Annotated in this window: 51 protein-coding genes (2 of these 51 only partly in view); 15 read left to right on the forward strand and 36 right to left on the reverse strand. The window is 75.9% G+C overall.

Translation table 11 applies throughout. The features are described from left to right. Positions 1-766: the 5' portion of an ATP-dependent helicase gene (locus MF406_RS13360; protein ID WP_242894632.1), read on the reverse strand. The gene continues 1,262 nt to the left of window position 1, outside the view; the window shows 766 of its 2,028 coding nt (coding positions 1-766); its start codon is at positions 764-766; its stop codon lies beyond the left edge, outside the window. A 260-nt stretch (positions 767-1,026) separates the two neighbouring features. On the opposite strand from MF406_RS13360, the gene MF406_RS13365 reads away from it, so the two are divergent. After that, positions 1,027-1,299, forward strand: a complete 273-nt coding sequence (locus MF406_RS13365) for a mycoredoxin (protein WP_242894633.1) — start codon at positions 1,027-1,029, stop codon at positions 1,297-1,299. Positions 1,300-1,337: 38 nt separating this feature from the next. Here the strand turns inward: MF406_RS13365 and nudC are convergent, their stop codons facing one another. Continuing rightward, a complete protein-coding gene (nudC, locus tag MF406_RS13370; protein ID WP_242894635.1) occupies positions 1,338-2,288 on the reverse strand; it encodes an NAD(+) diphosphatase in 951 nt (316 codons plus the stop codon). Positions 2,289-2,387: 99 nt separating this feature from the next. Here nudC and MF406_RS18900 point away from each other — a divergent pair, with 99 nt between their 5' ends. Further along, positions 2,388-3,512 (forward strand): hypothetical protein, encoded by a 1,125-nt coding sequence (locus MF406_RS18900; protein ID WP_305852956.1) that lies wholly within the window; start codon positions 2,388-2,390, stop codon positions 3,510-3,512. Between the two features lie 127 nt (positions 3,513-3,639). Further along, complete coding sequence (locus tag MF406_RS13385; RefSeq protein ID WP_242894647.1) at positions 3,640-5,031, forward strand: D-arabinono-1,4-lactone oxidase; 1,392 nt, start codon at positions 3,640-3,642, stop codon at positions 5,029-5,031. 133 nt (positions 5,032-5,164) lie between these two features. Here MF406_RS13385 and mnmA read toward each other — a convergent pair whose 3' ends face one another. The 3 genes from mnmA to MF406_RS13400 all read right to left on the reverse strand — a co-directional run bounded on the left by mnmA (position 5,165) and on the right by MF406_RS13400 (position 8,218). Beyond that, positions 5,165-6,334, reverse strand: coding sequence for a tRNA 2-thiouridine(34) synthase MnmA (gene mnmA / locus MF406_RS13390; protein WP_242894655.1), 1,170 nt, complete (start codon positions 6,332-6,334; stop codon positions 5,165-5,167). A gap of 67 nt (positions 6,335-6,401) precedes the next feature. Then, positions 6,402-7,655: a cysteine desulfurase family protein gene (locus MF406_RS13395; protein ID WP_242894657.1), complete on the reverse strand. Its 1,254-nt coding sequence runs from the start codon at positions 7,653-7,655 to the stop codon at positions 6,402-6,404. A 125-nt stretch (positions 7,656-7,780) separates the two neighbouring features. Next, positions 7,781-8,218 carry a VOC family protein gene (locus MF406_RS13400; RefSeq protein WP_242894659.1) on the reverse strand — a complete coding sequence of 146 codons (438 nt, stop codon included), beginning with the start codon at positions 8,216-8,218 and terminating at the stop codon, positions 7,781-7,783. 148 nt (positions 8,219-8,366) lie between these two features. On the opposite strand from MF406_RS13400, the gene MF406_RS13405 reads away from it, so the two are divergent. Beyond that, complete coding sequence (locus MF406_RS13405; RefSeq protein WP_242894661.1) at positions 8,367-9,077, forward strand: DinB family protein; 711 nt, start codon at positions 8,367-8,369, stop codon at positions 9,075-9,077. Between the two features lie 157 nt (positions 9,078-9,234). Here the strand turns inward: MF406_RS13405 and MF406_RS13410 are convergent, their stop codons facing one another. Continuing rightward, the gene (locus tag MF406_RS13410; protein WP_242894663.1) at positions 9,235-10,212 is read right to left on the reverse strand and encodes an electron transfer flavoprotein subunit alpha/FixB family protein; all 978 of its coding nucleotides are present in this window, start codon (positions 10,210-10,212) and stop codon (positions 9,235-9,237) included. Positions 10,213-10,225: 13 nt separating this feature from the next. Further along, a complete protein-coding gene (locus MF406_RS13415) occupies positions 10,226-11,035 on the reverse strand; it encodes an electron transfer flavoprotein subunit beta/FixA family protein (RefSeq protein ID WP_242894665.1) in 810 nt (269 codons plus the stop codon). A 181-nt stretch (positions 11,036-11,216) separates the two neighbouring features. Between MF406_RS13415 and glgX the strand changes: the two genes are divergently transcribed. From glgX to MF406_RS13440, 5 genes are all read left to right on the forward strand, one after another. Then, complete coding sequence (gene glgX / locus MF406_RS13420) at positions 11,217-13,535, forward strand: glycogen debranching protein GlgX (protein WP_242894667.1); 2,319 nt, start codon at positions 11,217-11,219, stop codon at positions 13,533-13,535. A 340-nt stretch (positions 13,536-13,875) separates the two neighbouring features. Then, positions 13,876-15,057, forward strand: a complete 1,182-nt coding sequence (trpS, locus tag MF406_RS13425) for a tryptophan--tRNA ligase (protein ID WP_242894669.1) — start codon at positions 13,876-13,878, stop codon at positions 15,055-15,057. Between the two features lie 353 nt (positions 15,058-15,410). After that, positions 15,411-15,875, forward strand: coding sequence for a hypothetical protein (locus MF406_RS13430; RefSeq protein ID WP_242894671.1), 465 nt, complete (start codon positions 15,411-15,413; stop codon positions 15,873-15,875). Between the two features lie 5 nt (positions 15,876-15,880). Continuing rightward, positions 15,881-16,186 (forward strand): transcriptional regulator, encoded by a 306-nt coding sequence (locus MF406_RS13435; RefSeq protein WP_242894673.1) that lies wholly within the window; start codon positions 15,881-15,883, stop codon positions 16,184-16,186. A 264-nt stretch (positions 16,187-16,450) separates the two neighbouring features. Next, positions 16,451-17,005: an AAA family ATPase gene (locus MF406_RS13440; RefSeq protein ID WP_242894681.1), complete on the forward strand. Its 555-nt coding sequence runs from the start codon at positions 16,451-16,453 to the stop codon at positions 17,003-17,005. Positions 17,006-17,009: 4 nt separating this feature from the next. Here the strand turns inward: MF406_RS13440 and glgP are convergent, their stop codons facing one another. After that, positions 17,010-19,601 (reverse strand): alpha-glucan family phosphorylase, encoded by a 2,592-nt coding sequence (gene glgP / locus MF406_RS13445; RefSeq protein WP_242894683.1) that lies wholly within the window; start codon positions 19,599-19,601, stop codon positions 17,010-17,012. Between the two features lie 305 nt (positions 19,602-19,906). On the opposite strand from glgP, the gene MF406_RS13450 reads away from it, so the two are divergent. The 3 genes from MF406_RS13450 to glgB are packed head-to-tail and all read left to right on the forward strand — an operon-like array spanning position 19,907 to position 27,989. Next, positions 19,907-21,976, forward strand: coding sequence for an alpha-1,4-glucan--maltose-1-phosphate maltosyltransferase (locus tag MF406_RS13450; protein WP_305852957.1), 2,070 nt, complete (start codon positions 19,907-19,909; stop codon positions 21,974-21,976). After that, positions 21,973-24,135, forward strand: coding sequence for a maltose alpha-D-glucosyltransferase (gene treS / locus MF406_RS13455; RefSeq protein WP_371744500.1), 2,163 nt, complete (start codon positions 21,973-21,975; stop codon positions 24,133-24,135). The genes MF406_RS13450 and treS overlap by 4 nt, the downstream gene beginning before the upstream one ends. After that, on the forward strand, positions 24,132-27,989 hold the full coding sequence (gene glgB, locus MF406_RS13460) for a 1,4-alpha-glucan branching protein GlgB (RefSeq protein ID WP_242894685.1): 3,858 nt from the start codon (positions 24,132-24,134) through the stop codon (positions 27,987-27,989). The genes treS and glgB overlap by 4 nt, the downstream gene beginning before the upstream one ends. A 192-nt stretch (positions 27,990-28,181) precedes the next feature. On the opposite strand, the gene MF406_RS13465 is transcribed toward glgB, so the two are convergent. From MF406_RS13465 to MF406_RS13475, 3 genes are all read right to left on the reverse strand, one after another. After that, the gene (locus tag MF406_RS13465; protein ID WP_242894687.1) at positions 28,182-29,132 is read right to left on the reverse strand and encodes a tetratricopeptide repeat protein; all 951 of its coding nucleotides are present in this window, start codon (positions 29,130-29,132) and stop codon (positions 28,182-28,184) included. Between the two features lie 67 nt (positions 29,133-29,199). Then, the gene (locus MF406_RS13470) at positions 29,200-30,222 is read right to left on the reverse strand and encodes a hypothetical protein (protein WP_242894689.1); all 1,023 of its coding nucleotides are present in this window, start codon (positions 30,220-30,222) and stop codon (positions 29,200-29,202) included. Continuing rightward, complete coding sequence (locus MF406_RS13475; RefSeq protein WP_242894697.1) at positions 30,219-31,643, reverse strand: hypothetical protein; 1,425 nt, start codon at positions 31,641-31,643, stop codon at positions 30,219-30,221. The genes MF406_RS13470 and MF406_RS13475 overlap by 4 nt, the downstream gene beginning before the upstream one ends. A 536-nt stretch (positions 31,644-32,179) precedes the next feature. On the opposite strand from MF406_RS13475, the gene MF406_RS13480 reads away from it, so the two are divergent. Continuing rightward, a complete protein-coding gene (locus MF406_RS13480; protein ID WP_242894699.1) occupies positions 32,180-33,463 on the forward strand; it encodes a DivIVA domain-containing protein in 1,284 nt (427 codons plus the stop codon). A 131-nt stretch (positions 33,464-33,594) separates the two neighbouring features. Here the strand turns inward: MF406_RS13480 and MF406_RS13485 are convergent, their stop codons facing one another. After that, positions 33,595-34,101, reverse strand: a complete 507-nt coding sequence (locus MF406_RS13485; protein WP_242897794.1) for a GNAT family N-acetyltransferase — start codon at positions 34,099-34,101, stop codon at positions 33,595-33,597. 114 nt (positions 34,102-34,215) lie between these two features. Here MF406_RS13485 and MF406_RS13490 point away from each other — a divergent pair, with 114 nt between their 5' ends. Beyond that, a complete protein-coding gene (locus MF406_RS13490; RefSeq protein ID WP_242897795.1) occupies positions 34,216-34,662 on the forward strand; it encodes a hypothetical protein in 447 nt (148 codons plus the stop codon). A 122-nt stretch (positions 34,663-34,784) separates the two neighbouring features. On the opposite strand, the gene MF406_RS13500 is transcribed toward MF406_RS13490, so the two are convergent. The 17 genes from MF406_RS13500 to MF406_RS13580 form a co-directional block, all read right to left on the reverse strand. After that, positions 34,785-35,591, reverse strand: a complete 807-nt coding sequence (locus MF406_RS13500) for an alpha/beta fold hydrolase (protein ID WP_305852958.1) — start codon at positions 35,589-35,591, stop codon at positions 34,785-34,787. A gap of 119 nt (positions 35,592-35,710) precedes the next feature. After that, complete coding sequence (locus MF406_RS13505) at positions 35,711-36,022, reverse strand: hypothetical protein (protein ID WP_242894701.1); 312 nt, start codon at positions 36,020-36,022, stop codon at positions 35,711-35,713. A gap of 124 nt (positions 36,023-36,146) precedes the next feature. Beyond that, entirely contained in the window at positions 36,147-37,604 is a 1,458-nt protein-coding gene (locus MF406_RS13510; RefSeq protein WP_242894703.1) for a glycoside hydrolase family 1 protein, read from the reverse strand. Next, entirely contained in the window at positions 37,601-38,980 is a 1,380-nt protein-coding gene (locus tag MF406_RS13515) for an N-acetylglucosamine-6-phosphate deacetylase (RefSeq protein WP_242894705.1), read from the reverse strand. The genes MF406_RS13510 and MF406_RS13515 overlap by 4 nt, the downstream gene beginning before the upstream one ends. A 94-nt stretch (positions 38,981-39,074) precedes the next feature. Next, positions 39,075-39,770, reverse strand: coding sequence for an endonuclease NucS (gene nucS / locus MF406_RS13520; protein WP_242894707.1), 696 nt, complete (start codon positions 39,768-39,770; stop codon positions 39,075-39,077). A 340-nt stretch (positions 39,771-40,110) separates the two neighbouring features. Continuing rightward, positions 40,111-40,527: a DUF2550 family protein gene (locus MF406_RS13525; protein ID WP_242894709.1), complete on the reverse strand. Its 417-nt coding sequence runs from the start codon at positions 40,525-40,527 to the stop codon at positions 40,111-40,113. A 2-nt stretch (positions 40,528-40,529) separates the two neighbouring features. Then, on the reverse strand, positions 40,530-40,793 hold the full coding sequence (locus MF406_RS13530) for a F0F1 ATP synthase subunit epsilon (RefSeq protein WP_256463960.1): 264 nt from the start codon (positions 40,791-40,793) through the stop codon (positions 40,530-40,532). 16 nt (positions 40,794-40,809) lie between these two features. Next, on the reverse strand, positions 40,810-42,288 hold the full coding sequence (gene atpD, locus MF406_RS13535; protein WP_242894712.1) for a F0F1 ATP synthase subunit beta: 1,479 nt from the start codon (positions 42,286-42,288) through the stop codon (positions 40,810-40,812). Positions 42,289-42,308: 20 nt separating this feature from the next. After that, positions 42,309-43,205 (reverse strand): F0F1 ATP synthase subunit gamma, encoded by an 897-nt coding sequence (locus tag MF406_RS13540; RefSeq protein WP_242894714.1) that lies wholly within the window; start codon positions 43,203-43,205, stop codon positions 42,309-42,311. Positions 43,206-43,208: 3 nt separating this feature from the next. Continuing rightward, positions 43,209-44,849, reverse strand: a complete 1,641-nt coding sequence (gene atpA, locus MF406_RS13545) for a F0F1 ATP synthase subunit alpha (RefSeq protein WP_242894716.1) — start codon at positions 44,847-44,849, stop codon at positions 43,209-43,211. A gap of 66 nt (positions 44,850-44,915) precedes the next feature. Then, positions 44,916-45,728: a F0F1 ATP synthase subunit delta gene (locus MF406_RS13550; protein WP_242894717.1), complete on the reverse strand. Its 813-nt coding sequence runs from the start codon at positions 45,726-45,728 to the stop codon at positions 44,916-44,918. After that, the gene (locus MF406_RS13555) at positions 45,728-46,303 is read right to left on the reverse strand and encodes a F0F1 ATP synthase subunit B (RefSeq protein ID WP_242894719.1); all 576 of its coding nucleotides are present in this window, start codon (positions 46,301-46,303) and stop codon (positions 45,728-45,730) included. The genes MF406_RS13550 and MF406_RS13555 overlap by 1 nt, the downstream gene beginning before the upstream one ends. Position 46,304: 1 nt before the next feature. After that, positions 46,305-46,520, reverse strand: a complete 216-nt coding sequence (gene atpE / locus MF406_RS13560; protein ID WP_242894721.1) for an ATP synthase F0 subunit C — start codon at positions 46,518-46,520, stop codon at positions 46,305-46,307. An 82-nt stretch (positions 46,521-46,602) separates the two neighbouring features. Beyond that, on the reverse strand, positions 46,603-47,406 hold the full coding sequence (atpB, locus tag MF406_RS13565) for a F0F1 ATP synthase subunit A (RefSeq protein WP_371744665.1): 804 nt from the start codon (positions 47,404-47,406) through the stop codon (positions 46,603-46,605). A gap of 163 nt (positions 47,407-47,569) precedes the next feature. Beyond that, the gene (locus tag MF406_RS13570) at positions 47,570-48,010 is read right to left on the reverse strand and encodes a hypothetical protein (RefSeq protein ID WP_242894725.1); all 441 of its coding nucleotides are present in this window, start codon (positions 48,008-48,010) and stop codon (positions 47,570-47,572) included. Continuing rightward, on the reverse strand, positions 48,007-49,113 hold the full coding sequence (locus tag MF406_RS13575; protein WP_242894727.1) for a glycosyltransferase family 4 protein: 1,107 nt from the start codon (positions 49,111-49,113) through the stop codon (positions 48,007-48,009). The genes MF406_RS13570 and MF406_RS13575 overlap by 4 nt, the downstream gene beginning before the upstream one ends. Continuing rightward, positions 49,110-49,808, reverse strand: a complete 699-nt coding sequence (locus MF406_RS13580) for an L-threonylcarbamoyladenylate synthase (protein WP_371744666.1) — start codon at positions 49,806-49,808, stop codon at positions 49,110-49,112. The genes MF406_RS13575 and MF406_RS13580 overlap by 4 nt, the downstream gene beginning before the upstream one ends. Positions 49,809-49,862: 54 nt before the next feature. Here MF406_RS13580 and MF406_RS13585 point away from each other — a divergent pair, with 54 nt between their 5' ends. Continuing rightward, the gene (locus MF406_RS13585; RefSeq protein WP_242894731.1) at positions 49,863-50,321 is read left to right on the forward strand and encodes a VanZ family protein; all 459 of its coding nucleotides are present in this window, start codon (positions 49,863-49,865) and stop codon (positions 50,319-50,321) included. 68 nt (positions 50,322-50,389) lie between these two features. Here the strand turns inward: MF406_RS13585 and prmC are convergent, their stop codons facing one another. The 7 genes from prmC to MF406_RS13620 all read right to left on the reverse strand — a co-directional run. Further along, positions 50,390-51,358, reverse strand: a complete 969-nt coding sequence (prmC, locus tag MF406_RS13590) for a peptide chain release factor N(5)-glutamine methyltransferase (RefSeq protein WP_371744668.1) — start codon at positions 51,356-51,358, stop codon at positions 50,390-50,392. A 61-nt stretch (positions 51,359-51,419) separates the two neighbouring features. Beyond that, the gene (gene prfA, locus MF406_RS13595) at positions 51,420-52,514 is read right to left on the reverse strand and encodes a peptide chain release factor 1 (protein ID WP_242894732.1); all 1,095 of its coding nucleotides are present in this window, start codon (positions 52,512-52,514) and stop codon (positions 51,420-51,422) included. A 219-nt stretch (positions 52,515-52,733) separates the two neighbouring features. Then, positions 52,734-52,943, reverse strand: coding sequence for a 50S ribosomal protein L31 (gene rpmE, locus MF406_RS13600; protein WP_242894734.1), 210 nt, complete (start codon positions 52,941-52,943; stop codon positions 52,734-52,736). 208 nt (positions 52,944-53,151) lie between these two features. Continuing rightward, entirely contained in the window at positions 53,152-55,260 is a 2,109-nt protein-coding gene (gene rho, locus MF406_RS13605) for a transcription termination factor Rho (RefSeq protein ID WP_256463895.1), read from the reverse strand. A 392-nt stretch (positions 55,261-55,652) separates the two neighbouring features. Next, a complete protein-coding gene (gene thrB, locus MF406_RS13610; protein ID WP_242894742.1) occupies positions 55,653-56,558 on the reverse strand; it encodes a homoserine kinase in 906 nt (301 codons plus the stop codon). 8 nt (positions 56,559-56,566) lie between these two features. Then, on the reverse strand, positions 56,567-57,667 hold the full coding sequence (gene thrC / locus MF406_RS13615) for a threonine synthase (RefSeq protein WP_242894744.1): 1,101 nt from the start codon (positions 57,665-57,667) through the stop codon (positions 56,567-56,569). Further along, positions 57,667-57,671, reverse strand: the 3' portion of a protein-coding gene (locus MF406_RS13620; RefSeq protein ID WP_242897798.1) for a homoserine dehydrogenase. 1,276 nt of this gene lie beyond the right edge of the window; only the last 5 of its 1,281 coding nucleotides appear in the window; the start codon falls outside the window, past its right edge; the stop codon is at positions 57,667-57,669. Before MF406_RS13620 ends, thrC begins: the two co-directional genes overlap by 1 nt.

A 57,671-nucleotide genomic window follows, 5' to 3' on the forward strand; every position in this document is an offset into this window, starting at 1 on the left:
TCTGCGAGACGTCCCCGACGACGCAGATCTCCTTGCGGCCGCCCAGCCACAGGTCGAGCAGGCGCTGCTGCAGGGGGGATACGTCCTGGTACTCGTCCACCACGAAGTGCCGGTACTGCGCGCGGACCTGCGCCGCGACCTCCTCCCGCTCCAGGAGGATCCCGACGAGGAGGAGCAGGACGTCCTCGAAGTCGATCACGCCCCGCTCGTTTTTGACGTCCTCGTAGACCGACAGCAGCCGGGCCACGGTGGCGTGGTCGTGCCCGGCGACGGCGTCCCGGCCGGTGCCGGCGGCGCGGGCGGGATAGTCCTCGGCCGTGACCAGGGAGACCTTGGCCCACTCCACCTCGCCGGCGAGGTCACGGACCGCGACGCGGTCGGCGCCCAGGCCCAGCCGGCTGGCGGCCTCGGCGACGAGGGACGCCTTGTGCTCGGCGATCCGGGGCAGCGAGCCGCCGACGGCGCCGGGCCAGAAGTAGGAGAGCTGGCGCAGCGCCGCGGCGTGGAAGGTGCGGGCCTGCACCCCGCCGACGCCAAGGTCCCGGAGCCGGGAGCGCATCTCCCCGGCGGCGCGGGCGGTGAAGGTGACGGCGAGCACGGTCTGGGGGTTGTACACCCCGGCGCGCACGCCGTGGGCGATGCGGTAGGTGATCGCCCGGGTCTTGCCGGTGCCGGCCCCGGCCAGCACGCACAGCGGGCCGGTGAGGCGCTCGGCCACGGCGCGCTGGTCCTCGTCCAGCGCGGCAAGGAGCTCGTCGGTACTCATCGCTCCCAGTCTCGCAGTCGTCGCCGACATGGACGGAACGTCGTCGGTGGGGTTGCTGGCGCCGACGGCTGCCGGTGGGCGAGGCCGGGGTGGGCGGCGCCGTCGGGAAAGGCGGGCGGCGCCGTCGGCACAGGTGCGCGGCGCCGTCGGCAATGGTGACGGCCACCACCGGGAAGTTCCGGACGTGCCCTGGCGTTTGACCGGGCGACCATCGATCTCTGTCCGGCGCGCCTTGGCGGCCGACGAGGAGGGAGCAGGACATGACGACGCAGGTACCCGAGGCCGGCACCATCACGATGTACTCGACGACGTGGTGCGGCTACTGCCGCCGGCTGAAGACCCAGCTGGACCAGCGGGGCATCCCCTACCACGAGGTCAACATCGAGGAGCACCCGGACGCCGCGGCCTACGTGGAGTCGGTGAACGGGGGCAACCAGACGGTCCCGACGGTCGTCTTCCCGGACGGTTCCGCCGCGACCAACCCCTCGCTGGCCGAGGTCGTCGAGCGCCTGGGCGTGGCGCAGCAGGCCTGAGCGGCCCGGCCCTGGGCGTGGCGCGGCAGGCCTGAGGGTCAGCGCAGCGACCCGCCGAACCAGTCCTCGATGAGGGCGAGGGCGATGGAGGAGCGCGTCGGCAGCAGCACCTCGCGCTCCTGCACCGCCTCGCCGAGCGCGGCGCGGGTGAAGAACCGCGCCGCGCTGATCTCCACCCCGTCCACCCGCACCTCGGCGGCGGCGCCGTCGGCCACCCGGGCGCGGAAGCCGAGCATCAGGGAGGCGGGGAAGGGCCAGGGCTGGGACGCCACGAACTCCACCTGGCCGACGGCGATGCCGACCTCCTCGGCGACCTCCCGGCGCACTGCCGTCTCCACCGACTCCCCCGGCTCGACGTAGCCGGCGAGGGTGGAGAACCGGCGGTCGGGCCAGTGCGCGGCGTGCCCGAGCAGGATCCGGTCCTCCGCGTCGGTCACCGCCATGATCACCGCGGGGTCGGTGCGCGGGTAGTGCAGGGAGCGGTCGGCGGTGCAGCGGCGCACCCAGCCGGCGTCGATGACCTCGGTGACCTCCCCGCAGCGCGGGCAGCGCGGGTGGCGCGCGTGCCAGGCGGCGAGGGAGACCGCGGTGGTGGCCAGCCCGGCGTCGCGGTCGGGCAGCACGTCGCCGACGTCGCGCAGGTGGGAAAATTCCAGGCCCTCCACCAGGCTCACCAGCGCGGCGTCCTCCTGCACCGGGACGCCGTCGAGGTCCCGCTCCTCGCCGAGCGTCTCCGGCAGGGTCAGGGCGAGGTAGCGCCCCGACTCGTCCCGCCCGAGGTAGGCCAGCCGCTCCGGGTCCCAGGTCGCCCCGGTGACGTCCGCCGGCGCCCGCAGGTCCAGCGCGCCGTCCTTGGTCGCGACCCGGCCCTGGCGCACGAGCACGACGCGGGTGCCGGGGTCCGCCGCGAGATCGGTGACCAGGCCCGGCCGGGTGCGGGCGACGGCGTCCGGGTCGACCGTGGCGCGGGCGAGCGGGAGGTTCTCCACCCGGTCACGGTAGGCCGGCGCGGCGGTGTGAGCAGCCCGACGCCGACCCGCGGGTCCGGGCCGGGGACGCGCGGGCGAGCGTCAGTAGACTGGGACCACGTGAGCGGCGAGAGTCAGGACCGGGGCACCGGCGGGCAGGGGCGGCCGGGCAGCACGTCCGCGACGGGCGGCGCTCCCCCGCCGGAACGCCCCTCGGCGGTCCAGGTGGCGGCGAGCGCGCTGGCGGCGGTGAGCGCGACGGCGCTGCTCTCCACCCTCGGCGTGGCGGGGACCATCATCGGCGCGGCGCTGTCGAGCGTCATCACCGTCCTCGCGAACTACCTCTACACCGCCTCCATCCGCCGGACCGCCAACCGGGTGGCCGCGGCCGTCCCGGTCCAGCGGGCGCGCGCCCGGACCGGCACGACGACGGCCGTCCCGACCGGCACGACGACGACCGTCCGGACCGGTGCCACCCCGGCCGGCCAGGACGAGGCCGACCAGCGCGGCACCGAGACCCACCGCGCCCCGGGCGCCACCGCGGAGGAGGCCGCCACCGGCACCACCGCCGCTGCGGGTGACCGCGGCGCGGGCGTCGGCCGGTGGCGCGCGGCCTGGCGCGCCGTCGTGGACCGGTACGGCTACCGCAAGATCGCCACCGTCGTCGTCGCCGTCTTCGTCGCGATGCTGGCCGCGATCACGGTTGTGGAGCTGACGGCCGGCAAGCCGCTCACCGACGTCGTCCGCAACCAGGACGGGTCCGGCACCTCGCTCTTCGGCAACAGCTCCAGCACCAGCCCCGGCGACACCGAGACCGACCCCGGCACCGAGGAGCCCACCCCCGGCCCGGGCACGACCGGTCCGACGCCCACCGGCCCGAGCACCGAGCCCACCGCCCCGTCGGACGAGGACCAGACGCCCACGCCGACGCCCACCCCCACGGACGGCGACGGCGGCGCCACGCCGGAGCCCGACGAGCCGGCCACCGAGGAGCCCGGCCGGGCGCCCACCCCGGCCCCGACGCCGGCGCCGGCGCCAACCCAGCCGCCGGCCACCGAGCAGCCGCCCGCGGCGCGCGACGGTAGCGCCTCCGCCCCGCAGGGACGGGACGCCGCGGCGGCGGGGCAGGTGTCGCCAGCCGGGCAAGCGGCGCAGGCTGGGCCGGCGAGCTCTGCGGGTGCGCCGGGTTCGCCGGGCTCAACGGGTTCGCCCGGCTCGGCGGGTTCGGCCGGCTCGGCGGGCTGACCCCGCACGCCGCGGCCGGCGGTGGCCCGTCAGGCTCGCCACCGGCGGACCGGGCCGGCGACCGGCCAGGCGGTATGTGCGGCGCGTCGGTCGTTGCCAGCCCCGGCCGGTCTTGAGAACATCCGGCGTGAGCACGACGACGATGGCTCTGAACTGGGCGGGCAACCACGCCTACCCCGGCACGCTGGTCCGGCCGACCACCCTGGCTGAGGCGGCCGACGTCGTCGCCCGCTCCCCCCGGGTCCGGGCGATCGGCTCGCGGCACAGCTTCAACGACCTCGTCGACTCGGCGACGCTCGTGAGCCTCGACGCCCTCGCCTACCGCCACCCGGGGATGCACCGGTCGGACGCACCCGGGGCGCTGGGCGACGGCACCGGCACCGCGGACAGCACCGGCAGCACCAGCACTCCGGGCGACGTCAGCACCGATGGCACCCCCACCACCGAGACCACCGAGCCGGAGCTGGATCCGGCGACGGGCCGCGTCCGGGTCCCCGCGGCGACCCGGTACGCCGACCTCGTGCGGTTCCTCGAGGACCGGGGGCGGACGCTGCCGAACCTCGCCTCCCTGCCGCACATCGGGCTCGCCGGCACCCTGGCGACCGCGACCCACGGCTCCGGCATCCGCAACCCCGTCCTCGGCGCCGCGGCCACCCGCCTGGAGCTCATCGCCGGGGACGGCTCGCCGCACGCCATCGACCGGGAGGCCGACCCGGAAGTCTTCGACGGCGCCGTGGTGTCCCTCGGCGCGCTCGGCGTCGTCACCGCGGTCACGCTCCAGAGCGTCCCGGCGTTCGACGTCGCCCAGACGGCGTACGGGCCCGTGCCCTTCGACGACGTCGTGGACGGGTTCGCGGAGGTGAGCGCGCTCGCGTACTCGGTCAGCTGTTTCACCACGTTCCGCACCCGCGACTTCACCGTCTGGCTCAAGCAGGCGGCCGACCGTGGCGTACCGGTCAGCGCGCCGGAGCGGGTGCTCGGCGCGCCGGCCCTCGAGACGAAGGTGCACCCGCTCCCCGGGGTCGACCCGGAGAACTGCACCGACCAGCTGGGGCTCCCCGGACCGGCCGGCGACCGTCTCCCGCACTTCCGGGCGGACCACCTGCCCAGCGCCGGCGCGGAGATCCAGAGCGAGTACCTCATCCCGCGCGCGAACGCCCGGGCCGCGCTGCGGGCGCTCGACCGGCTCGCCCCCGCCCTCGTCGACGTCGTCCAGGTCTGCGAGGTCCGCACCGTCGCGGCGGACCGGTTCTGGCTGAGCCCCATGTTCGCGCGGGACTGCCTCGGCATCCACTTCACCTTCGTCCGTGACGCCGCGGCCGTGGACGCGGTCCTGCCGCTGCTCGAGGACGCCTTCGGGCCGCTCGACGGCGTCCCGCACTGGGGCAAGGTGTTCCGCGCCGACCCGGTTCGGCTCCGTGCCCGCTACCCGCGCCGGGCGGACTTCGTCGACCTCGCCCGCAGCTACGACCCCGACGGGAAGTTCACCAACGACTTCCTGCGCCGCTGGGTGCTCTAACGGAGGCGCCGGCCGCGGCATACGGACGCCGCCGGTGGCGCCCCGGATGCCATCGTCGCGGCTCAGGCGGACGCGGTGGTCACCGCCAAACGGACGCCGTAACGCCGGCTCAAGCGGGCGCCGTCGCGGTGACTCAGGCAGACGCCGTCGCCGTCGGCTCCGCGGACGCCGTCGCCGTCGCCGGCGCCCCCGCGGCGAGCCACCCCCGGCCGGCGCGCTCGATCGTGGCCTGGCCGAGCACCCGCGTCCCGGCGTAGACGACGACGGACTGCCCCGGCGCCAGCCCGCGGAGCGGCTGGTCGAGGAGCACCTCCAGCCCGTCCGCGCCGCTGCGCCGCACCCGGGCGGGCGCGGGGTCGCCGTGCGCACGGACCTGCACGAGCGCCGTCGTCCAGTCCGTTGCCGAGACGTCCGCGGCGAGCCAGACGGTCTGCCGCCCGCGCAGCTCGGTGACCGAGAGCAGCTCGCCGGGCCCGACGACGACCGTGTTCGTGGCGGGGCGGACCTCCAGGACGTAGCGCGGCTTGCCGTCGGCGGCGGGCCGGTCCAGGCCCAGGCCCTTGCGCTGGCCGACGGTGTAGGCGTAGGCCCCGTCGTGCTCGCCGAGCACCCGACCGTCGGCGTCGACGACCTCCCCCGGCCGCTCCCCCAGCCGGGCGCGCAGGAAGCCGCGGGTGTCGCCGTCGGCGACGAAGCAGATGTCGTAGGAGTCCGGCTTGGCGGACACGGCCAGCCCGCGGGCCGCCGCCTCCGCCCGAACCGCGTCCTTGCTCGGCGCGTCGCCGAGCGGGAAGAGCGCGCGGGCGAGGCGGTCGGGGCCCATGACGGCCAGCACGTAGGACTGGTCCTTGGCCGCGTCCGCGGCGCGGTGGAGCTCGCGGCGCACCCGGCCGGCCGGCCCGGGCGCGTCCACCACGCGGGCGTAGTGGCCGGTGGCGACGGCGTCGAAGCCGAGCGCGGTGGCGCGGTCGAGGAGGGCGGCGAACTTGATGTGCTCGTTGCAGCGCACGCAGGGGTTGGGGGTGCGGCCGGCGGCGTACTCGGCGAGGAAGTCGGCCACCACCGTCTCCTCGAACTCCTCGGACAGGTCCCACACGTAGTACGGGATGCCCAGCACGTCGGCGGCGCGGCGGGCGTCGGAGGCGTCCTCGATCGAGCAGCACCCGCGCGACCCGGTGCGGTGCTGGGCGCGGGAGCGGGACAGGGCCATGTGCACCCCGACGACGTCGTGCCCGGCGTCGACGGCGCGGGCGGCGGCGACGGCGGAGTCCACCCCGCCGGACAGGGCGGCCAGGACGCGCATCAGCGCACCCCCGGGGCGGCGGCGACGGCGGAGTCCACCCCGCCGGACAGGGCGGCCAGGACGCGCATCAGCGCACCCCCGGGGCGGCGGCGGTCGTGCCGACCGGCACGTGTCCCGCGGCCGGCACGGGCACCCGGCGGCGGACCGTCGCGTGGGCCCGCCGGGCGTTCTCGACGACGGCGGGCAGGGCCGCGACGGCGGCGTCGACGTCGGCGGCCGTCGTCGTCCGGCCGAGGGAGAACCGGAGCGCGGAGCGCGCCTGCTCCTCGTCGCGGCCCATGGCGAGCAGGACGTGCGAGGGCTCGTGCACGCCGGCCCGGCACGCCGACCCGGAGGACGCGGCGACGCCGGCCATGTCCAGGCCGAAGAGCAGCGCGTCGGCGTCGGCGCCGTCCACGCCCAGGTGCACCGTCCCGGGCAGCCGGGCGGCGCCGTCGGCCGGCCCGGTCAGGTGCACGCCCGGCACCGCCAGCGCCCCGGCGACCAGCCGGTCCCGCAGGCGAGCCAGCCGGGCGGCCTCGGCCTCCTGCTCGGCGACGGCGGCCGTGACGGCGGCCGCGAGCGCTCGGGCGCCGGCCACGCCCACGGTCCCCGAGCGGACCCCGCGCTCCTGGCCGCCGCCGTGCTCCACCGGGGCGAGGGCGAGGTCGCGGCGGGCGAGCAGCGCGCCAGTGCCGACCGGGGCGCCGACCTTGTGCCCGGACAGGGTGAGCGCTGCCAGCCCGGACCGGGCGAAGTGCACGGGCACCCGGCCGAGCGCCTGGACCGCGTCGGAGTGCACCGGGACCCCGGCGGCCCGGGCCGCCGCCACCACATCGGCGAGCGGCTGCACGACGCCGGTCTCGTTGTTGGCCCACATGACCGAGACCAGAGCCAGGCGGGGGCCGTGGGTCTCCAGGACGGTGCGCAGCGTGACGAGGTCGAGCCGGCCGTCCGGGCCGACGGGCAGCAGGTCCAGCCCGGCGCCGTCGTGCGCGGCGAGCCAGCGGGCCGGCTCGAGCACCGCGGGGTGCTCGACGGCGGAGACGGCCAGCCGGTCCCGGGCCGGCTCGGCGGCCCGCCGGCCCCAGAAGGCGCCCTTGACGGCGAGGTTGTCGGCCTCGGTGCCACCGGCGGTGAAGAGGACCTCGGCGGGCTCGGCGCCGACGGCGGCGGCCAGCGCCTCCCGCGCCTCCTCCAGGCGGCGCCGGGCGTCCCGGCCCGCGGCGTGGGTCGAGGAGGGGTTGCCCAGGTGGGTGAGCTCCTCGGCGTAGACCGCGGCGGCCTCGGGACGCACGGTCGTCGTCGCCGCGTGGTCGAGGTAGTGCCGGGTACCGCTCACGGTGGTCCAGTGTAGGGACCGCCCCGGTGGCCGAGCCCTGGCAGGCGGCGGCCGGCGGGAGCGTGGCCGCCGGACCCGGGCGCGCGCCGCTGGGCCGCGCGGAGGGCGCCTCGCCGACCCGGCGGTCAGTCCCTGTTCAGCTCCTCGGCGAGCATCACGATGATGCCGCTGGGGCCGCGGACGTAGGCGAGCTTGTAGACGTCCCGGTAGGTCGCCACGCCGCGCAGCGGGTGGCAGCCGTGCCTGGCGGCGATCTCGAGGGCCTCGTCGATGTCGTCGACCGAGAAGGCGACGCGGTGCATGCCGATCTCGTTGGGCCGGGTGGGCTCCGTCTCGATCGCGTCGGGGTGGATGTACTCGAAGAGCTCGAGGCGACCGTTGCCGTCGGGCGTCTGGAGCATGGCGATGTTGGCGTGGTTGCCGTCGAGGCCGACGGCGGTCTCGGTCCACTCTCCACTGACGGTGTCCCGGCCGACGACGGTCAGCCCGAGGTCGGTGAAGAAGGCGATCGTCGCGTCGAGGTCGCGGACGGCGATGCCGACGTTCTCGAACTTGATGGCCATGCGCTGGACGTTAACGAGCCGCGACGATCCGCGCAGGGAATTTTTCGTACCCCCGGCTCGTGATCCACTTCCGTGGAAGTGGATCACGAGCCAGCCGCATCGTGCAGTCGTGGAGGGCCGTGGCGGTACACCGGCGGACACTCCCGGCATGGCGACGTTCGAGAACCAGGACCTGACAGGTGCGGAGTTCCGGGAGTGCGATCTGACCCGGGTCCGCATGATCGGGGTCGTGATGCAGGACGCCGTGATCGACGGGTTGGTCAGCAACCTGGTGGTCAACGGTGTCGAGGTGATGTCGTACGTCGAGTCCGAGCTGGACCGGCGGCATCCCGTGCGTCTCCTGATGAGGTCGGCCGACCCGATCGACCTGGGTGAGGCCCATCGGCAGCTGCGGGCCAGCTGGGCGGCGAAGGTCGAGCGGCTTCGCGGGATGCCCCCGGGCTCGGAGCACCAGCGTGGCGGCGGCGAGTGGTCCGCGGTGGAGACCCTTCGCCATCTGGTGTTCGTGCACGACTCGTGGTTCCGTCGCTGCTGCCTGGGATCGACTCGACCGTTCACCGCGATCGGGCTGGCGCCCGACTTCGTGCCTGACCAGGAGGAGCAGGGACTCGATCGGGCAGCGGTCCCGGGCCTGGACGAGGTGCTTGCCGTGCGCGAGGAGCAGGGCGCCGAGCTGGAACGTTGGCTGGCGACCGTCAGTGCCGAGGAGCTGTCGGCAGCCGCGCCGGTGCCCGCGGGACCGGGCTGGCCGCCGTACGCCCAGGGCAGCTCGGTGCTCGAGTGCCTGCGCGTGGTGCTGAACGAGGAGTGGGCGCACCACGGGTTCTGCGTGCGCGCCCTCGACCTGCTTGCGGGGTGACCGGTGACGTGCGTCGAGGGTGACGAGATGTCCCGCGCACCGCCGAGCAGGGCCCCGCGCCGGGAGGAACGACGGCAGGCTTGGCGGGCTGCCCCCCGCCCGGTCACCCCGGCCGGCTGTCCCCCGCCCGGTCACCCCCGCGGGCTGCCCCCGCCGGTCAGCCCCGGCGGCGGCGCAGCTCGGCGATGGCCTGGGGCAGCACCTCGGTGGCGTCGCCGACGACGCCGAGGTCGGCCATCTCGAAGATCGGCGCGTCGGCGTCGTTGTTGACCACGACGACAGTCTCCGCGGACTGCATGCCGGCCGTGTGGTGGATCGCGCCGGACACGCCCACGCCGACGTAGAGCCGCGGCGAGATCGTCACCCCGGTCTGGCCGATCTGGGCGGCGTGGTCGATCCAGCCCTCATCGGTGGCCACGCGGGTGGCGCCGACCGCCCCGCCGAGGAGGTCGGCGAGCTCCTCGACGAGGGAGAAGTCCCCCGCCACCCCCCGGCCGCCCACGACGACGACCTTCGCCTCGGACAGCGGGGCCCGCCCGCCGCCGGGGTGCTCGGTGCGCGAGACGACGCGGACGGCGCGCGCGGCCTGGGAGAACTCCACCGGGACGGCCACCGGCTCGGCGGGACCGGCGTCGGGCAGCTCGGCCGCCGTCACCGCGGTGGGCTTGACGGCCACCACCGGCACCCCGCGGGTCACCACGCAGGTGGTGTCCCAGGTGCCCTGCAGGACGGTCTTGGCCACGACCAGCGTGCCGTCCGCCACGCTCACGCCGGTGGCGTCGACGATCGCGCCGGAGCCCAGCGCCACCGCCAGCCGCGCGGCGATCTCCTTGCCCGCGAAGGAGGAGACGAGCAGCACCGCCTCCGGCCGGGCCTGCGCAACGGCGGCGAGGACCGCCTCGGCGGCCACCGCCGCGACCGTCGGGGAGAGCCCGTCGAGATCGGGGACGTAGACGGTGCCCGCCCCGAACCGGCCCAGCGCGGCCGTGTCCGGCTCGCCGGTGAGCGCGACGGCGGCCACCGGCCCCGCGGTCAGGGACCGCGCCAGGGTGAGCACCTCGGTGGACGGCCCCGACAGGGCGCTGCCGGCGTGGTCGGCGACGACGAGGACGGTCCCGCTCAGCTGTTCTGCCATGCCCACTCCTGCCTCAGCCCGGCGCGTTCGCGAGAAGGAACTCGGCGAGCTCGGTGCCCGCGTCGCCGGAGTCGGTGATGATCCGTCCGGCCGCGCGCGGCGGCCGTGGCGCCGCGGTAACCACGGCGGTCCCCGCACCGGACGCGCCGACCTCGGGGCCGCCGTCGGCCTCCGCGCCGGCGGTGGCGAGGGTGAGGTCGTCCAGGTCCCAGGTGGTGACCGGCTTGCCCTTCGCGGCCCGGATCGCGGGGAAGCTGGGGTAGCGCGGCTCGTTGGCCTGGTCGGTGACCGACAGCACGAGCGGGAGCTCTGCGGCCTGGACCTCGTCGGCGTCGCCGATGGTGCGGGTGACGGTCAGCTCCCGGCCGGCCACGGTCACCTCGCTGGCGAGGGTCAGCTGGGGCAGTTCGAGGGAGGCCGCGAGTGCCGAGGGCAGCATCGCGGTCAGCCCGTCCATCGAGGCCATGCCGGTGACGACCAGGTCGACCGGGGCGTCCTCGCCGATCTTGCGCACCGCGGCGGCCAGCACCCGGGCGGTGCCGACGACGTCGGAGCCGGCCACCCGCTCGTCGGTGACGTGCACGGCGGCGTCGGCGCCCATCTGCAGCGCGCGGCGCAGGGCGTCGACGGCGTCCTCCGGGCCGGCGGTGAGCGCGACGACCTCCCCGCCGGTCTCCTCGGCCAGGGTCACCGCCGCCTCGACGGCGTTCTCGTCCAGCTCGTTGAGCACGTCGTCCTCGCCGCGGACCAGGTGGCCGGCGTCGTCCAGGGACCGCTCGGACTGCAGGTCGGGGACGTGCTTGACGCACACGACGATCCTCATGCGCCCAGCCTGCCACCCGGGCGCGCCAGCCCGGGAATCGGGCGGGGCCGGGGTGAGCAGGGACACGCCGACGGCGACCACCGGCGGCCCCGCCCGCCGTCGCCGCACGCCGGCGCACAGCCTGCGCCGCGCCGGCGAGGCCACTGGCGGCCCCGTGCCCGCGCTGTAGTTCAATGTCCCGATGAGCGCGCTCCCAGCGCTCGGGTCGCCCTCGCGCGTGCCGCCCGAGCCGCGGCCCTGGGCCGACGCCCCCGCCGACCGTGCCCCCGGGCACGCCCGCAACCCCCGCCGGCTGGGGGCCCACCTGGTCGGGGACGGCGTCGACGTCGCCGTCGTCGCGTCCCGGGCGGACCGGGTCGACCTGTGCCTGCTGGACCTCGCCACGGACGGCTCGCTCGCCGAGCGCCGGTACCGGCTCCGCGGCCCGGTCGACGGCATCTGGCACGGGCACGTGCCCGGCGTGCGGGCCGGGCAGCGCTACGGGTTCCGGGTGCACGGCCCCTGGGACCCCGGCGCCGGCCTGCGGCACAACCCGGCCAAGCTGCTGCTGGACCCCTACGCCCGCGGCCTCGCCGGCGAGGTGACCCTCGCGCCGGCGGTCTACGCCCACACCGTGGACGAGGACGGCCAGCCGGTCGACGGCGGCACCCACCGGGACGGCACCGACTCGGCCCCCTTCGTCCCGCACGCCGTCGTGCTCGACGCCGGGCCCACGCCGTCGGCGCACCGGGCGGTCCGGGTGGCCCCGGCGGACCCGACGGAGCGGACGGCCCGGCCGGGCACGCCGTGGTCGGAGACGGTGCTCTACGAGGCGCACGTGCGCGGGCTGACGAAGACCCTGCCCGGGGTGCCGCCGGAGCTGCGCGGCACCTACGCCGGGCTGGCCCACCCGGCCACCGTCGCCCACCTCACCGGCCTGGGCGTGACCGCCGTCGAGCTGCTGCCGATCCACGCCTCGATGACCGAGCCGTTCCTCGCCGCCACGGGCCTGACCAACTACTGGGGGTACAACACCCTGGCGTTCTTCGCGCCCGAGCCGCGCTACGCCAGCCCCGCCGCCCGGGCCGCCGGCCCGCAGGCCGTGCTGACCGAGGTCAAGGACATGGTGGCGGCGCTGCACGCGGCCGGCTTGGAGGTCATCCTCGACGTGGTCTACAACCACACCTGCGAGGGCGGCGCGGACGGGCCGACGCTGAGCCTGCGGGGCCTGGACGCCACCGGCTACTACCTGCACGACGACGCCGCGCCGGGCCGGCTGGTCGACGTCACCGGGACCGGCAGCTCGCTGGACTTCCGGCGCACCCAGGTGGTCGGGCTCGCGCTGGACTCGTTGCGGTACTGGGCCGGCGAGGTGGGCGTGGACGGCTTCCGGTTCGACCTCGCCGTGACGCTGGGCCGCGACGGCGCCGAGTTCAGCCCCCGCCACCCCTTCCTCGTCGCCCTGGCCACCGACCCGGTGCTCGCCGACGTCAAGCTCATCGCCGAGCCGTGGGACCTCGGCCCGGGCGGGTGGCGCACCGGCCAGTTCCCCGCCCCGATGGCGGACTGGAACGACCGGTTCCGCAACACCGTGCGCACCTTCTGGCTGGCCGACGCCGGGGCGATGGTCAGGGGGCAGACCGGGCACGACCTGCACGACCTGGCCACCCGGCTGTCCGGCTCGGCGGACCTGTTCGTCCACGGCGAGGTGCCCGGCGGGCGCGGGCCGCTCGCGTCCATCAACTACGTCACGGCCCACGACGGGTTCACCCTCGCCGACCTCGTCGGCTACGAGCACAAGAACAACCACGCCAACCTCGAGGGCAACCGCGACGGCACGGACGACAACCGCTCCTGGAACCACGGCGTGGAGGGCCCGGTCCCGCCCGACTCGGTCGCCGCCGCGATCCTCCCGCTGCGCCGCCGCTCCATGCGCAACGTCATGGCCACGCTGCTCGTCTCGGCCGGCACGCCGATGATCACCGCCGGGGACGAGATGGCCCGCAGCCAGCAGGGGAACAACAACGCCTACTGCCAGGACAACGAGATCTCCTGGGTGGACTGGCAGCCGGCGCCGGGGCGCGCGGACATGCTCGCCACCACCCGCTACCTCCTGGCCCTGCGCCGGGAGCACCCCGTCCTGCGCCCGACCCGCTTCGCCACCGGCCGGCCGCTCGCCGGCGACACCGTCCCGGACCTCGCCTGGTTCGACGCCGGCGGAGTGCCGATGTCGCCGGACCGCTGGCACGACCCGCACCACCGGGTGCTGCAGATGCTGCGGTCGGGCCACCGGCACGGCGACCGGGACGCCCTGGTGGTCCTCAGCGGGGCGCTGGACCAGCGCGACGTCGTCCTGCCCGCCGGCCGGGGCACGGACTACGAGCTGGCCTGGGACTCCGCCTGGGAGCGCCCGGCGGAACGGGACGTCGCCGCCCGGTCCGACCCGGCCAGCCTGGTGGCCGCCGCCGGGGAGACGGCCGCGCTGGAGCCGCTGTCGCTGCGGATCTACCTGTCCGCGTAGCACGCCGGCACGGACCTTGCCGACGGCGGTCACGGCCGGCCGCCGTCGGCCCACCGGACGCTCCGGCCGGGCGCCGTCGCCCGGACGCCACCACCCGGACGTCGTCGGCCGGGGACCTCAAGCCTCGGGCCGCCGTCGTCCGGACGCCCGAGGCAGCCGGGCGGGCCGGGGCCGCAGCCGCCGACGATAGGCTGTCCCCGTGCCGAACCCGCTGCGCCGATGGCCCCGGTGACCGAAGACCTCGCCCGCTTCCCGGCCGGCCGTCCCCCGTGCGTCCCCGCCCGTCGTCCTTGCTGACGGCCCACGCACCGGGCGGCACCACCCCAGACCCGAGGACACCATGAGCACCCAGCCGACCCTGCCCCTCGCTGATGCGGCGGAGCCCGCCGCGGACGCCGCCCCGCCCCGGACCGAGCCGGCGGTAGAGCCCGACGCGGACCTGGCGGAGACCACCTCCGCCGCGTCCCTGGCCCGGACCCGGCAGCGGAGCGAGGAGATCGAGGCGGCGATCGCCCGCGACCCCAGCGGCTTCCGGGTCCTGACCGGGGACCGGCCGACCGGGAACCTGCACCTGGGCCACTACTTCGGCTCGCTGCGCAACCGGGTCCGGCTGCAGCAGGCCGGCGTGGAGACCATGGTCCTGGTGGCCGACTACCAGGTCATCACCGACCGGGACGGCGTGGGCCCCATCCGCGAGCGCGTGCTCTCCCTCGTGGCGGACTACCTGGCCGTCGGCATCGACCCGGAGCGCGCGACGATCTTCACCCACTCCGCCGTGCCGGCGCTGAACCAGCTCATGCTGCCGTTCCTCAGCGTCGTCACCGAGTCCGAGCTGCGCCGCAACCCCACGGTCAAGGCCGAGCTCGAGGCCAGCGGGGACCGGCCGATGTCCGGGCTCCTGCTGACCTACCCGGTGCACCAGGCCGCCGACATCCTCTTCTGCAAGGCCAACCTCGTCCCGGTCGGCAAGGACCAGCTGCCGCACCTAGAGCAGACCCGCGTCATCGCCCGCCGGTTCGACGAGCGGTACGGCCGGGCCGGCGACGGCACACAGCCGGTGTTCCCGCGCCCCGAGGCGCTGCTGTCCAGCGCCCCCAACGTGCTGGGCACGGACGGACAGAAGATGAGCAAGTCCCGCGGCAACGCCATCGAGATCGCCATGGACGCCGACACCACCGCGCGGCTCATCAAGCGGGCGGTCACCGACTCCGACCGGCACATCACCTACGAGCCCGAGCGCCGCCCGGCGGTGGCCAACCTCGTCCTGCTCACCGCCCTGGCCACGGACCGGGCACCGGAGGACGTCGCCGCCGAGCTCGGCGACGCCGGCGGGGCGGGCCTGAAGCGGGCGGCCACCGAGGCGGTCAACGAGCTCCTCGCCCCGGTCCGGGCCCGGCGCGCCGAGGTCGCCGCCGACCCGGCCTACCTCCTGCAGGTCCTGCGCACGGGCAACGACCGCGCGAACGCGATCGCCGACGCCACCCTCGCCGAGGTCCGCCAGGCGATGCAGATGGTCTACTGACGAAGCACCGCCGATGCCGCGCCGGTGCACCGGTTGGCGGTTCGCAACTGGACCCGTGATTCTCCCCGCCATAACCAACCTTCTTCACTACTCGGCCAGCGGCTCGCCGGCGCCGTCGGAAGGGTCGGGCCTGACTGCCGCCACAGCGCGCAGGGAGAGTAGGTCGATACCGACGAGTTGATCGATGAGTGTCATCGGGCGACCGAAGGCGCCCGCTCCGATACCTCACGTGCCCTCCCTCGCGCGTCGCCCGCACCATGTCGAGCCGACCCCACAAGGGCGGACGGCGCCCGTGGTCAATCGATGCCCACCAATACTTGCCATCATGGAAAGCGATGTCTATGGTTTCCGTCATGGAAAGTTCCCGGCAGATCCCCGTCCCAGTCTCACCCGCCGACGCCCGCACCTCGTTGGCGTCCCTGCAGGACGCCAACCGAGCTCTCGCCGACCACCTCCCGACGCCCTGGTGGTACCACCCGGGAACCGGCCTTGCCGAGGCCCTCATCGTCTCCGCGCTGGCCCTGCCCGGTGCGTGGCCGGTCGCCGCCGTCGTGGTGGCGCTCGCACTGGTTGCCGTGCTCGTGGCCGCGTGGAGGCACCGCAGCGGCGTGGGGATGAGCAGCCGATACAGCGCTCTGGCGTGGCCGTGGCTCGTCGCCCTGGCCGTCATGCTCCTCGCGGGGCTCGCCGTAGCCATCCTGGTCGAGAACGCGATGGCGACGTACGTGGCCGCGGGCGCTGTCCTCGTCCTCACCACGGTCCTGGGTCGGCTCGGTGACAACGCCCTGCGTCGGCGCCTACGCGCGCGGGAGCACTGAGGCGGGTGAAGCCGCGTTTCGACGAGATCGTCCACGCCCCCAACCGACTGAAGATCTGCTCCTTGCTCACCACCGCCGGGTCGGCCGAGTTCTCCACTATCCGGGACGTGCTCGGCGTCGCAGACTCCGTGACGAGCAAGCAGCTCAAGGTCCTCGCAGACGCCGGGTACATCCGCCTTACCAAGCGCACCGGCGCCGGGGGTCGCGCCAAGACGTGGGCCACCCTGACCGGCGAAGGCCGGTCAGCGTTCGAGGGCCACCTCGCGATGCTCCAGCAGCTGGCCGCCGAGGCCGCCCGAGCGCCGGGCTGAGGGCGGCCGACACCGCTGGTCTGCAGGTTGACCGCCGTCACGGCAACCGGTGCGGGCGGCGCCGCTGCCCGGGGGCGAAACGGGCCGGGCGACCGGTCAGCTGCTCCCCGGTAAGAAGGTGGCGCTGGTTGCAGCTCCACTCCAGCACCTCGTCCATTCGCAGGTGCTCGTAGCCGACGCGGACGCCTTTGACGGAGCCGAATACTCCTCTTGGTCCTGATTCCGGCCCAACCAGGGCGAGCCGTCCTACGTAGCCTGGAACCCGTGAGCGCGGACATCCTCATCCTCACCGGCCCCCCGGGATCCGGGAAGTCGAGGACCGCTCGTGCGCTCGCCTCGACGTACCCGCGATCGGTCCACCTGCACACGGACGACTTCTGGCACGTCATCGTCTCGGGCGCGATCCCGCCCTACCGCCCAGAGTCCGAGGACCAGAACCACACCGTCATGCGCGTCATCCAGCGCGCGGCGGCCGCGTACGCGGCAGGCGGGTTCGTCACCGTCGTCGACGGTGTCGTCGGCCCGTGGATGCTCGACCACTTCCGACGTGCCGCCGGCGAGGACGCCGCGCGCCTCCACTACGTGGTGCTCCGACCGTCCCGCGAGGAAGCGCTCCGCCGGGCCCAGCACCGGACAGGACCGGACGCGCTCGTGGACGAAGAACCGATCCTCTCGCTCTGGGACCAGTTCTCCGACCTCGGCCGCCTGGAGCGGCACGTCATCGACTCCACCCACCAGGAACCCGCCGAGACCCTGCGGTGCGTGCAGGAGGCCGTCGCGAGCAACGCCTTCGTCCTGGAGGCAGGACCGCGCGGGTGAGCCGTCAGTGCTCCCCGCCGGCCGCGACCAGCCCCAGCTCGGTGTACTCCGCCAGCCCGGGGTGCTGCGGCACCACCCGGACGGTGTAGCCGAACGGCCCGGCCAGGTCCATGGTGTAGGAGCCGGTGAAGGCGTACCGGCCCCCCTCGAGCGTCTGGGCCAGGGACAGCGGGCGGACCTGGAAGTCGGTGAGCTCGTCGCGGTCGTCCGCCCGGCCGGCGACCAGCTGGACCTCCACGTCCTCCGGGCCGAGCTCGCCGAGGGAGACGTAGACGGCCACCTCGATCCGGTCGCCGACGTTGACGACGTCGGCCACCCCCTGCGCCTCGACGTGGTCCACCCGCACGCCCGGCCAGGCCTGCCGCACCCGGGCCTTCCAGCCGGCCAGCTCCCGGGCGCCGTCGTGGCCGCCGCCGTCCAGCATCCGCACCCCGCGGGCGACCGGGGTGTACAGCCGGCCGACGTACTCCCGGACCATCCGGGTGGCCTGCACCTTGGGGCCGAGGGTGGCCAGGGTGTGCCGCACCATCTCCATCCAGCGCTGCGGGACGCCGTCGGCGTCACGGTCGTAGAACCGCGGGGCCACGACCTCCTCGATGAGGTCGTACAGGGCGGCGGCCTCGAGCCGGTCCCGCTCGGCCTGGTCGGTCACGCCGTCGGCGGTCGGGATCGCCCAGCCGTTGCGCCCGTCGTACCACTCGTCCCACCAGCCGTCCCGGATGGAGAGGTTGAGGGCACCGTTGAGCGCGCCCTTCATCCCCGAGGTGCCGGAGGCCTCCAGCGGCCGCAGCGGGTTGTTCAGCCAGACGTCGCAGCCCGGCATGAGGGTCTGCGCCATCGCGATGTCGTAGTTGGGCAGGAAGACGATCCGCTCGCGCACCGCCGGGTTGTCGGCGAACTGCACGAGCCGCTGGATCAGGCCGACGCCGAGCTCGTCGTCGGGGTGGGACTTGCCGGCGACGACGATCTGGACCGGGCGCTCGGGGTCGGTGAGCAGCCGGGTGAGCCGGTCGGGGTCGGAGAGCATCAGGGTCAGCCGCTTGTAGGTCGGCACCCGCCGGGCGAAGCCGATCGTCAGCACGTCCGGGTCCAGGACGTGCTCGGTCCAGCCGAGCTCGGCCGGGGAGGCGCCGCGGTCCAGCCAGGACTGGCGCACCCGGGCCCGCGCGGACCGGACCAGGTTGCCGCGCAGCGCGCGCCGCACGGCCCACAGCTCACCGTCCGGCACCCCGCCCTGCTCGGCCGGCAGCAGCCAGCCCTCGCCGGTGGCGCGCTGCTCCTCGGTGAGGCGGGCGGCGGCCACCGCGGCGAAGGCCGGGTCGGTCCAGGTGTCCCCGTGCACCCCGTTGGTCACCGAGGTGATCGGCACCTCGGAGGCGTCGAACCCGGGCCAGAGCGGGTGGAACATCTCCCGGGAGACCTGCCCGTGCAGCCGGGCGACGCCGTTGGCCCGCTTGGAGGTGCGCAGCCCGAGGACGGCCATGTTGAAGCAGCCCGGGTCCCCGCCGGGGTAGTCCTCGCTGCCGAGGGCGAGCACCTTCTCCAGCGGGACGCCGGGGAGCTCCGCCCCGCCGCCGAAGTACTGCGCGACGAGGTCCTTGCCGTACCGGCTGATGCCGGCCGGCACCGGGGTGTGGGTGGTGAAGACGGTGCCGGCCTTGACCGCCTCCAGCGCGGCGTCGAAGTCCAGGCCCTCGGCCGCGACGAGCTCGCGGATCCGCTCCACGGCGAGGAACCCGGCATGGCCCTCGTTGCAGTGGTAGACCTCCGGCTCCGGGGCGCCGGTGAGCCGGCTGTACAGCCGCACGGCCTTGACCCCGCCCATGCCCAGCAGCAGCTCCTGCTGCAGCCGGTGCTCGGCGGAGCCGCCGTAGAGGCGGTCGGTCACCCGGCGCATGGCCTCGTCGTTGTCGCCGATGTTGGAGTCCAGCAGCAGCAGCGGCACCCGGCCGACCTGTGCCAGCCACACCTGGGCGTGCAGGGTGCTCCCGCCGGCCAGCGGCAGGTGCACCCGGGCGGGGGTGCCGTCGGGCTCCCGCAGCAGGGTCAGCGGCAGGTTGTTGGGGTCCAGCAGCGGGTAGGTCTCGTGCTGCCAGCCGTCCCGGGTCAGGGACTGCTTGAAGTAGCCGGCGTCGTAGAAGAGCCCGACGCCGACCAGCGGCACGCCGAGGTCGGAGGCGGACTTCAGGTGGTCCCCGGCCAGGATGCCCAGGCCGCCGGAGTACTGGGGCAGCACGGCGGTGATGCCGTACTCGGCGGAGAAGTAGGCGACGGCGGCTGGCTTGTCCGGGTCGTCCAGCTCGCGCTGGTACCAGCGCGGCTCGGTGAGGTAGCGCTGGAGGTCCTCCGCCAGCTCGCGCACCTGCGCCACCAGCGCGCGGTCCTCGCCGAGCTGGCGGAGCCGGCGCGGGGCGAGGGAGCCGAGGAGCGCGACCGGGTCCTGGTCCACCGCCCGCCACAGCGCGGGGTCGAGGGAGGCGAAGAGGTCGCGGGTCGGGGCGTGCCAGGACCACCGCAGGTTCAGGGCGAGGGTGTCCAGCGGCGCCAGCGGCTCGGGCAGGACGGTGCGGACGGTGAATCGGCGGATGGCTCTCACCCGGCCGAGTCTAGGGTGCGGCTGAAAGTGTTGCCGCAAAGCTGCAGACGGGCCGGCGGCGGGTCCGCCGGGCGGGCGGCGCGGGCTGTTCCGGTCGGGCCGACGGCGGCCGGGCGGGCCGACGGCGGCCGGTCGGGCCGACGGCGGCCGGGCGGGCCGACGGCGGCCGGGCCGGACCCGCTCCGGGCGGTGCCGCCGTCGTGCCGCCGGCACGTCGGAGCCCCGCCGGGCCTGCGGCGTGGGCGGCGCCGCCCACGCCGCGCGGCTGACAAGCCGGGCCCGCCCGTCCCCGCTAGGTTCGGGGCGTGAGCACAGCCGAGTCGCAGAACGCCGCGCCGACCGCCGTCGCCGGCCCCGACACCCCCCGGCCCGCCCCCTTCGCCCCGGTCGGCCGCATCCCGGTCGTCGAGGTCTCCCCCGTGCTCGAGGACGGGCGGTGGCCGGCCAAGGGCACCGTCGGGGAGGCGTTCCCGGTCCGGGCCACCGTCTTCCGCGAGGGCCACGACGCCGTCGCCGCGACCGCCGTGCTCGTCGCCCCCGACGGCACCGACCACTCCTGGGCGCCCATGGTGGACATCGCCCCGGGGCTGGACCGCTACGAGGCCTGGCTCGTCCCGGACGCGCCGGGCGACTGGGGCTTCCGGGTGGAGGGCTGGTCCGACCCGTACGGCACCTGGTCCCACGACGCGACGGTCAAGGTCGACGCCGGGGTGGACGTGGACCTCATGCTCACCGAGGGCGCCCTCCTCCTCGAGCGCGCCGCGGCCCGGGACCTGCCCTTCGACGCCGCCCAGGTGCTGCGGGACGCCGTCGCCGCACTGCGCGACGCCGACCGCCCCGCGCCGGCCCGCATCGCGGCCGCCACCGGCCCGGAGGTCCGCGCGGTGCTCGCCGCCCACCCGCTGCGGGACATGGTCTCCCCGGCCGCGACCTACCCGCTGGTGGTGCACCGCGAGCGGGCGCTCGTCGGGTCGTGGTACGAGATGTTCCCCCGCTCCGCCGGCGCCCGCCGCGGCGCCGACGGCGGGTGGGTCTCCGGGACGCTGAGCACGGCCGCGGCGGACCTGGACCGGATCGCCGGGATGGGCTTCGACGTCGTCTACCTCACCCCGGTGCACCCGATCGGCACCACCAACCGCAAGGGCCGCAACAACGCGCTGACCGCGCAGCCGGGCGACCCCGGCTCGCCCTACGGCATCGGCTCCGCCGAGGGCGGCCACGACGCGATCCACCCCGACCTGGGCACCTTCGCGGACTTCGACCACTTCGTCGCCCGGGCCCGGGAGCTGGGGATGGAGGTCGCCCTGGACGTCGCGCTGCAGGCCTCCCCCGACCACCCCTGGGTCACCGAGCACCCGGAGTGGTTCACCACCCGCGCCGACGGCACCATCGCCTACGCGGAGAACCCGCCGAAGAAGTACCAGGACATCTACCCGCTGAACTTCGACAACGACCCGGAGGGCATCTACGCCGCGGTGCGGGACGTCCTCGAGCTGTGGGTGGCGCACGGGGTCACCGCGTTCCGGGTGGACAACCCGCACACCAAGCCGCTGCCGTTCTGGCAGCGGCTGCTGGCGGAGTTCCACGAGCGCCACCCCGAGGTGATCTTCCTCGCCGAGGCCTTCACCCGGCCGGCGATGATGCGCACCCTCGGCGCCATCGGCTTCCACCAGTCCTACACCTACTTCGCCTGGCGCACCGAGAAGCACGAGATCGGGGACTACCTGCGCGAGCTCGCCTACGAGACCGACGCGCGGCTGCGGCCCAGCTTCTGGCCCACCACCCACGACATCCTCACCCCGTACATGCAGCAGGGCGGGGCCGCCGCCTTCGCCATCCGGGCCGTGCTGGCCGCGACGGCGTCGCCGACCTGGGGCATCTACTCCGGCTACGAGCTGGTCGAGCACGTCGCCCGGCCGGGCGCCGAGGAGCAGGTGGACAACGAGAAGTACGAGTACAAGGAGCGCGACTTCGGCCGGGCCGGCGCCGTCGGCATCACCAGCCTGCTCACCGCCCTGAACGCGGTGCGCCGGGCGCACCCGGCGCTGCAGCGGCTGCGCAACGTCACCGTCCACCCCACCAGCGACGACGCCACCCTGTGCTTCTCCAAGCGGGTGCCCGCCGAGCACTCCCCCACCGGGGCGGCGGACACGGTCGTCGTCGTGATCAACCTCGACCCCTACACCACCCGGGACTCCATGGTGTACCTCGACCTGCCCGCCCTGGGCGTCGCGCCCGTCCCCGACCCGGCCACCCCCGTGATGGCGGTGACGGACGAGCTGAGCGGGGAGACCTACCACTGGGGGGCGCACGCCTTCGTCCGGCTCGACCCGCACGGCCGCTGCGCGCACGTGCTCGACGTGAGGGCCCTGTGACCGCCGCGCCCGTCCCGGCCGCGGCGCTGCCCGCGCCGGTGGAGCCCACCGCCCAGCTCGACGCCGACGAGCGCCCCGGGCTGACCGAGGACCCCCAGTGGTACCGCACCGCCGTCTTCTACGAGGTGCTGCTGCGGGCCTTCGCCGACTCCGGGGACTCCGGCACCGGGAACCTGCGCGGCCTCATCGAGCGGCTGGACTACCTGCAGTGGCTCGGGGTGGACTGCCTGTGGCTGCCGCCGTTCTACCCCTCCCCGCTGCGCGACGGCGGCTACGACGTCTCCGACTACATCTCCGTCGCGCCGGAGTACGGCACGATGGAGGACTTCCACGAGCTGATGCGGGAGGCCCACGCCCGCGGCATGCGGATCGTCATCGACCTGGTGATGAACCACACCAGCGACCAGCACCCGTGGTTCCAGTCCTCCCGGTCCAACCCGGACGGCCCGTACGGGGACTTCTACGTCTGGACCGACGACGCCACCCGCTACCAGGACGCCCGGGTCATCTTCGTCGACACCGAGACCTCCAACTGGACGTTCGACCCGGTCCGCCGGCAGTACTTCTGGCACCGCTTCTTCTCCCACCAGCCGGACCTGAACTTCGAGAACCCGGCGGTGCGCGAGGCGATGTTCGACGTCGTCCGGTTCTGGTGCCGGGTCGGGGTGGACGGCTTCCGGCTCGACGCCGTGCCGTACCTGTTCGAGGCCGAGGGCACGAGCTGCGAGAACCTGCCCCGCACCCACGAGTTCCTCGCCGACCTCCGGGCGATGGTGGACGCGGAGTTCCCCGGCAAGGTGCTCATCGCCGAGGCGAACCAGTGGCCCGAGGACGTGGTGGAGTACTACGGCACCGAGGAGCGCCCCGAGTGCCACATGTGCTTCCACTTCCCGGTCATGCCGCGGATCTACTACGCCCTGCGCGAGCAGCGGGCCCGGGCGGTGCGGGACATCCTGGCCGACACCCCGGCCATCCCGGCCGGGGCGCAGTGGGGCACGTTCCTGCGCAACCACGACGAGCTCACCCTGGAGATGGTCTCCACCGAGGAGCGCGCCGCCATGTACGGCTGGTACGCCGAGGACCCCCGGATGCGGGCCAATGTGGGGATCCGGCGCCGCCTCGCCCCGCTGCTGGGCAACTCCCGCGCCGAGCTGGAGCTCGCGCACGCCCTGCTGCTGTCCCTGCCGGGCTCGCCCTGCCTGTACTACGGCGACGAGATCGGCATGGGGGACAACATCTGGCTGCCCGACCGGGACGCGGTGCGCACCCCGATGCAGTGGACCCCCGACCGCAACGCCGGGTTCTCCACCGCCGACCCGGGCAAGCTCTACCTGCCGGTGGTGCAGTCCCTGATCAACCACTACGCCGCGGTCAACGTCGAGGCGCAGATCGCCCAGAAGACCTCCCTGCTGCACTGGGTGCGGGGGATCCTGGAGGTCCGGCGCCAGCACCCGGTCTTCGGCGACGGCGACTTCGTCCCGCTGCCGGTGGACAACGACGCCGTGCTCGCCTTCACCCGCAGCAACGCCCGGGAGACGGTGCTGTGCGTGACGAACATGGCCAACACCGCCCGCTCGGCGACGGTCCAGCTGCCCGACCACGCCGGGTACCACCTGACCGACGTCTTCGGCGGCGCCCGGTTCCCGGCGGTGCGCGCGGACGGCACGCTCGTCCTCACCCTGGGCTCCCGGGACTTCTTCTGGCTGGTGGTCACCCGGCCCGAGGACACCGACGCCGCCCCGCTGCTGGGCCTGCCCGCGCACGTGCCCCCCGCCCCGGCGGAGGAGGACGGGGCCGCGGGGCCCGACGACGCCGCCGGGCCGGGCGAGCCACGGCAGCGGCCGGAGAGCTACGCGGTGCCGACGGCGGGCACCGGGCCGCGGGCGCCGACCCTCCCGGGCACCCCGGCCCGGGGCATCCCGCTCAGCACGCCGCCCCGGGGCGTCCCGCTCGGCACCCCGCCGCGGGGTGTCCCGGTAGGCACCCCGGCCGCCGGCCTCCCCCTGGGCGACGGCGCCGGCGCGGGCGGTGCGGGCACCCCGCCGGCCGAGGTGGTCGACGGCGGCCGCGGCGACGACGGCCGCGGCGACGACGGCGGCCCCGCCTCCGCCCGGCCCGGCACCGCCCCCACCGCCGAGACACCGGAGTCGACCCCGTGACCCACCAGCACCTCCTCGCCGACCTCCTGCCCGCCTGGCTGCCCCGGCAGCGCTGGTACACCGGCAAGGGCACCACGCCCCGGCTGGCCCGGGTCGGCGAGCTCGCCCTGCCGGCGGCCGACCGCGCGGGGGCCACCGGCACCGAGGCCGCCGTCTGGCTGCTGCGGGACGACGGCGGCGCCGCACCGGTGCACTACCAGGTGCCGCTGACGTTCCGCCCCGAGCCCGCGCCGGACCTCGCCCACGCCCTCGTCGGGGTGACCGGCGCGGGGCGGCAGCGCCGGTGGGTGTACGACGGGTGCCACGACGAGGTCGGCGCCGCCGCGCTGCTCACCGCCATCACCGGCGAGCAGGACCTGCTCGGGGAGCCGGCCGGCGTCGCCGCCCGGGGCCACCGGGCCGCCGGCGCGGCGCGCGCGGCGGTGCGCGAGGCGCGGGTGCTGCGCGGGGAGCAGTCCAACACCTCGGTCATCCTCGACACCGAGCCGGGGCCGGCGGTGATCCTCAAGGTCTTCCGGGTCCTCCACCCGGGCCGGAACCCGGACGTGGAGGTCCAGCAGGCGCTGGCCGCGGCGGGGTCCACCCGGGTGCCGCGGCCGGTCGGGGACCTCCTGGGCCGGTGGCCCGCCGTCGCCGTCGCCGGCGCGCCCGAGGGCGACGGCGAGGACCGCGGCAGCCCCGAGGGGCACCCCGTGGAGGGGCGCCCGGCCGAGGGTCGCCTCGCCGAAGGGCACCTCGCCGAGGGGCACCTCGCCGTCGCCCAGGAGTTCCTGCCCGGCGTCGCCGACGCCTGGCGGGTGGCGCTGACCGCGCTGGAGCAGGGCCAGGACTTCACCGACCGGGCCCGGGCGCTGGGCGCCGCCACCGCCGAGGTGCACGCCACCCTGGCCCGGGTCCTGCCCACCCGGGCGGCGGGCGCGGCGGAGCGGGCCGGCGCCCTGGCCACCTGGTCGGGCCGCTTCGCCGAGGCCGTCCGGTACGCCCCCGCCCTGGCCGCCCGGGAGGCCGAGGTGGACGCGGTGCTGCGGGCCGGCGCGCAGGCCCGGTGGCCGGCGCTCCAGCGCATCCACGGCGACTACCACCTGGGCCAGGTCCTCGACGTCCCCGGCCGGGGCTGGGTGGTGCTGGACTTCGAGGGCGAGCCGCTGCGGCCCCTGGCCGAGCGCACCGCCCCGGACCTGCCCGAGCGGGACGTCGCCGGCATGCTCCGCTCCTTCGACTACGCCGCCGCGTCCGTCCCGGGCGCGGACCCCGCGTGGGCGCCGGCGGCGCGCTCGGCCTTCCTGGACGGGTACGCGGCGGAGGCCGGCACGGACCCGCGCGCGGTGCCGGAGCTGCTGCGGGCGCTGGAGCTGGACAAGGCGCTGTACGAGACGGTGTACGAGGCGCGCAACCGCCCGGACTGGCTGCCGCTGCCGCTGGCCGCGGTCGACCGGCTGCTGGCCAGCCCGCTGGAGCCGCGCGAGCGGGGAGTGGATGGAAGAGTGGAGCGCATGAAGCACACCAGCCCCGAGCGGACCGGCGGGCCGGGACCGGACGCACCGCGCACGCCGGCAGCCCCGGCCGACCCGACCGCCCCGCCGAACCCCCCGGCCGACGGCGACCCGACCGCCACGCCGGCACCGCCGGCCGGCGGCGGCCCCGCCACCACCCCGGCCCCGGCCGCCGGCGCCCAGGCGCGGGCGACGCCGGCGCCGGTCGACCCCGACACCCTGCACGCCGTCGCCTACGGCACCTACCACGACCCGCACACGGTCCTCGGCGCCCACCCGGGCCCCGACGGGGTCACCGTCCGCACCGTGCGGCACCTGGCGGACGCCGTCGCCGTCGTCACCGCCGACGGCACCTACCCGGCCACCCACGAGCACGACGGCGTGTGGGTGGCGGTGCTGCCCGGCAGCGAGCCGGTCGACTACCGGGTGCGGGTGACCTACGGCGCGACCACCACCACGGTGGACGACCCCTACCGGTTCCTGCCCACGCTGGGCGACCTCGACCAGCACCTCATCGGCGAGGGCCGGCACGAGGAGCTGTGGCGGGTCCTCGGCGCCCACGTGCGCCGGTTCCCCGGCGAGCTGGGCGAGGTCACCGGGGTGGCGTTCGCGGTCTGGGCGCCGAACGCCCGGGCGGTGCGCGTCGTCGGGGACTTCAACGCCTGGAACGGCACGGGCAGCGCCATGCGCTCGCTCGGCTCCTCCGGGGTGTGGGAGCTGTTCGTGCCGGGCATCGGCGCCGGCGAGCGGTACAAGTTCGAGATCGGCTACAGGGACGGGTCCTGGCACCAGAAGGCCGACCCGATGGCCCGGGCCACCGAGGTGCCGCCGGCCACCGCGTCGGTGGTCGCCGAGTCCACCCACACCTGGGCGGACGAGGCGTGGCTGGCGGCCCGGGCCGAGCGGGACCCGCACACCGGGCCGATGAGCGTCTACGAGGTCCACCTCGCCTCGTGGCGGCCGGGGCTGAGCTACCGCGAGCTCGCCGAGCAGCTCGTCGCCTACGTCCGCGACCTCGGCTTCACCCACGTCGAGCTCATGCCGGTGGCCGAGCACCCCTTCGGCGGGTCCTGGGGCTACCAGGTCACCTCCTACTACGCCCCCACCGCCCGGCTGGGCACCCCGGACGACTTCCGCTACCTGGTCGACCGCCTGCACCAGGCCGGCATCGGCGTGATCGTCGACTGGGTGCCCGCGCACTTCCCCAAGGACGCCTGGGCGCTGGCCCGGTTCGACGGCACCCCCCTGTACGAGGACCCCGACCCGCTCCGCGGGGACCACCCGGACTGGGGCACCCACGTGTTCAACTTCGGCCGCCGCGAGGTGCGCAACTTCCTCGTCGCCAACGCCGTGTACTGGCTCGAGGAGTTCCACGTCGACGGGCTGCGGGTGGACGCCGTCGCCTCCATGCTCTACCTGGACTACTCCCGCCAGCCCGGCCAGTGGCGGCCCAACGCCCGCGGCGGGCGGGAGAACCTGGAGGCGATCAGCTTCCTGCAGGAGGCCAACGCCACCGCCTACCGCAAGGTCCCCGGCATCGTGATGATCGCCGAGGAGTCCACCGCCTGGCCGGGCGTGACGGCCCCCACCTCCGCCGGCGGCCTGGGCTTCGGGCTGAAGTGGAACATGGGCTGGATGAACGACACCCTGCGCTACCTGGCCGAGGAGCCGATCAACCGCCGCTACCACCACGGCGAGCTCACCTTCTCCCTCGTCTACGCCTTCTCCGAGCAGTTCGTCCTGCCGCTCAGCCACGACGAGGTCGTGCACGGCAAGGGGTCCCTGCTGGCGAAGATGCCCGGGGACTACTGGCAGCAGCTCGCCGGCGTGCGCGCGCTGCTGGCCTACCAGTGGTCCCACCCCGGCAAGCAGCTGCTGTTCATGGGCCAGGAGTTCGCCCAGGGCGGGGAGTGGGACGAGTCCCGCGGCCTGGACTGGTGGCACACCGACGTCCCCGAGCACCAGGGCGTCACCGCCCTGGTGAAGGACCTCAACCGGGTCTACCGGGAGCGGCCGGCGCTGTGGTCGGAGGACTTCAGCCACCGCGGGTTCGAGTGGATCGAGTCCACCGACGGCGACCACAACGTCATCTCCTACCTGCGCCGCAGCCGCGACGGCGAGGACGTCGTGGTGTGCGTGGTCAACTTCGCCGGCACCCCGCACGAGGGTTACCGGGTGGGCCTGCCGGCGGGCGGGGAGTGGCTGGAGATCCTCAACACCGACGCCACCGAGTACGGCGGGTCCGGGGTGGGCAACCTCGGCTCGGTCACCGCCGAGCCGGTGGCCTGGAACGGCCGCGACCACTCGGTCAGCCTGCGGGTCCCGCCGCTGGGCGCGGTCTTCCTGGTGCCGGCGCGCTGAGCCGGCCGACGGCGGCCGGCCGGGCGGGGGGCCGGCCTCCGTGGCCCGTGGCCCGCTCGATCCGGGCGACGGCGGCCGGCCGGCGCGACGTCGGGGTGCTCGTGGCCCGCTCCATCCTGGCGACGGCGGCCGGCCGGGCCCGGCGACGGCGGACGGCCCGCCGGCCCGCCTGGGCGGTCCGCCCAGCCCGGCTCAGTAGAGCAGCGAGGTCAGTCGGCGGCGGGCCGGCGCGACGTCGGGGTGCTCGTTGCCGGCGATCTCGAAGAGCTCGACGAGCCGGCGGCGCACGGTCTCCCGGTCCTCCCCCGCGGTCGCCGCGACCGCGCCGAGGAGCCGGTCGAACGCCGCGTCGAACCGGCCCGCGGCGGCCTCGACGTCGGCGGCGGCCAGCTGGATGTCGACGTCGCCGGGGGCGGCCGCGGCGGCCTCGGTCAGCACGGTCCGCGGGTCGCGGGCCTCGACCCGCGCCATGAGCCGGACCTGCAGCAGCGCGGCGTGGGCGTCGGCGTCTCCGGGGTTCTGCTTCAGGGCCCGGGTATAGGCGTCCTCGGCGGCGGCGAGGTCCCCGCGCTCGATCGCCGCCAGCGCCTCGGCGTGCAGCGGCGGCAGCTCGGGCTCCGCGGGGGCCGCCTCGGCGTCGGCCTCGTCCTCCTCCGAACCCGCCATGACCCCGGTGATGCCGTTCTGGGCGGCCACCCGGAGCACCTCGTCCAGGACCTGGCGCAGCTGCGCCTCGGGGTAGACGCCCTGGAAGAGCGGGATCGGCTGCCCGGCGACCACGGCGATGACCGTCGGCACCGACTGCACCTGCACGGCAGCGGCGATCTGCGGGCTGGCGTCCGCGTCGACCACGGCCAGCTGGAACCGGCCGCCGTAGTCCCGGGCGAGGGTCCGCAGCACGTCCGTCAGCTCCCCGCTGGCGGGCGACCGGGGCGAGGTGAGCACGAGCACCACCGGGACCTGGGTCGAGCGCTGCACGGCCTCCCCGAACGTGGCCTCGGTGACGTCGACGACGACGGGGCCGGGGACCGTGCCGCCCTCGGCCGGGGCGCCGGGGCCGTTGGGCGGGGCGGCGGCCGGGCGGGCGAGGCTGGAGAGGTCGACGGCGCCGTAGAGGTTGATCGGGGGCGTGGGCTGGCTCATCGTGGTCCTTCGGTGCGGTGCGTGGTCCGTCGGTGGGTGCGTGGTCCGTCGGTGGTGGGGTGACCGGTCAGGTCTCGGCGGGCGCGTCGTCGTCGTCCCGGATGGCGCCGGTGTAGACGGCGCCGGCGCCGATGGGTTCCACGGTGCCGTCCTCCGCGCCTGCCGGCGGGACGTAGAAGGCGACCGTCGCCTCCCGGGTGAAGGTGGCGCTGCCGGGGATGGTGTCCGGGTCCTCCAGCAGGGCGCCGAGCTGGCCGCGGACGGAGAGCTCGGAGCCCGGGACGGTCTTCTTGATGACCGTCTGCAGGGCGAGCTCGCCCATGACGAACGCCCCGCCGTCGGCGGTGCCGAGGACGAGGGGGCCGTCGTCACCCGCCGCCGCCGTGGTCGAGGCCTCCCCCGCGCTCTCGACGCCCTCCTCGAGGGCGGTGGTCTCCTCGCTGACGAACTCGCGGAACCGGTCCTCCGCGAAGGTCACCGCCGTCTGACCGTCGGGGTCGTTGAGCTCCGCGGCGTAGGCGGCGACCACGTCGCGCGGGGTGGCGACCAGCCCCTCGGCCTCCGGCCCGAGCTGGGCCGACCCGCGGTCGGGGTGGATGAAGGCGGGGGTCTCGGCGTCCGGGAGCAGCCCGGCCCAGCCCCAGAGCTGGTACTGCGCACGGGGCTCGGCCTGCACCAGGGCGAGCACGAGCGGGAAGTTCGACCCCTCGGGGACCTGGGAGACGGCGATCACGACGCGCGGGAAGGCGTCGGTGGCGGCCACCGCCTCGAACTGGGTGTCGGTGGTGAGCGGGGCGGGGCCGTCCTGGCCCAGCGCCTCGGTGAGCCGGTACTCCGCGGCCCGGACCTCCAGCGCCGGCCCGGTGACCCGGGGCTTGAGCAGCTCCGGGTCGCGCGCCTCGTCCCCGGCGGCGAGGGTGGAGCCGATGTCGGCGAGGATGCGGTCCAGCCGCTCGTCGTCGAGCACCGGGGGCGGGGTGGCCGCGGCGGGCTCGGGGTCGGGTTCGGGGACCTCGGGCGCGCAGCCGGCCAGCAGGGCGGCCGCGGCCACGACGGCGACGGCGACCCGGCGCCTCGGACGGTGGCTCATCGCTGCTCCTCGCTCTCGTCGGCTCGCTGGGGGTCTGGGTCGGTCGACGGCGGGGCATCGGGCTGGTCGGGCGCCGCCGGGTCGGGTTGGCCGGTCGCCGCGGTGGTCGGCTGGGCGGTGGTCGCCCCGTCGGCCTGGCCGGACGTCGCGGTGGTCGGCTGGTCGGTGGCCGCCCCGTCGAGCTCGGCGGTCGCCGCGGCGTCGGGCTCGGCGGTCGTCGTGGTGACGGTCCCGGCGGGTGCCGTGGCGGCGCTCGTGGGCTCAAGATCCCGTGCCCGGCGGAACTCGGCGGCGCGGGTCGAGGCGGGGACGATGCCGGCGCCCCGGCTCGGTCCGGCCTCCCGCGGGCGGTCCGCAGAGCCCGAGCCGCCCGCGCCGACGGGCTGTGCGACGCTCGCACCGGTACGGGCGCCGTCGGCGTGGTCGTCCTGGCCGTCGTGGTCGGCGCGGGTCGGCCGGAGCTGGGCCGCGCGGCTGGTGGCCGGCACGATCCCCGCCCCACGGGCGGTCCCGGCGTCGTCGGTCGGCCGGACGGGCGCCGCGGGCACCTCCCCCGTCGCCGGCCGGCGGCCCCGGCCCGCGGCCGTCCGTTCCTGCTCGCGGCGCTCGCGCCGGGTGAGACCGGCCGAGGTCGCCGGCAGGACCGTGGTGGCGTCCTCACCCGCGGCGGCGCGCTCCGCGACGCGGGCGTCCCGGCGGCGCGTCTCGCGAACGGTCAGCACCTCGAGCGCGAGGAGAGCGAGCCCGGCGAGCAGGACCACCGCGCCGACGATGACGCCCGGCACGAGCCAGGGCGTGGTCACCTCGACCGGCCAGGTGAGCGAGACCCGCGGGGCCGGGCCGCTGCCGTCGGTGGCGGCGAGCAGGCTCCACCGTCCGGGCTGGTCGGTCCACGTGAGCTCGGCGGTGCCGGTGCCGTCCTGCTCCACGACCCAGAGGTCGGAGCCGGCGGGATTGGGCACGGTGGTGGCGGCGCCGTCCGCGGCGCCCTCGGTCGCCTCCGCGGTCGCATCCCCCTCGCCGTCGTCCGCGGCCGCCTCGCCGGCCTCGGTGCGCACGGTCAGCTCCTCCCAGGAGCTGAGCCCGGTGATGCGCGCGTGCGGATCCTCACCCACCCACGCCTCGACGTCCTCGGTCCGCCCGAGGGCCAGGACCACCGGCTCGTCGTCGTCGGCGCGAGCGGTGATCGTCACGTCGGGCGCGACGGCGTCCAGCACGCCGGCGTCGGTGATGACCACGGGGGTCTCCGACCGGGCGGGCATCGTGAGCGTGGCGGTGTCCGCGGGGCGCCAGACCGTCGCCGAGGCGATGGCCAGGGCGATGCCGACGGCACCGAGCACGACGAGCGCTACGGCGATGATCCGGCGTGTCACGTGGCTGGTGGTCCTCCTGCTCGGGATGCCCGCGCCGGGCATCGTCAACGCGCCAGGATACGGCCCCGTCCTGGGCGGCGCTCCCGGCGGTGCGCGCTGCTGGCCGCGCGTGCCGGGCGAGGACGGACTGCCTCCTGGGGCACGGCGGCGTCGATAGCGCCCGGGGGCGCGGGAGCGCACCGGCAACCGGACCTCGGCCGCTCGCAGGTGGCTGCCGGCGGAGCGTGAGCACCACGACAGCGGGACGGCGAGGCCCGGGGTGCGCACGAACGACCGTAAAGCTCCCCGCCTCAAGGCCGTGGGCATCAGGTGACCGGCGGGATCCCGCGGATCTCGGGCCCGGGCGGCCGGGCCGGTACGGCACTCTACGGTCGTCGGCGAACGCTCCCCGCTCGCGGCGCCCCGGACATCCGCGCGCAGTCCCGGGAGCGCCCGTCACGGCCGCCTCTCCGGACCGTGACGTCCACGCTCGCTCCTGCCCGCACCCCACCGGCCGGTTACGCTGGGCTGGCCCACCGGGCACCCCTGCGGGTGGTCGGTCCCCAATCTGTGGGCGTGTCCACACGACACGGCAGGAGGAGTTCGTGGCCGAGGATCAGCCGACGTTCCCCGTCGTCATGCGCGGCTACGACCGCGCGCAGGTGGACCAGCACCTGCAGGCGCTGACCACCGCGGTGGCCGAGGCCCGCCAGCAGGTCGAGAGCCTGGACGCCCGCAACCTCAAGCTGGCCGGGGAGCTGGCCGAGGCCCAGCGGCAGCTGCGGGAGAACGAGCGGCCGTCCTACGCCGGGCTCGGCTCGCGCGTCGAGGTGCTGCTCCGCTCGGCCGAGCAGCAGGCGTTCGACGTCGTCCGCCGGGCCAACGACGACGCCCAGCGGACCCTCGACCGGGCCACCGCCGCCGCCCAGTCCCTGAGCAGCCGCGCCGAGGACGAGGCGGCGACCCTGCTCGCCGAGGCCCGCGCGGAGGCGGAGGAGCTCACCACCCGTGCCCGGGTGGAGACCGAGACCGCGGTGACCGCCGCCCAGCGGCGGGCCGCAGAGCTGGTCGACGCGGCCCAGCGCGAGGCGGCCCGGCTGCACGCCCGCGCCGAGGCGGAGGAGTCGGAACGGCGCAGCGCCGTGGACCAGGAGCTCGCTCTCCTGCGTGCCCAGACCGAGCAGGAGACCACCGAGCTGCGGGCCCGCACCGAGCAGGAGACCACCGAGCTGCGCACCCGGACCGAGGCGGTCGCGGCGGAGCTACGGCTGCGCGCCGAGGCGGAGGCAGCCGCCGCCCACGAGGCGGCGACCGAGCGGGCCCGCACCGTCCTGGGCGACGCCGAGGCGCGCGCGGCGGAGGCCGAGCGCCGCCTGGCGGAGGCGCTGGACCGTGCCGAGCAGCTGCGCACCGAGACCGACGCGCAGGTCCGGCGCGGCCTGGCCGACGCCCGCCAGCAGGTCACCCAGATGCTCGCCGCCGCCCGCGCCGACGCCGAGCGGATCCGCGGGGAGGCCGAGGCCGCCGCGGAGCACACCCGGGCGACCGTGCAGCGCCAGGTCGAGGAGCTGACGGCCCAGCGGGAGTCCATCGCTGCCTACCTGGAGGAGATGCGCGGGCTGCTCGGCGTCCCGGCCGGCGAGGCGGACGGCAGCGGCACCGGTGCACGGGCCGCGGAGCCGGACCAGCAGGCGCGTAACCAGCCGGCGCGTAGCGAGCCGGACCAGGCGGAGCCGGACCAGGCGGCGCCGAGCCAGCAGGTGCCGGACAGGGCGGCCGCGGACGAGCAGGAGCCGGACCAGGTGCGAGCGGCGCCCTCATCGGCGGACGCTGCGGCGGCGGGCGAAGCAGAAGAAGGCGCACGGGCGGTCCCACCCCAGCCGGCCTGAGCTCCACCGGCTGCCCACCCGGCCCGGGTGCCACCGGCCTGCGCAAGCGGGCCCGCGCGCCGCGCGGCCGACCAGCAGGCCGCGCGCCGTCGCCGGCCCTGGCCATGGGCACCCGCCGTCGGCCCTGCTCCTCAGCGCACCATGCGGATCTCGGTCACCTCCCAGCCCGCCGGCCCGGCCTGGCGGGCGCCGTCGGGCGCGAAGCCGTGCCGGGCGTAGAAGCGCTGGGCGTGGGTGTTGGTCTCGGCCACCCACAGGAAGCAGGGGGCGTCGCCGACGGCGAGCTCGAGGAGGTGGGTGCCGGTGCCCCGGCCCTGCTCGGCCGCCAGCACGTACAGCAGCTGGAACTGCAGGGGCCGGACCTGCCCCGGGCCGGCCGCGGCCGCCGTCGCGAAGCCCACGATCTCCTGGCCCCGCACCGCCACCCACGTCTGCGTCGGGCCCGGGTCGGCGAGCAGGTCCTGCCACTGCTGCGGCCGCCGGGCCGCGCGGTCGGCGTACACCTCCGGCGGCACCGCCTCACCGTAGGTCTCGTGCCAGCAGCGCAGGTGGACGTCGGCGATCGCATCGGCGTCGACAACCGTTGCGGGGCGGATGCGGGCGGCGGGCTCGGTCGCTCGGGCAGCGGGCTCGGTCACACCACCAGCGTAGGGAAGCGGCGCCGACCCGACGGCGCGACGGCGCGACGGCGAGCGCCCCGGCCCCACCCCGGGTCCCGGCCCCACGCGCGGGCCTGCACCTACCCTGACCCTGTGCGGGACGAACCGGGATGGGCCGAGCAGCGGCGCGAGGCCGCCGCCGAGCACGAGCGCATGCTCGAGCGCCGGCGCAGCGGGGAGCACGAGCGGGCCCGCGGGCTCCTTCGCCGGTTCGCCGCCGCGGCGGCCGCTGCCGGGCTGCCGGCGCAGCCGCTGCGGGTGCAGGGTTACGGCGGGCGGGGCAGCGCCCGGACCGACCGCACCGGCTGGTACCTGCGCGCCGACCGCACGGCGGCGGTGGGGACCGACGGCGAGTTCTACCTGCTCACCGCCCGGCTGGGCTGGCGGGACCGGGCCCGCGGGGTCGCCCTGGCACCGAGCGAGCCGCCCGCGGTCCTCGGGGCCGGCGGCCGGGACGGGGACTCCATCGCGCTCGCCGACGCGCTCGAGCGCCTGCTGCCGGGCTGGCAGCAGCCCGGCGGCCGGGCGGCGGAGGGGTAGTCTCCGCGCGTCTCCGGCCGGTGCCGGGAGCGCTGGGCGCGGGCGGGACGGCACCGGTCGCCGCTGCAACGCCAACGAGCGCCTGCCGGCACCTGCGGGCGGCGCCGACGCCCACGGCAGCCTCAGCCACAGCGCTCGTAGAGGCGGCGCAACGCCGCCGCGACCTCCGCCGGCGCCTCCAGCGCGCTCATGTGCCCGGCGCGCGGGACGACGACGACCTCGACGTCGCCCAGCCGCTCCGCCATGGCCTCCGCGGCCGCCTGCGGGCTGCCCTTGTCCTCGGCGCCGCGCAGGACCAGCGCGGGGACCATGAGGTCGGGCAGGACGTGCAGCCGGTTGGGCCGCTCGGCCATCGCGACCTGCCCCCACTGGATCCCGGTCGGCGGGGCGGCGGCCAGCGCGGCGCGCAGGCGCTCGACGACGTCCGGCCGGCTCTGCAGGGTGGTCTCGCCCAGGACCGTGGTGAGCATCGAAGCCACGGCGCCGGAGCCGGTGGGCCCGGCCGCCAGCTCGGCCACCTTGAGCCGGTTCGCGCGGGCCGCGGCGTCGTCGGCCTCGGCCCGGGTGTCGAGCAGCCCGACGCCGGCGAGCAGGTCCCGGTGCCGCTCGGCCAGGGCCAGCACGGCGTACCCGCCCATCGACAGCCCCGCGACCACCGCCCGGCTCACGCCCGCGTCGTGCAGGGTGGCGGCGACGGCGTCGGCGTAGGTCTCCAGGCTCGGCGCCAGCGCCCGGCCCAGGCTCTCGGCGACCGCGCGGGGCGGGGGCGAGCTGCCGAAGCCGGGGGCGTCGAGGGTGCAGACCGGGACGTCGCCGAGCTCGGCGAGGACGCCGTCCCACATGGTCTGGTCCAGGGGGAAGGCGTGCAGGAGGACGAGCGGCAAGCCGTCGGCGGGGCCGTGGCGGGTCATGGCCAGCAACGCGCTCATGGCCCGAGGATGCCACGGCCGCCGGGGCGCGCGAGCCGGGGGCGTCCGGTATCGGATGGTGGACGAGGGGCCGGGCTGGCCTACCGGGCGGGGCCCACCCGGGGCTCACCCGGCGACGCTCACCGGGTGGGCCGCCGCCGGTCCCGCGCCTGCCAGCACGCGGTGTGCCAGTGCCGCCGGTCGGCCAGCCCGGCCTGGGCGCCGAGGAGGTGCTCGGCGGGCCAGGCGACCACGTGGGCGACCCCCGGCGGGACGAGCTGGTCGCAGCCGGGGCACCGGTACGCCTTGTCCGACCCGCGCACCTGCCGGACGGTGTACGGCTCGCCCCCGGGGCCGGCCTCGCTCCGGGCCAGCCCGGCCAGGCGGTCCGGGTCCAGGGGCACGTGGCCCTCCCCGTAGGGGCGGCGGCGCGAGCGGCGGGAGGACGGCACGCGAGCATTCTCCCCCGGCTGCACGGACGACGGCGGGCGCCGGTCCGGGACGACGTCGGCCAGCCGATCCGACGAGGAGGTCCGGCGGCCGGGACGACGGCGGGCGCCGGCCCGGGATCGGCCCTCAGCCGGGCAGGCTGCGGGTCCGCGCCACCTCGGCGTACCAGCGCCCCGAGTCCTTCACGGTGCGCCGCTGGGTCGGGTAGTCCACCGCCACGATGCCGAACCGCTTGGCGTACCCCTGCGCCCACTCGAAGTTGTCCAGCAGGGACCACACGAAGTACCCGCGGACGTCCGCGCCGTCGGCCACCGCGCGACCGACCGCGGCGAGGTGCCGGCGCAGGTAGTCCACCCGCTCCGGGTCGTGCACCCGCCCGTCCGGGCCGACGGCGTCGGGGAACGCGGCGCCGTTCTCCGTCACCAGGAGCGGCAGCCCCTCGTAGGCGTTGTCCAGGGCGGTGAGGAGCTCGTAGAGCCCGTCCGGCTCGATGTTCCAGCCCATCGCGGTCAGCGGACCGGCGGGCGGCAGGACCTCGACGTCGTCCAGCGTCGGCCACGCGCTCGCCGGGCCGCCGACGCCCGGCTCACCGGCATTGCCCGGCCCACCGCCGTCGCCCGGCCCGCCGCCGTCGTGCGCGGCGGCAGCGGCGCCGGCGGGCTGCCCCGGTCCACGCCCGCGCACGTAGCTCGTGGCGTAATAGTTCACGCCCAGGGCGTCCAGCCGCTGGCGGATGAGGTGCAGGTCCCCGGGCCGCACGAACGACCAGTCGGTCAGGTGCGCCGTCCGGGCCCGCAGCTCCACCGGGTAGCTGCCGTCCAGCAACGGCCCGAGGAAGATGTGGTTGCCGAGGAGGTCGCGGCGGTGCGCGGCCTCCAGGTCTGCCGAGCGCTCGGGGTGGGCGGGCCGGGTGACGTGCAGGTTGAGCGCGACGGACACCCGGGCGTCCGCGCCGAGCTCGTCCCGGATCGCGGCCGCCGCCAGCCCGTGCGCGAGGTTGAGGTGGTGCGCCGCGGCGAGCGCCGCCGCCGGGTCCGTCCGCCCGGGGGCGTGCACGCCGGCGGCGTAGCCGAGGAACGCGCTGCACCAGGGCTCGTTGACGGTGATCCACAGCGCCACCCGGTCCCCGAGCTCGCGGGCCATCGCCCGGGCGTAGCCCGCGAAGGCGTAGGCGGTCGCCCGGTTGGCCCAGCCGCCGGCGTCCTCCAGCTCCTGCGGCAGGTCCCAGTGGTAGAGGGTGACGACCGGGTCGGCGCCGGCGGCCCGGAGGGCGTCGAGCAGGTCCCGGTAGAACCGGACCCCGGCGGGGTTGAGGTCTCCGGTGCCGCCGGGCTGGACCCGGGGCCAGGAGATGGACAGCCGGTAGGCGCCCAGCCCGAGCTCGGCCAGCAGCGCGACGTCCTCCCGCCACCGGTGGTAGTGGTCGGCGGCGACGTCGCCGGTCTCGCCGCCGGCGGTGCGGCCGGGGGTGTGGCTGAAGGTGTCCCAGATGGACCGGCCGCGCCCGTCCTCGGCCACCGCGCCCTCGACCTGGTAGGCCGCCGTGGCGGCCCCCCACACGAAGGACTCCGGGAAGGTGGTCACCGCTGCACCGCCACCCCGCCGCGCAGGACCTGGACGGGGCGCAGGTCGGCGTCGGTGCGGACGACGTCGGCCCGGCGGCCGGCCTCGAGCGCGCCGACCCTCGTGGTGCCCAGGACGCCGGCCGGGCCGGTGGCGGCCATGTACACCGCGTCGACCAGCGGTACGCCGCCGGCCACGGTGGTCCGCACGACGTCGAGCAGGTGGGCGGTGCCGCCGGCGATGGACCCGCCGCCGGCCAGGCGGGCGACGCCGTCGGCCACGACGACGTCCATCGAGCCCAGCCGGTAGCTGCCGTCCGGCATCCCGGCCGCCGCCATCGCGTCGGTGACCAGGACGGCGTTCTCCCGGCCGACGAGCTCGTAGACCTCCCGGACCACCGCCGGGTGGAGGTGGGTGCCGTCCCCGATGAGCTCGACGACGGCCTGGCCCCGCCGGGCGGCGGCCAGCACCTCGCCGACCGGCCCGGGGTCGCGGTGGTGCCACGGGCGCATCCCGTTGAACAGGTGGGTGACGGTGGGGCGGGCGGAGCGGGGCGCGCGCTGGGCGGCGGCCGGCTGCCCGGCGGCCGCGTCGGGTCGGCCGGCGGCAGGCTGGCCGGCGGCCGCGGCCGGCTCGGAGACGACCGGCGCGGTGGGCTGGTCGTCGGCGTACGCGGCGACGCGCAGCGCCGCGGTCTCGGCGAGCAGCGCGGCGGACTCGGCGAGCGCCGCGCGGGTGTCGCCCGGTCCGGCGTCGGTGTGCCCCCAGGAGGGCAGCGCGCCGCCGGCGGCCAGCCGCGCCGCCACCCCGTCCGGGCCGCGGTTGCCGGGGTGCTCCGGGGCCAGCGTCATCGTCACCACGTGGCCGTCGCCCAGGGCGAGGAGCTCGGTGGTGAGGGCGGGGTCGGGCGCCATGATCAGGGCCGGGTCCTGGGCGCCGCACCGCGCGGTGGAGAGGAACGGGCCCTCCAGGTGGATGCCGGCGAGCTCGCCCGCGGCAGCCAGGCCGGCGAGCATCTCGACCCGGGCGCGCAGCGTGCCGGGGGCGGCGGTGACCAGGGAGGCGACCAGGCTGGTGGTGCCGTGCCGGCGGTGCTCGGCGACGGCGGCCATCGCCTCCGCCGCGGTCTCGGCGTCGGGGAAGGAGGCCCCGCCGCCGCCGTGGCAGTGCAGGTCCACCAGGCCCGGCAGGAGGTAGCCGCCCCGGTCCTCGGGGGCCGGGTCCGCGGCGGGCCCGGCGGCGGCGAGGGCCGGCCCCCAGCCGGCGGCCGTGGCGTCGTCGGCCTGCCCCACCCAGGCGATGGTGTCGCCGTCGAGCACCACCACGCCGTCGGCCAGCGCGGCGCCGGGGGTGACGACCTGGCCGCGCAGCACCGTCGGGCTCGTCGGTGCGCTCATCAGGCCCGCCCGGTGGTCGGGGCGCCGAGCCGGTGGGCGCCGGCGCGTGGGCTCCGCCGCTGGGGGACTGCCGGGGCAGCTGTCATCGGTCCTCCTAGAAGAGCCTGGACGCGACGTCGTCCAGGCCGCGCATGGCGTCGTAGTCGAGCACGAGGCAGCGGATGCCGCGGTCGGTGGCGAGCACCCGGGCCTGGGGCTTGATCTCCTGCGCGGCGAAGACGCCGCGGACGGGGGCGAGGAGGGGGTCGCGGTTGAGCAGGTCCAGGTACCGGGTGAGCTGCTCGACGCCGTCGATGTCCCCGCGCCGCTTGATCTCCACCGCGACGGAGGCCCCGGTCGGGTCCTTGGCCATGATGTCCACCGGGCCGATGGCGGTGGGGTACTCGCGGCGCACCAGCCGGTGCCCCGCGCCGAGCAGGTCGATCTGCTCGGCGAGGAGTTTCTGCAGGTGCGCCTCCACGCCGTCCTTGACCAGGCCGGGGTCCACCCCGAGGTCGGCGCTGTGGTCGGCGAGGAACTCCTCGATCCGGACCACGAGCCGGTCGTCGGACTTGGTGTGCTGGACCGTCCAGACCTGCTCGACGCCGGCGGCCGCCTCCTCGGCGGTCGGCTCGGCGACGCTGAGCCGGCACGGCGGGCTCATCCAGTTCAGCGGCTTGTAGGAGCCGCCGTCGGAGTGCACGAGGACCGAGCCGTCGGCCTTGACCATCAGCAGCCGGGTGGCCGGCGGGAGGTGGGCGTCCAGCCGCCCGGAGTAGTCCACCGAGCAGCGGGCGATGACGACACGCACGCCGAGCACCTTACCCACCGCACCGCCGCCGGGCCGGTCGCCTCAGGAGTGGATCGTGGTGACCACGATCGCCTCCGGAGCTGATCTCAGTGACCAGAATCCACTCCGGAGTTGATATTCGTCACATAGCACACATTTTCCACTCCGGAGTGGATATTGGTGACCAGAATCGCCTCCGGAGTGGGTATGGGTGACCAAAATCGCCTCCGGAGTGGATCTCGGTGACCACGATCGACTCCGCAACTGATTCTGGTGACCACGATCGCCTCCGGAGCCTGCGCCCTGCAGCGCTCCGTGAACCTCGCGCGCCGGCGGGTACGTGCCCGACGGTGGGTGCGCCTCACCGCACCGGGTCCTCCAGCGGCGGGGCGGACTCCAGCCAGCTCACCACGCCGGCGAGGGCGGAGTCCACCATCGCCAGGTCGAGCTCGCGGCCCTGATAGCGGCAGCGCACCTCCACCACGTGCCCGGCGCCGGTGCCGCGGCGGGTGCGGCGCACCACCTGCAGCCCGGCCCGGGCGAAGGTGCAGGCGGGCCGCAGGGACAGGGACACCAGCCGGTACCAGTACAGCTTCCCGGCACCGAACACGGCGATCCCGGAGGTCCAGCCCTGCTGGCCGGGCCGCCGCCGGGCGCACTCGAAGGAGCCGACCCGCCGGGCCAGCCGGCGGACCCGCACGGCGAACAGCACGAGGACGACGACGGCGGCGAGGGCGGCCACGACCAGGCCCGCGCCCGCCGCCTCCGCCGCCGTCACTTCTACCGCTCGTCGGCGCCGGCGCGGGTGGCCTCCACGACCACCATGACGTTGTCCTCGTCGACCGAGACGAACCCCTCGGCGACCTCGATCTCCGTGCCGGCCCCGGCCGGCGGGGTGATGCGGACCGTCCCCGGGCGCAGCACCGCGAGCACCGGCTGGCGGCCGGTGAGGATGCCCAGGTCGCCGTTGGACGCCGGGACGACGACGCTGCTCGCCTCCCCGGTCCACAGGGACCGGCTGGGCGTCACCACCTCCACCTTCATCACCACCGCGGCCCCCTCAGCGCTGCTCGGCCTGGATCTTGTGCCAGGCCCGCTCGAGGTCCTCGATCCCGCCGATGTTGAAGAAGGCCTGCTCCGGGACGTGGTCGTAGTCGCCGTCGGCGATCCGCTTGAAGGCCTCGACCGTCTCCGCGACCGGCACCGTGGAGCCCTCGACGCCGGTGAACTTCACCGCGGTGTAGGTGTTCTGGGAGAGGTACTGCTCGATGCGCCGGGCCCGGGCGACGGCGACCTTGTCCTCCTCGGGGAGCTCGTCGACGCCGAGGATGGCGATGATGTCCTGCAGCTCCTTGTTCTTCTGCAGGATCGACTTCACCCGGGTGGCGACGTCGTAGTGCTCCTGGCCCACGTACTGCGGGTCGAGGATCCGGGAGGTGGAGGCGAGCGGGTCCACCGCCGGGTACAGGCCGCGGGAGGCGATGTCCCGGGAGAGCTCGGTGGTGGCGTCCAGGTGCGCGAACGTCGTCGCCGGGGCCGGGTCGGTGTAGTCGTCGGCCGGGACGTAGATCGCCTGCAGGGAGGTGATGGAGTGCCCGCGGGTGGAGGTGATCCGCTCCTGCAACTGGCCCATCTCGTCGGCCAGGTTGGGCTGGTAGCCCACCGCCGAGGGCATCCGGCCGAGCAGGGTGGAGACCTCCGAGCCGGCCTGGGTGAAGCGGAAGATGTTGTCGATGAAGAGCAGCACCTCCTGCTTCTGCACGTCCCGGAAGTACTCGGCCATGGTCAGCGCGGACAGCGCGACCCGCAGCCGCACCCCCGGCGGCTCGTCCATCTGGCCGAAGACCAGGGCGGTCTTGTCGAAGACGCCCGCGTCCTCCATCTCCATGATCAGGTCGTTGCCCTCGCGGGTGCGCTCGCCGACCCCGGCGAACACCGACACCCCGCCGTGGTCCTGGGCGACGCGCTGGATCATCTCCTGGATGAGCACGGTCTTGCCGACGCCGGCCCCGCCGAACAGGCCGATCTTGCCGCCCTGGACGTACGGGGTGAGCAGGTCGATCACCTTGATGCCGGTCTCGAACATCTGGGTGCGGGACTCCAGCTGGTCGAACCGGGGGGGCTCGCGGTGGATCGGCCAGCGCTCGGTGACCTCCAGCCGCTCGCCCTCGGGCAGGTTCAGCACGTCCCCGGTCACGTTGAACACGTGGCCCTTGGTCACGTCCCCGACCGGGACGGAGATCGGGGCGCCGGTGTCGGTGACGACGGCGCCGCGGACCAGGCCGTCGGTGGGCCGCAGGGCGACGGCGCGCACCAGGTTGTCGCCCAGGTGCTGGGCGACCTCCAGGGTCATCGTCATCTTCCCCTCGCCCTCGCCCTGGCCGGACAGGTCCACCTCGGTGGTCAGGGCGTTGTACATCTCCGGCAGGGCGTCCGGCGGGAACTCGATGTCGACGACGGGTCCGGTGACCCGGGCGACGCGGCCGGCGCCGGGGGCGGCGCCGCCCTGCGTCGGCGTGTCGGTGGCAGTGGCAGTCATGGTCCTTGTTCCTTCGCTGGTCACCGGCTGGACGCCAGGGCGTCCGCGCCGGAGACGATCTCGGTGATCTCAGAGGTGATGTCGGCCTGACGGGCCTGGTTCGCCAGCCGGGTGTAGTCGCGGATGAGGTCCTCGGCGTTGTCGGTGGCCGTGTGCATGGCCTGCTGCCGGGCGGCGAGCTCGGAGGCGGCGGCCATCAGCAGCTGGGCGTAGATCCGCCGGCGCACGTACATCGGCAGCAGCGCGTCCAGGACCTCCTCCGGGCTGGGCTCGAACTCGTACAGCGGCAGCGGGTCGGCGCCGGGGGCGGTGACGCCCTCGACGACCTCCAGCGGCAGCATCCGGCGCACCTGCGGCACCTGGGACACCATCGAGACGAACCGGGTGAACACCACGTGCAGCTCGGCCACCCCGCCGTCCTCTTCCGGCGCCTCGTACGCGGCGAGCAGGGTGTCGGCGATCTCCCGGGCCCGCTCGGCGGAGGGGTTGTCCGAGCCCTCGGTCCAGGCGGCCCGCACGTCCCGGCCGCGGAAGCGGAAGTAGCTCTCCCCGCGCCGGCCGGTGACGTACAGCACCGGCTCCTTGCCCTCCTGCTCCAGCCGCTCGAGCAGCCGCTCGGTCTCCCGCAGCACGGTGGCCGAGTAGGCGCCGGCAAAGCCCCGGTCGGAGGTGATCGCCAGCACGGCGACCCGCCGGGTGTCCTCCCGGCCGGTGATCAGCGGGTGGCTCAGGTGGGCGTGCGCGGCCACCGCCGCGACCGCCCGGATCAGCACCTGGGTGAACGGGTCGGCGGCCTGCGCCGCCTCCCGCGCCCGGCCGACCCGGGCCGCGGCGATCAGCTCCATGGCCCGGAAGACCTTCTTCAGGGTCTGGGTGGCCCGGATCCGGTCCTTGTAGACCCGCTGGGACGTCGCCACGCCTCAGCCCCGCTTCGCGGTGACGATCTGCTCCTGCGCCCGCTCCGCCTCGGGCTCCTCGGTGTCGGTGTCCGGCTCGGCGCCGAGCGGGTTGCCCTCGGCGTCGAGGAAGCCGGTCCGGAAGTCCTCCACCGCCGCGCGCAGCGCCTCCTCGGTCTCCGGCTCGAGCCGGCCGGTGCTGGCGATGGTGCTGAGCACGTCGCTGTTGCGGCGCAGGTGGTCGAGCATCTCGCGCTCGAACCGGGCGACGTCGGCCACCGCGACGTCGTCGAGGTAGCCGTTGGTGCCGGCCCAGACCGAGGCCACCTGGTCCTCCACGGCGTAGGGGGTGTACTGCGGCTGCTTGAGCAGCTCCATCAGCCGCTCCCCGCGGGTGAGCTGCTGGCGGGTGGTGGGGTCCAGGTCGGAGGCGAACATCGCGAACGCGGCCTGCGCGCGGTACTGGGCCAGGGTGATCTTCAGCGTGCCGGCGACCTTCTTCATCGCCTTGATCTGGGCGTCGCCGCCCACCCGGGAGACGGAGATGCCGACGTCGACGGCGGGACGCTGGTTGGCGTTGAACAGGTCGGACTGGAGGAAGATCTGCCCGTCGGTGATCGAGATGACGTTCGTCGGGATGTACGCCGAGACGTCGTTGGCCCGGGTCTCGATGATCGGCAGGCCGGTCATCGAGCCGGCGCCGAGCTCGTCGGAGAGCTTCGCGCAGCGCTCCAGCAGCCGGGAGTGCAGGTAGAAGACGTCCCCGGGGTAGGCCTCGCGGCCCGGCGGGCGGCGCAGCAGCAGGGACACCGCGCGGTAGGCCTCGGCCTGCTTGGACAGGTCGTCGAAGACGATGAGGACGTGCTTGCCGGCGTACATCCAGTGCTGGCCGATGGCCGAGCCGGTGTAGGGGGCGATGTACTTGAAGCCGGCCGGGTCCGAGGCCGGGGCGGCGACGATGGTGGTGTACTCCAGCGCGCCGGCCTGCTCCAGGGCGCCGCGCACCGAGGCGATGGTGGAGCCCTTCTGCCCGACCGCCACGTAGATGCACCGCACCTGCCGGGCGGGGTCCCCGGACTCCCAGTTCGCCTTCTGGTTCAGGACGGTGTCGATCGCCAGGGCGGTCTTGCCGGTCTGCCGGTCGCCGATGATGAGCTGGCGCTGCCCGCGGCCGATCGGGATCATCGTGTCGATGGCCTTGATCCCGGTCTGCAGCGGCTCGTGGACGCTCTTGCGCATCATCACGCCGGGGGCCTGCAGCTCCAGCGCCCGCCGGCCCTCGAGGCCGGCGATGTCCCCCAGCCCGTCCATCGGCTGGCCCAGCGGGTCCACCACCCGGCCGAGGTAGCCCTCCCCCACCGGGACGGAGAGCACCTCCCCGGTGCGGCGGACCTCCTGGCCCTCCTCGATGCCGGTGAAGTCGCCGAGGACGACGACGCCGACCTCGCGCACGTCGAGGTTCAGGGCCAGGCCCAGGGTGCCGTCGGCGAAGCGGACGAGCTCGTTCGCCATGACGCCGGGCAGGCCCTCGACCTGGGCGATGCCGTCGGCGGCCAGGGTGACGTGCCCGACCTCCTCGGCGGCGGCCTGGCTGGGCTGGTAGGAACTCACGAAGCTGTCCAGCGCGGCGCGGATGTCCTCCGGCCGGATCGTCAGCTCAGTCATTGGTCTTCCTTCGGTTCGAGGTGGCCGCACACGCGGCCTGGTCCATGATCTCTCGGTTCGGCCGGGTCAGCGCACCAGGCGGCGGCGGGCGTCCGCCAGCCGCGCGGCCAGCGTGCCGTCGACGACGTCGTCGCCGACCTGCACCCGCAGCCCGCCGACCACCTCGGGGGCGATGCCCACGTGCACCCGCACCGGCCGGCCGTACCGGCGGCCGAGGACCGCGGCGAGGCGCTGGACCTGCTCCCGGCTCAGCGGGACGGCGGCGGTGACCGCGGCGACCAGGTGCTGGCGGCGCTCGGCGGCGGCCTCGGTGACCAGGCGCAGCGCGGCGGTCACCGGGCGGCGCGGGGCGCGCGCGGCGCGCACGGCCAGCACCTCGGTCTCCGGGGCGACCTTGCCGGCGATGACGGCGGCCATCAGCCCGGCGCGCCGGTCCGCGCCCGCGGTCCGGTCGGCCAGCGCCAGCCGCAGCTCGCGGGCCTCGGCGAGCACCCGGCCGAGCCGGAAGGTCTCGTCCTCGACGTCGGCCAGCCGGCCGGCGCGGTCGGCGGCGGCCAGCACCGACGTCACGGCCAGCCGCTCGACGGCGTCGGGGAGGTCGCCGTCGTCGGACCACCGTTCGCGGACCAGCCCGCCGAGGAGGTCGACGACCTCGGGGGCCACCTTCCCGCCCAGCACCTGCCCGGCGAGGCGGGCCTTGGCGGCGCCGTCCCGGGTGGGCTCGGTCAGCGCCCGGCGCAGCCGGGGCGCGCCGTCCAGGAGGTCGACGACGGCGAAGAGCTCCTCGCCCAGGGCCGCGGCCCCGGCGCCGACCTCGTGCAGGACCGGCTCCCACCGCTCCAGCGCCCGGTCCACGGCCGCCTGGCTGGTCGCCCGCATCACGCCTCCAGGGCCCGCGCGGCGCGGGCGCCGTCGGCGTCCTGGTCGCCCTGGGCCTCGAGCTCGTCCAGGAACCTGTCGATGACCCGGGACTGCACGGCGTGGTCGGCCACGGACTCCCCGACGATCCGCGAGGCCAGCTCGGTGGCGAGCAGGCCGACGTCGGTGCGCAGGGAGATCTGCGCGGCCTGCCGGTCGGCCTCGATCTGCCGGGCGGCGGACTCGGTGACCCGGTCCGCCTCGGCCTGGGCCCGGGCCCGGGCCTCGGCGACGATCTGCTTGCCCTCCGCCTGCGCCCGCTCCCGGACGGCGGCCGCCTCGCGGCGGGCGTCGGCCAGCTCCGCGGCGATCCGCTCCTCGGCGGCCGCGGCCTGCCGCTCGGCCTCCTCGGCGTGGCTCAGCCCGGCCTCGATCTTCGCGGCCCGCTCGTCCAGCATCGCGGTCAGCCGGGGCACGGCGAACCTGACCAGGAAGAACCCGATCAGCGCGATCGCGACGAGCGACCAGATGATGTCGTACGAGGCCGGGATGAGCGGGTTCTGCGTCGTCTCGGCCAGCACCGCGGGGGCGGACATGTCAGGCACCGAAGACGAAGCCGGCGGCGAGACCGATCAGACCGAGGGCCTCGACGAGCGCCATACCGATGAACATGTTGATGCGCAGCGGACCGGCCAGCTCGGGCTGCCGTGCGACCGCCTCCTGGGTCTTGCCGACCAGGATGCCCATGCCGATGCCGGGGCCGATGGTGGCGAGGCCGTAGCCGATGGTCGCGATGTCTCCGGTGATCTCCATGTGGAGGTCTTCCTTCCTTCGTGCGAGGCCGGGGTCGTCCCGGCTCGTTGGGGCACCGCGGGGCCGAGGGCCCCGCGGGGGTTCAGTGGGACTCGACGGACAGCTGGATGTACACCGCCGTGAGCAGCGCGAAGACGTACGCCTGCAGCACCGCGATGAAGATCTCGAAGACGGTGAACGCGATCCCGGCCAGCAGGGTTCCGGCGCCGAGCACGCCCATCGCGCCGCCCGCCTGGAAGAACAGGTAGTGGGTCGCGCTGAAGCACAGGACCAGGAGCAGGTGCCCGGCGAGCATGTTGGCCAGCAGACGGATGGTCAGCGTGGCCGGCCGCAGGACGAACGTCGAGAGGAACTCGATCGGCGTCAGGACGAGGTAGATCGGCCACGGCACGCCGGGCGGGAAGAGCTGGCCCTTGAGGAAGTGGCCGCCGCCCTGGGCCCGCACGCCGGCGTAGATGAAGGCGACGTAGGCGATGATCGCGAACACCAGCGGCACGCCGATGACGGAGGAGCCGGCGATGTTGAGGAAGGGGATCACGCCGGTGATGTTCATGAACAGCACGCCGAAGAAGATGACGACCAGCAGCGGGGTGTACCGCCGGCCGAGCTCCTTGCCCAGAGACTCCTCGGCGATGCCGGTGCGGACGAAGTCCACGGCCATCTCCCCCAGCGACTGGGCCCGGCCGGGCACCAGGCGGGGGCTGCGGGCCGCCAGCCAGAAGAACAGGACGAGGAGCGCCGCCGCGATGATCCGGACCAGCGTGATCCGGTTGAACTCGAAGATGGTGCCCTCGAACAGCACCGCCGGCGGGAAGAAGTCGGCCAGCGACGGCGGGTGGAACCCGCCGCCCTCCTCCGCGGCCACGAGCGGGCCCGAGGCGGTCAGGAGCACAGATGCGGCAGACAGGGCGTCCCCCCGGGGCTGGTTCGTGGTCGGGCGCGGTGGTGCCCCCGGCGGCACGCACGACGTGGAGTGCCCGGGAAGCGAGACGAGCCTAACGCATGGGCGGCCCTGCCCCGGACGGCGGCCGGCCGTGACGACGGCGACCTCAGCGCTCCGGCGGCTCGGCCCGGGGCGCCGGCTCGACGGTGGGCACCCGCGCGCGCAGCACCCCGGCGGACTCGATGGCGAGGGAGCCGAGGACCGCGAGCACCAGCACGACGAAGAACGTGCCCCGGTCGTAGAAGTCGGCGCCGCGCACCGCCAGCAGCAGCCCGAAGAGCACCAGCATCTTCACCAGCCACCCGCCCACGCCGGCCGCGCTGGCGATCGGCAGCGGCTTGTCCGCGGTGACCATCATCGTGACCACGGTGCCGAGCATGAACAGCGTGGCGATCCCGGCCGCCATCAGCGCGCCCCACACGCCGGGCAGGCCGGCCACGAGGTACCCCACGCCGGCGCCGCCGACGGCGAGGACGGCGACGAGCACCGCGAGGCGGCGCAGCATCACCTGGTACATGTTCCGGGTGGCCCGGGAGGTCTCGGTCACCGTGCTCCGCTCCGCCGCCGCAGGCCGGGCAGCTGGTTGTAGGTGATGACGGCCGCGACGACGACGGCCGCGAGGGTGCCCAGGGCCACCGGGAGGGGGTCGAGGTAGGCCAGGGCGACCGCGGCGAAGGCGATGACGGTCGTCCAGAGGTACATGATCAGCACCGCCCGGCGGTGGCTGTGCCCGGCGTCCAGCAGCCGGTGGTGCAGGTGCATCCGGTCCGGGTGGAACGGGGAGTGGCCGGCCCGGACCCGGCGCAGCACCGCCAGGGTCATGTCCAGCAGCGGCAGCAGCAGGACGGCCACCGGCAGCAGGATCGGCACGTAGGCGGGCAGCGCCTGGCTGGTGGAGACGGTGGCCGGGTCGATGCGCCCGGTGACGACGATGGCCGCGCCGGCCACGGTCAGCCCGAGGAGCATGGCGCCGGAGTCGCCCATGAAGATCCGGGCGGGGTGGAAGTTGTGCGGGAGGAACCCCACGCACACCCCCACCACGGCGGCGATGAGCGCGGTGGCGAGGTTGGCGTAGTTGCCCGGCGACGCCTCCCGGGTGAGCAGGTAGGTGTAGAGGAAGAACGCCCCGCCGCCGATCGCGATCATCCCCGCGGCCAGCCCGTCCAGCCCGTCGACGAAGTTCACCGCGTTGATCGCGACGACGACGACGACCACCGTGGCCACCAGGGAGAGCCGGGCCGAGCCGATGGTCAGGCCGAAGACCGGGAAGGTGATGAGCTGGACGCCCTGCCAGGCGAGGAAGCCGGCGGCGAGGACCTGGCCGGCGAGCTTGGCCATCCAGTCCAGGTCCCAGATGTCGTCGGCGACGCCGAGCAGGCACACCAGGGCGGCCCCGCCGAGGATGGCCCAGGCCATCGAGGTGTCGTGGAACTCGGCGTGCAGGAACGGCACCCGGGAGGCGACGAGCATGGCGACGGCGAGGCCGGCGAGCATGGCGACCCCGCCGAGCCGGGGGGTCGGCTGGGTGTGCACGTCCCGGGCGCGCACCGGGGTGACGGCCCGGGTGAGCACCGCGAGGCGGCGCACGGCGGGGGTGATGAGGAAGGTGACCGCGGCGGCCGTGAGCAGGACGATGAGGTAGACCCTCACGGCGGGCCGGCTCCGGCCGCGCCGTCGGTCACGGGCTCGTCGGCGCCGGGCTCGCCGGCGGCCGGCTCGGCGAGCTCGGGCGCCACGGCCGCCAGCTGGGCCCGGCTGAGCGCGCCCTCGCGCAGGACCACCAGCCGCTCCCCGGTGGCGTCGACGATGGTGGAGGCGGTCCCGCCGCCGGCGCGGCCGGCGTCGAGGTAGACCGCCACCGCGTCCCCGAAGTACGCCTCCGCCTCGGCGACGGTGCGGGCCGCCGGGCGGCCGGTGAGGTTGGCGCTGGTGACGGCGAGCGGGCCGGTGCGGCGCAGCAGCGCCAGCGCGGTGGGGTCGTCCGGCATGCGCAGCGCGACCGTGCCGTCGGTGTCCCCCAGGTCCCACGCGAGGGAGGGCTGGGCGAGGCAGACGACGGTCAGCGGCCCGGGCCAGAACGCGTCGACCAGGTCCCGGACCACGGCGGGCACCTCGGTCGCCAGGCCGTCCAGCGTGCCGGGGCTGGCGACGAGCACCGGCGGGGGCATCTGCCGGCCGCGGCCCTTGGCGGCGAGGAGGGCGGCGACGGCGCGGGCGTCGAAGGCGTCGGCACCGATGCCGTAGACGGTGTCGGTGGGCAGGACGACCAGGGCGCCGCGGCCGAGGGCGTGGACCGCCTCGTCGAGGCCGGCGCTGCGCTGGTCGGGGTCGCGGCAGTCGAACACGCTCACCGGTCGAGTCTCGCACGGTCGCTCGGCGGCCCGTGACATCCTGCACCGGTGCCGCCCGTCCCGCCCGCCGACCGGCCCCACCGCCGGCGAGCGCCCGCCGGGCCGGGGGCACCGCCGCAGCCGCGGCCGCCCGACCGGCGGTCGCCCGACCGGCGCGCGCGATGGTGGTGGCTGCTCGCGGCGGCGCTGGCGGCCCAGCTGCTGGTGCTCTACGCCCCGCAGCTGCCCGGGGGCGGCCCCGCGGCCCTCCCGGGCGCGGACAAGGTGGGCCACGCGGCGGTGTTCGCCCTCGTGACGGTCGCGGGCCTGCGCGCCGGGGTGCGGCCGTGGCTGGTCGTCGCCTACGGGCTCGCCCAGGCCGGCGTCAGCGAGACGCTCCAGCACCTGCTCCTGCCCGGCCGCACCGGCGACCCGGCGGACGTGCTCGCGGACCTCGCCGGCGTCGGGCTCGGCCTGGTCCTGGCCCGGGCAGCAGGCCGGCGCAGCTCTGGGGCACCGCCGGGCTGAGGCGACGACCGGCGCGCGTGCGCACCCGCAGCGCGGCGGCGGCCCGCGCGGCTCCGCGACCCGCCTGGCTACTGCCCGGACGGGTCCGGCTGGACCGCGACGACGTACCGCTCCCGGCCGGCGAGGTCGCGCCCGGTCCGCACCTGGGTCAGGCCGTGCGCGCCGACGACCTCCCGGACCGCACCGGCCTGCACCTCGGCGTGCTCCATCACCAGCACGCCGCCGGGCCGCAGCAGCCGGGCGGCGCGGGCGACCACCGCCCGCGGCACGTCCAGCCCGTCGTCCCCGCCGCCGTAGAGCGCCAGCTCGGGTTCGTGCTCGCGCACCTCGACCTCGCGGGGGACGGCGTCCGGCGGCACGTACGGCGGGTTCGCGACGACGACGTCGACGGCGCCGTCCAGGCTGGGCAGGGCGGTCGCCGCGTCGCCGTGGTGCAGGTGGACCTGCGGGGCGTGCGCGGCGACGTTGCGGCCGGCGAGCGCGATCGCCGCCGGCGAGATCTCGACGGCGTGCACCACCGCGCCGGGCACCTCGGTGGCCACGGCCAGGGCGATCGCGGCCGACCCGGTGCACAGGTCCACCACCACCGGCGGGCGGCCGGCGGCGGCCACCGCCCGGGCCGCGTCGATCGCCGCCTGCGCGACGACCTCGGTCTCCGGGCGCACCACGAACGCGCCCGGGCCGGCGGCGAGGAGGAGGTGCCGGAAGGCCATCTGCCCGGTGAGGTGCTGGAGGGGCTCGCGCCGTCGCCGTCGCTCGACGAGCGCGGCGAAGGCGGCGAACCGTTCACCGCCCTCGACGGCGGGACCGGCGTCGGCACGACCCGTGTCGGCCGGACCGGCGTCGGTGAAGGTGGCACCCGGCGGCAGGAGGTAGAGCGGCCGGCCCAGCACGTGCTCGGCCAGGGCGCGGGCGTCGACCTGGGGGGACGGCACGCCCGCCGCGGCGAGGAGCTCGGCGGCGGCGGCGACGGCTCGCCGGACCGTGGGCGGCCCGTCTTCGGCCGAGCGAGGCGCGGCGAGGTCGTCCGCGGCCAGGTCGGCCGCGGCGAGGTCGGACCCGGCGGGGCCGGCCGCGGCGGGACCGGCCGCGGCGGGGTCAGCCACGGTGGCCGGCACCGGCCAGCCGCTCGGCCTCGTCCATCTCGACGGCCGAGGCGATGACCGGGCCGAGGTCGCCGTCGAGGACCTGGTCGAGGTTGTAGGCCTTGTACCCGGTGCGGTGGTCGGCGATGCGGTTCTCCGGGAAGTTGTAGGTGCGGATCCGCTCGGACCGGTCCACCGTGCGCACCTGCGAGCGGCGCTGCTCCGAGGCCGCGGCCGCGGCCTCCTCCTGCCGGGCGGCGAGCAGCCGGGCCCGCAGCACCCGCATCGCTGCCTCGCGGTTCTGCAGCTGGGACTTCTCGTTCTGCATTGACACCACGGTGCCGCTGGGCAGGTGGGTGATCCGCACCGCGGAGTCGGTGGTGTTCACCGACTGCCCGCCCGGGCCGGAGGACCGGTAGACGTCGATGCGCAGGTCGGCCGGGTCGATCTCGACCTCGCCCGGGTCCTCGACCTCCGGCAGGACGAGCACGCCGGCGGCGGAGGTGTGGATCCGGCCCTGGGACTCGGTGACCGGGACGCGCTGGACCCGGTGGACCCCGCCCTCGTACTTCAGGTGGGCCCACACGCCGTCGGCCGGGTCCCCGTGCGGGCCGCGGGACTTCACCGCCACGGCGACGTCCTTGTACCCGCCCAGGTCGGACTCGGTGGCGCTCAGCACCTGGGTGGCCCAGCCCTGCCGCTCGGCGTAGCGCAGGTACATCCGCAGCAGGTCCCCGGCGAACAGGGCCGACTCCGCGCCGCCCTCGCCGGCCTTGATCTCGACGATGACGTCCCGGGCGTCGTCGGGGTCGGTGGGCAGCAGCACGTGGCGCAGGTGCTCGGCGGCGGCGTCGGCGGCGGCCTGCAGCGCGGGGACCTCGGCGGCGAAGGCGGGCTCGGCGACGGCGAGCTCGCGGCCGGCGGTCAGGTCGCCGTCGGCGGCCCGCCAGGCCTGGTACGCCTCGACGACGCGCCGCAGCTCGGCGTACCGGCGCCCCAGCGTCCGGGCCCGGCCGGCGTCGGCGTGCACGGCCGGGTCGGCCAGGGCGCGCTCGAGCTCGGCGTGCTCGGCGAGCAGCGGCTCGACCTGCGCGAAGTCCTCGCTCATCTGTCCTTGGTGCCCGGGCGGCCCGGGCGGTCGGTTGTGGAAGAACTGTGGGGGCGCCGTCGGGAGGGCGACGGCGGTGCCTCGCTGGGAAGGCGGCGGCGGTGCGCCGCCGGGGACGACGGCGCCGCGCCGTCGGTGGGCGGCGGCGGGGAATGACGACGGCGCCGGCGGGAGCCGCGGGGATCCGCGGCGTCACCGCCGGCGCCGGGCCGAGTGTCGCTACTTCTTCTTGCCGTACCGGGCCTCGAACCGGGCCACGCGGCCGCCGGTGTCGAGGATCTTCTGCTTGCCGGTGTAGAAGGGGTGGCACGCGCTGCACACGTCCGCGTTGATCCGGCCGCTGGTGGCGGTCGAGCGGGTGGTGAAGGTGTTGCCGCAGGTGCACGTCACGGTGGTGGTGACGTACTCGGGGTGGATCCCCTGCTTCATGATGCTCCCTAGGTTCGGTGGTGCTCCCGGGTCGCCCGCCGCGGGGCGGACGTGAACCGGAGGCCGACGAGACATTGTGCCAGAGGGCTGGCCGGTGGGTGTAACGCGCCGGGCGGGCCCGGCATTCCGGGCCCGGCGGCACGGTCACCGGGCCGGGCGCCGGTCGGTGCCGGGCCCGGCAACGCGATCACCGGGGCCGGCGTGCCGGTCAGCGGATGGCCAGCTCGGGCTCCGCGGACGGGGTCGGCGTCGTCTTCTGCACGGTCATCAGGAACTCGGCGTTGGAGCCGGTCTCCCGCAGCTTGCCGAGCAGGAGGTCGATGGCCTGCTGGATGTCCAGCGCGCCCATGACCCGGCGGAGCTTCCAGACGATCTTCAGCTCCTCGGGGCTCATCAGGAGCTCCTCGCGGCGGGTGCCGGAGGCGTTGACGTCCACGGCGGGGAAGACGCGCTTGTCGGCCAGCTGGCGGGACAGCCGCAGCTCCATGTTCCCGGTGCCCTTGAACTCCTCGAAGATGACCTCGTCCATCTTCGAGCCGGTCTCCACCAGCGCCGAGGCGAGGATGGTGAGCGAGCCGCCGTTCTCGATGTTGCGGGCCGCGCCGAAGAACCGCTTCGGCGGGTACAGCGCCGAGGCGTCCACACCGCCGGAGAGGATCCGGCCGGAGGCCGGGGCGGCGAGGTTGTAGGCCCGGGACAGGCGGGTCAGGGAGTCCAGCAGCACGACGACGTCCTGGCCCAGCTCGACCAGCCGCTTGGCCCGCTCGATCGCCAGCTCGGCGACCATGGTGTGGTCCGAGGCAGGCCGGTCGAAGGTGGAGGCGATGACCTCGCCCTTGACCATCCGCTCCATGTCGGTGACCTCCTCGGGCCGCTCGTCGACGAGCACGACCATGAGGTGGACCTGCGGGCTGTTGACGGCGATGGCGTTGGCGATCTGCTGCATGATGATCGTCTTGCCGGCCTTGGGCGGGGCCACGATGAGCCCGCGCTGGCCCTTGCCGATCGGGGCCACCAGGTCGATCACCCGCGGGGTGAGGGCCTTGGGGGTGGTCTCCAGGCGGAGCTGCTCCTGCGGGTACAGCGGGGTCAGCTTGGTGAAGTCCGGGCGCTGCCGGGCCTTCTCCACGCTCATCCCGTTGACGGAGTCCAGCCGCACGAGGGCGTTGAACTTCTGGCGCTTGTTCTCGCTCTCACCCTCCCCCGGCTGGCGCACCGCCCCGGTGACGGCGTCGCCGCGGCGCAGGCCGAACCGCTTGACCTGGCCCAGCGTGACGTAGACGTCGTTGGGACCGGGCAGGTAGCCGGAGGTGCGGACGAAGGCGTAGTTGTCCAGCACGTCCAGGATGCCGGCGACGGGGACCAGGACGTCGTCCTCGGCGACCTCGACCTCCTCGTACCCGGCGAAGTCGTGCTGGTTGCCGCGCCCGCCGCGGCGCTTGCGGTCCCGGCCGCGGTCACGGTTGCGGCGCCGGCCGCCGTCGTGCCCGCCCTGGCCGTCCCGGCGCTCCTCGTGCCGGCGGGCGGCGACCTCGCCGAGGGCGTCGAGGGCGCGCCGGGCGCGCTCCTCCTCGGTCTCGGTGCGCTGGCCGCCGCGGGACTGCTCGCGCAGGTCGCGCTTGAGGGCTTCCTTCGGGTCGCCGCCGCCGCGGGTGGCCGGGGCCGCGGTCACCGCGGGGCCGGCCTGGGCGGGGGCGTCGTCGGGGCGGGCCGACGGCGCCGCTCCGGCCGGGGCGGCCGTGGCCGTCCCGGCGGGCACCGAGGTGGCCGCGTCGGTGGCCGGCGTGGTGCCGGCGGGCGGCGTGGTGGCGGCGCCCCCGGGGGCGGTGGCCCGGCGGGAGGCGCGGCGCGACCGCTGCCCGGTGGGCTGGCCGTCGCCGGCGGCGCGCGGGGCGCCGTCGGCGGGCTGGCCGTCAGCGGCGGCGCGCGGAGCGCCGTCGGCGGGCTGACCGGTACCAGCGGCACGCGGGGCGCCGTCGGTGGGCTGGCCGTTACCAGCGGCACGCGGGGCGCCGTCGGTGGCGGCCCGCTCGCTGCGGGAGCGGTCGGCGGTGGTCGTGGGACCAGTGGTGGTGGGGCCGTCGGGCCCGGTGGCGCCGTCGGCCGCGTCGCTGCGGCTCGGCCCGGCCGTCGTGGTGCGGGCCGCGCCGGCGGCCGGGCGGCCGCCCTGCGCCTCGCGGATGGCGGCGAGCAGGTCGCTCTTGCGCATCCGGGTGGTGCCCTTCAGGCCCATCTGGGCCGCCACGGCCTGCAGCTCGGGCAGGCGCATGGTGGTCAGCGAACCCCCACGCGTGGAGGTGTCGACTGTTTCGGTCACGAGGTTCCTTCCCTCGGCAGACCGTCCATCGTGGACGGATATGGGATGCCAGCTGACCTGGCGATGGGGCGCCGCACGATCGAGCGGCACGCCTGGAGGCGCGCTGCGATCGGGGCTGTGCTCAGCCGCTGCGGACGACATCAGGAGATGCACCAGGACGCGGTGACGCACCCGTGGCGCGGAAGACCTCCGCAGGGAGCCGGTGCACGACAAACTCTACCAGTGGTGATGCGGGAGCGCGCCGGCCGGTCCGGCGTGTCCTGCGCCACGTGGGCTGCCCGGGCAATGCCAGGTGGACTTTCCGGACAAACGCCGGGACCACGCGGGCTTTCCGGACAGCGCCGGGACCACGTGGGCTACCCGGACAGCGCCCGGACCGGGTGGACCAGGTGCTACCCGGTCGGTGCCGGGACCAGGTGGGCCCCGGTGCGGGCGACGCCGGGCCGGAGCACCCGCCACCCGCGGCGGCCGAGGCCGGCGGCGGTGGCGTCGTCGAGCCGGCCGAGGACGAGGACGCTCGGCCCGGCGCCGGAGACGACCGCCGGCCAGCCGGCCGCGCGCAGCGCCCGGACCGCCTCGGCGGTCGCCGGCATGGCGCCGGCCCGGTACCGCTCGTGCAGCCGGTCCTCGGTTGCGGCCATGAGCAGGTCGGTGCGCCCGCCCAGGGCCAGGACGAGGAGGGCCGCGCGGCCGGCGTTGAACGCGGCGTCGGCGTGGGCGACCTCGGCCGGCAGGACCGCCCGGGCCGCCGTCGTGAGCAGCCGCCCGTCCGGCACCAGGACCGTGGGCTCCAGCGCCGCGGCGAGCGGGACCGGCGCGGCGTGCGCGCCGGCCGGGTCCACCCAGGCGACCGTGGCCCCGCCCAGCAGGGCGGGGGCGGCGTTGTCCGGGTGCCCCTCGAGCGCGGTGGCCAGGGCGAGGACGACGTCGTTGGCCAGCGCCCCGGGGTCGGCGAGCAGTCCGCGGGCGGCCACCAGCCCGGCCACGACGGCGGCCGCGGAGGAGCCCATCCCCCGCCCGTGCGGGACGGCGTTGGTGCAGGTGAGCTCCAGGCCGGTCGGCGGGGCGCCCACGTGGTCCAGGGCGGCCCGCACCGCGCGGGCGACGAGGTGGTCCTCCCCGGCGGGGAGCTCCCCGGCGCCCTCCCCGCGCACCCGGACCCGGGTGGGTCCGTCGACGGCGCGCACGGTGACCTCGTCCCACACGCCCAGGGCCAGGCCCAGGGCGTCGAAGCCGGGGCCGAGGTTGGCCGAGGTGGCCGGCACCCGGACGGTGACGGCGTCGCGCGCGAGCCGCACCGGCGGGCCTACAGGCCCAGGGCCGCGACCGCGGCGCCGAGCGTGGGGGCGATGACCGCCGGCTCGACGTCGGCCTGGCCGAGCGCCGTCGCGGTGTCCTTCAGGCCGTTCCCGGTGACCGTGCAGACCACCTGGGCGCCGGCCGGGACGCGGCCGAGCTCGGCGGCCTGCAGCAGGCCGGCCACTGAGGCGGCGGAGGCGGGCTCGACGAACACGCCGACCTCGGCGGCCAGCAGCGCCTGGGCGGCGAGGATCTGGGCGTCGGTGACGGCGTCGATCCGCCCGCCCGAGTCGGTCCGGGCGGCCTCGGCCAGGTCCCAGGACGCGGGGTTGCCGATCCGGATCGCGGTGGCCACCGTCTCCGGGTGCTCCACGGCGACGCCCTTGACCAGCGGGGCCGCGCCGTCGGCCTGCACGCCCCACATGCGCGGGGTGCGGGTGGCGACGGGCGGCAGGTCGGCGCCGGTGCCGGGCAGCGAGGCGGCGGTGGTGCGGCCCGCGTACTCGTTATAACCGAGCCAGTAGGCGGATATGTTCCCGGCGTTGCCGACCGGCAGGACATGGATGTCCGGGGCGTCGCCGAGGGCGTCGACGACCTCGAACGCCGCGGTCTTCTGCCCCTGCAGCCGGTAGGGGTTGACCGAGTTGACCAGCGCGGCCGGGTAGCGGTCGGCGAGCTCGCGCACGATCCGCAGGCAGTCGTCGAAGTTGCCGTCCACCGCCACCAGGGTGGCGCCGTGCACGATGGCCTGGGCGAGCTTGCCGGCCGCGATCTTCCCGGCCGGCAGCACGACGGCGCAGCGCAGCCCGGCCCGGACGGCGTAGGCGGCCGCCGAGGCGGAGGTGTTGCCGGTGGAGGCGCACACGACCAGCTCGGTGGGGGTGGCGGCGACCTTGGACATCGCCACCGTCATCCCGCGGTCCTTGAAGGACCCGGTGGGGTTGGCGCCCTCAACCTTGAGGTGGACGTCCGCGCCGGTGCGCGCGCTCAGCGCCGGGGCGGCCACCAGCGGGGTGCCGCCCTCCCCCAGCGTCACCACCGGGTCGCCGTCGGCCACCGGGAGCCGCTCGCGGTACTCCTCGACCACCCCGCGCCACTGGTGCGCCATCACT

The organism is Georgenia sp. TF02-10, assembly GCF_022759505.1.
In the GTDB taxonomy this organism is placed as follows: domain Bacteria; phylum Actinomycetota; class Actinomycetes; order Actinomycetales; family Actinomycetaceae; genus TF02-10.

Coding starts and splice junctions, on each gene's coding strand:
- MF406_RS13365 (WP_242894633.1), top strand. CDS start 1,027: ATGACGACGCAGGTACCCGAGGCCGGCACCATCACGATGTACTCGACG.
- mnmA (WP_242894655.1), bottom strand. CDS start 6,334: ATGCGCGTCCTGGCCGCCCTGTCCGGCGGGGTGGACTCCGCCGTCGCC.
- MF406_RS13400 (WP_242894659.1), bottom strand. CDS start 8,218: ATGGCCATCAAGTTCGAGAACGTCGGCATCGCCGTCCGCGACCTCGAC.
- MF406_RS13405 (WP_242894661.1), top strand. CDS start 8,367: ATGGCGACGTTCGAGAACCAGGACCTGACAGGTGCGGAGTTCCGGGAG.
- MF406_RS13410 (WP_242894663.1), bottom strand. CDS start 10,212: ATGGCAGAACAGCTGAGCGGGACCGTCCTCGTCGTCGCCGACCACGCC.
- MF406_RS13415 (WP_242894665.1), bottom strand. CDS start 11,035: ATGAGGATCGTCGTGTGCGTCAAGCACGTCCCCGACCTGCAGTCCGAG.
- glgX (WP_242894667.1), top strand. CDS start 11,217: ATGAGCGCGCTCCCAGCGCTCGGGTCGCCCTCGCGCGTGCCGCCCGAG.
- trpS (WP_242894669.1), top strand. CDS start 13,876: ATGAGCACCCAGCCGACCCTGCCCCTCGCTGATGCGGCGGAGCCCGCC.
- MF406_RS13430 (WP_242894671.1), top strand. CDS start 15,411: ATGGAAAGTTCCCGGCAGATCCCCGTCCCAGTCTCACCCGCCGACGCC.
- MF406_RS13465 (WP_242894687.1), bottom strand. CDS start 29,132: ATGAGCCAGCCCACGCCCCCGATCAACCTCTACGGCGCCGTCGACCTC.
- MF406_RS13470 (WP_242894689.1), bottom strand. CDS start 30,222: ATGAGCCACCGTCCGAGGCGCCGGGTCGCCGTCGCCGTCGTGGCCGCG.
- MF406_RS13500 (WP_305852958.1), bottom strand. CDS start 35,591: ATGAGCGCGTTGCTGGCCATGACCCGCCACGGCCCCGCCGACGGCTTG.
- MF406_RS13515 (WP_242894705.1), bottom strand. CDS start 38,980: ATGAGCGCACCGACGAGCCCGACGGTGCTGCGCGGCCAGGTCGTCACC.
- MF406_RS13530 (WP_256463960.1), bottom strand. CDS start 40,793: ATGAAGGTGGAGGTGGTGACGCCCAGCCGGTCCCTGTGGACCGGGGAG.
- atpD (WP_242894712.1), bottom strand. CDS start 42,288: ATGACTGCCACTGCCACCGACACGCCGACGCAGGGCGGCGCCGCCCCC.
- atpA (WP_242894716.1), bottom strand. CDS start 44,849: ATGACTGAGCTGACGATCCGGCCGGAGGACATCCGCGCCGCGCTGGAC.
- MF406_RS13550 (WP_242894717.1), bottom strand. CDS start 45,728: ATGCGGGCGACCAGCCAGGCGGCCGTGGACCGGGCGCTGGAGCGGTGG.
- MF406_RS13555 (WP_242894719.1), bottom strand. CDS start 46,303: ATGTCCGCCCCCGCGGTGCTGGCCGAGACGACGCAGAACCCGCTCATC.
- atpE (WP_242894721.1), bottom strand. CDS start 46,520: ATGGAGATCACCGGAGACATCGCGACCATCGGCTACGGCCTCGCCACC.
- prfA (WP_242894732.1), bottom strand. CDS start 52,514: ATGAGCGAGGACTTCGCGCAGGTCGAGCCGCTGCTCGCCGAGCACGCC.
- rpmE (WP_242894734.1), bottom strand. CDS start 52,943: ATGAAGCAGGGGATCCACCCCGAGTACGTCACCACCACCGTGACGTGC.
- thrC (WP_242894744.1), bottom strand. CDS start 57,667: ATGGCGCACCAGTGGCGCGGGGTGGTCGAGGAGTACCGCGAGCGGCTC.